Source organism: Paraburkholderia sp. J67, from assembly GCF_905220265.1.
Taxonomy (GTDB): Bacteria; Pseudomonadota; Gammaproteobacteria; order Burkholderiales; family Burkholderiaceae; genus Paraburkholderia.
Map to the genome: position 1 here is coordinate 1 of NZ_CAJMZK010000011.1, position 57,671 is coordinate 57,671.

Annotated in this window: 50 protein-coding genes and 1 pseudogene (1 of these 51 running past the window's edge); 18 read left to right on the plus strand and 33 right to left on the minus strand. The window is 64.0% G+C overall.

Features of this window, described 5'->3' with window-relative positions:
* From U5782_RS20480 to U5782_RS20500, 5 genes are all read right to left on the minus strand, one after another.
* Positions 1–222 (minus strand): electron transfer flavoprotein subunit beta/FixA family protein (locus U5782_RS20480; protein ID WP_415914372.1); only part of this gene is annotated, 222 nt, incomplete at its 3' end.
* Positions 223–273: 51 nt separating this feature from the next.
* Positions 274–1,488, minus strand: a complete 1,215-nt coding sequence (locus U5782_RS20485; protein WP_322045711.1) for a CaiB/BaiF CoA-transferase family protein — start codon at positions 1,486–1,488, stop codon at positions 274–276.
* A 79-nt stretch (positions 1,489–1,567) separates the two neighbouring features.
* Complete coding sequence (locus U5782_RS20490; protein WP_322045712.1) at positions 1,568–2,704, minus strand: acyl-CoA dehydrogenase; 1,137 nt, start codon at positions 2,702–2,704, stop codon at positions 1,568–1,570.
* A gap of 11 nt (positions 2,705–2,715) precedes the next feature.
* The gene (locus U5782_RS20495) at positions 2,716–3,912 is read right to left on the minus strand and encodes an acyl-CoA dehydrogenase family protein (RefSeq protein ID WP_322045713.1); all 1,197 of its coding nucleotides are present in this window, start codon (positions 3,910–3,912) and stop codon (positions 2,716–2,718) included.
* A 37-nt stretch (positions 3,913–3,949) separates the two neighbouring features.
* On the minus strand, positions 3,950–6,085 hold the full coding sequence (locus U5782_RS20500) for a 3-hydroxyacyl-CoA dehydrogenase NAD-binding domain-containing protein (protein ID WP_322045714.1): 2,136 nt from the start codon (positions 6,083–6,085) through the stop codon (positions 3,950–3,952).
* Between the two features lie 159 nt (positions 6,086–6,244).
* Here U5782_RS20500 and U5782_RS20505 point away from each other — a divergent pair, with 159 nt between their 5' ends.
* The gene (locus U5782_RS20505) at positions 6,245–7,147 is read left to right on the plus strand and encodes a LysR family transcriptional regulator (protein ID WP_322045715.1); all 903 of its coding nucleotides are present in this window, start codon (positions 6,245–6,247) and stop codon (positions 7,145–7,147) included.
* 592 nt (positions 7,148–7,739) lie between these two features.
* On the opposite strand, the gene U5782_RS20510 is transcribed toward U5782_RS20505, so the two are convergent.
* The 15 genes from U5782_RS20510 to U5782_RS20580 form a co-directional block, all read right to left on the minus strand.
* The gene (locus tag U5782_RS20510) at positions 7,740–8,180 is read right to left on the minus strand and encodes a Na+/H+ antiporter subunit G (protein WP_322045716.1); all 441 of its coding nucleotides are present in this window, start codon (positions 8,178–8,180) and stop codon (positions 7,740–7,742) included.
* 24 nt (positions 8,181–8,204) lie between these two features.
* Positions 8,205–8,480: a K+/H+ antiporter subunit F gene (locus U5782_RS20515; RefSeq protein WP_322045717.1), complete on the minus strand. Its 276-nt coding sequence runs from the start codon at positions 8,478–8,480 to the stop codon at positions 8,205–8,207.
* Positions 8,474–8,968: a Na+/H+ antiporter subunit E gene (locus tag U5782_RS20520; RefSeq protein WP_322045718.1), complete on the minus strand. Its 495-nt coding sequence runs from the start codon at positions 8,966–8,968 to the stop codon at positions 8,474–8,476. Before U5782_RS20520 ends, U5782_RS20515 begins: the two co-directional genes overlap by 7 nt.
* Positions 8,969–8,970: 2 nt before the next feature.
* Positions 8,971–10,590 (minus strand): monovalent cation/H+ antiporter subunit D, encoded by a 1,620-nt coding sequence (locus U5782_RS20525; protein WP_322045719.1) that lies wholly within the window; start codon positions 10,588–10,590, stop codon positions 8,971–8,973.
* Positions 10,587–10,961, minus strand: coding sequence for a Na+/H+ antiporter subunit C (locus tag U5782_RS20530; protein ID WP_322045720.1), 375 nt, complete (start codon positions 10,959–10,961; stop codon positions 10,587–10,589). Before U5782_RS20530 ends, U5782_RS20525 begins: the two co-directional genes overlap by 4 nt.
* Entirely contained in the window at positions 10,961–13,762 is a 2,802-nt protein-coding gene (locus U5782_RS20535; protein WP_322045721.1) for a monovalent cation/H+ antiporter subunit A, read from the minus strand. Before U5782_RS20535 ends, U5782_RS20530 begins: the two co-directional genes overlap by 1 nt.
* 158 nt (positions 13,763–13,920) lie before the next feature.
* Entirely contained in the window at positions 13,921–15,048 is a 1,128-nt protein-coding gene (locus U5782_RS20540; protein WP_322045722.1) for an ABC transporter permease, read from the minus strand.
* A gap of 1 nt (position 15,049) precedes the next feature.
* On the minus strand, positions 15,050–17,785 hold the full coding sequence (gene rbbA, locus U5782_RS20545) for a ribosome-associated ATPase/putative transporter RbbA (protein ID WP_322045723.1): 2,736 nt from the start codon (positions 17,783–17,785) through the stop codon (positions 15,050–15,052).
* Positions 17,785–18,852, minus strand: coding sequence for an HlyD family secretion protein (locus U5782_RS20550; RefSeq protein ID WP_322045724.1), 1,068 nt, complete (start codon positions 18,850–18,852; stop codon positions 17,785–17,787). Before U5782_RS20550 ends, rbbA begins: the two co-directional genes overlap by 1 nt.
* Positions 18,853–18,866: 14 nt before the next feature.
* A complete protein-coding gene (locus U5782_RS20555) occupies positions 18,867–20,387 on the minus strand; it encodes an efflux transporter outer membrane subunit (protein WP_322045725.1) in 1,521 nt (506 codons plus the stop codon).
* A gap of 648 nt (positions 20,388–21,035) precedes the next feature.
* Positions 21,036–21,497, minus strand: a complete 462-nt coding sequence (locus tag U5782_RS20560; RefSeq protein WP_322045726.1) for a carboxypeptidase regulatory-like domain-containing protein — start codon at positions 21,495–21,497, stop codon at positions 21,036–21,038.
* Between the two features lie 205 nt (positions 21,498–21,702).
* Positions 21,703–23,406 (minus strand): lactate permease LctP family transporter, encoded by a 1,704-nt coding sequence (locus U5782_RS20565; RefSeq protein ID WP_322045727.1) that lies wholly within the window; start codon positions 23,404–23,406, stop codon positions 21,703–21,705.
* Between the two features lie 97 nt (positions 23,407–23,503).
* The gene (locus U5782_RS20570) at positions 23,504–24,970 is read right to left on the minus strand and encodes a LutB/LldF family L-lactate oxidation iron-sulfur protein (protein WP_322045728.1); all 1,467 of its coding nucleotides are present in this window, start codon (positions 24,968–24,970) and stop codon (positions 23,504–23,506) included.
* Positions 24,967–25,728 carry a LutC/YkgG family protein gene (locus U5782_RS20575; RefSeq protein ID WP_322045729.1) on the minus strand — a complete coding sequence of 254 codons (762 nt, stop codon included), beginning with the start codon at positions 25,726–25,728 and terminating at the stop codon, positions 24,967–24,969. The genes U5782_RS20570 and U5782_RS20575 overlap by 4 nt, the downstream gene beginning before the upstream one ends.
* Entirely contained in the window at positions 25,725–26,537 is an 813-nt protein-coding gene (locus U5782_RS20580) for a (Fe-S)-binding protein (RefSeq protein WP_322045730.1), read from the minus strand. The genes U5782_RS20575 and U5782_RS20580 overlap by 4 nt, the downstream gene beginning before the upstream one ends.
* 268 nt (positions 26,538–26,805) lie before the next feature.
* Here U5782_RS20580 and U5782_RS20585 point away from each other — a divergent pair.
* From U5782_RS20585 to ppk2, 3 genes and pseudogenes are all read left to right on the plus strand, one after another.
* Positions 26,806–27,468 (plus strand): annotated as a pseudogene (locus tag U5782_RS20585) (FadR/GntR family transcriptional regulator); the annotation flags it as partial.
* Positions 27,469–27,703: 235 nt separating this feature from the next.
* Positions 27,704–28,084: a VOC family protein gene (locus U5782_RS20590; protein ID WP_322045731.1), complete on the plus strand. Its 381-nt coding sequence runs from the start codon at positions 27,704–27,706 to the stop codon at positions 28,082–28,084.
* 200 nt (positions 28,085–28,284) lie between these two features.
* The gene (ppk2, locus tag U5782_RS20595) at positions 28,285–29,262 is read left to right on the plus strand and encodes a polyphosphate kinase 2 (protein WP_322045732.1); all 978 of its coding nucleotides are present in this window, start codon (positions 28,285–28,287) and stop codon (positions 29,260–29,262) included.
* Between the two features lie 107 nt (positions 29,263–29,369).
* Here the strand turns inward: ppk2 and U5782_RS20600 are convergent, their stop codons facing one another.
* Positions 29,370–30,959, minus strand: coding sequence for an inorganic phosphate transporter (locus tag U5782_RS20600; protein ID WP_322045733.1), 1,590 nt, complete (start codon positions 30,957–30,959; stop codon positions 29,370–29,372).
* A gap of 213 nt (positions 30,960–31,172) precedes the next feature.
* On the opposite strand from U5782_RS20600, the gene U5782_RS20605 reads away from it, so the two are divergent.
* Entirely contained in the window at positions 31,173–32,849 is a 1,677-nt protein-coding gene (locus tag U5782_RS20605; protein ID WP_322045734.1) for a sensor domain-containing diguanylate cyclase, read from the plus strand.
* A gap of 200 nt (positions 32,850–33,049) precedes the next feature.
* Here the strand turns inward: U5782_RS20605 and U5782_RS20610 are convergent, their stop codons facing one another.
* Positions 33,050–33,454 carry a helix-turn-helix domain-containing protein gene (locus tag U5782_RS20610; RefSeq protein ID WP_322045735.1) on the minus strand — a complete coding sequence of 135 codons (405 nt, stop codon included), beginning with the start codon at positions 33,452–33,454 and terminating at the stop codon, positions 33,050–33,052.
* A gap of 642 nt (positions 33,455–34,096) precedes the next feature.
* Here U5782_RS20610 and U5782_RS20615 point away from each other — a divergent pair.
* Together U5782_RS20615 and U5782_RS20620 are read left to right on the plus strand one after the other, a co-directional pair.
* A complete protein-coding gene (locus U5782_RS20615) occupies positions 34,097–34,492 on the plus strand; it encodes a hypothetical protein (RefSeq protein ID WP_322045736.1) in 396 nt (131 codons plus the stop codon).
* An 89-nt stretch (positions 34,493–34,581) separates the two neighbouring features.
* Complete coding sequence (locus U5782_RS20620; protein ID WP_322045737.1) at positions 34,582–35,220, plus strand: hypothetical protein; 639 nt, start codon at positions 34,582–34,584, stop codon at positions 35,218–35,220.
* A gap of 58 nt (positions 35,221–35,278) precedes the next feature.
* Here the strand turns inward: U5782_RS20620 and U5782_RS20625 are convergent, their stop codons facing one another.
* The 7 genes from U5782_RS20625 to U5782_RS20655 form a co-directional block, all read right to left on the minus strand.
* On the minus strand, positions 35,279–35,518 hold the full coding sequence (locus tag U5782_RS20625) for a hypothetical protein (RefSeq protein ID WP_322045738.1): 240 nt from the start codon (positions 35,516–35,518) through the stop codon (positions 35,279–35,281).
* Positions 35,519–35,861: 343 nt separating this feature from the next.
* Positions 35,862–36,455, minus strand: coding sequence for a YigZ family protein (locus tag U5782_RS20630; RefSeq protein WP_322045739.1), 594 nt, complete (start codon positions 36,453–36,455; stop codon positions 35,862–35,864).
* Between the two features lie 536 nt (positions 36,456–36,991).
* Entirely contained in the window at positions 36,992–39,709 is a 2,718-nt protein-coding gene (gene acnA / locus U5782_RS20635; protein ID WP_322045740.1) for an aconitate hydratase AcnA, read from the minus strand.
* Between the two features lie 104 nt (positions 39,710–39,813).
* Complete coding sequence (locus U5782_RS20640) at positions 39,814–41,265, minus strand: bifunctional 2-methylcitrate dehydratase/aconitate hydratase (RefSeq protein ID WP_322045741.1); 1,452 nt, start codon at positions 41,263–41,265, stop codon at positions 39,814–39,816.
* Between the two features lie 18 nt (positions 41,266–41,283).
* Positions 41,284–41,817 (minus strand): hypothetical protein, encoded by a 534-nt coding sequence (locus U5782_RS20645; RefSeq protein ID WP_322045742.1) that lies wholly within the window; start codon positions 41,815–41,817, stop codon positions 41,284–41,286.
* A gap of 186 nt (positions 41,818–42,003) precedes the next feature.
* Positions 42,004–43,005: an HpcH/HpaI aldolase/citrate lyase family protein gene (locus U5782_RS20650; RefSeq protein ID WP_322045743.1), complete on the minus strand. Its 1,002-nt coding sequence runs from the start codon at positions 43,003–43,005 to the stop codon at positions 42,004–42,006.
* A 187-nt stretch (positions 43,006–43,192) separates the two neighbouring features.
* Positions 43,193–44,176, minus strand: a complete 984-nt coding sequence (locus U5782_RS20655) for a malate dehydrogenase (protein ID WP_322045744.1) — start codon at positions 44,174–44,176, stop codon at positions 43,193–43,195.
* Positions 44,177–44,717: 541 nt separating this feature from the next.
* Here U5782_RS20655 and U5782_RS20660 point away from each other — a divergent pair.
* The 10 genes from U5782_RS20660 to U5782_RS20705 all read left to right on the plus strand — a co-directional run bounded on the left by U5782_RS20660 (position 44,718) and on the right by U5782_RS20705 (position 53,312).
* Positions 44,718–45,533, plus strand: coding sequence for a GntR family transcriptional regulator (locus tag U5782_RS20660; RefSeq protein WP_415914373.1), 816 nt, complete (start codon positions 44,718–44,720; stop codon positions 45,531–45,533).
* 151 nt (positions 45,534–45,684) lie between these two features.
* Positions 45,685–46,101 carry a succinate dehydrogenase, cytochrome b556 subunit gene (gene sdhC / locus U5782_RS20665; protein ID WP_322045746.1) on the plus strand — a complete coding sequence of 139 codons (417 nt, stop codon included), beginning with the start codon at positions 45,685–45,687 and terminating at the stop codon, positions 46,099–46,101.
* Positions 46,102–46,103: 2 nt separating this feature from the next.
* Positions 46,104–46,472 (plus strand): succinate dehydrogenase, hydrophobic membrane anchor protein, encoded by a 369-nt coding sequence (gene sdhD / locus U5782_RS20670; protein ID WP_322045747.1) that lies wholly within the window; start codon positions 46,104–46,106, stop codon positions 46,470–46,472.
* A gap of 4 nt (positions 46,473–46,476) precedes the next feature.
* Complete coding sequence (sdhA, locus tag U5782_RS20675) at positions 46,477–48,252, plus strand: succinate dehydrogenase flavoprotein subunit (protein WP_322045748.1); 1,776 nt, start codon at positions 46,477–46,479, stop codon at positions 48,250–48,252.
* 30 nt (positions 48,253–48,282) lie between these two features.
* Positions 48,283–48,984, plus strand: coding sequence for a succinate dehydrogenase iron-sulfur subunit (locus U5782_RS20680; protein WP_322045749.1), 702 nt, complete (start codon positions 48,283–48,285; stop codon positions 48,982–48,984).
* A gap of 14 nt (positions 48,985–48,998) precedes the next feature.
* Positions 48,999–49,265 carry a succinate dehydrogenase assembly factor 2 gene (locus U5782_RS20685; protein ID WP_027816950.1) on the plus strand — a complete coding sequence of 89 codons (267 nt, stop codon included), beginning with the start codon at positions 48,999–49,001 and terminating at the stop codon, positions 49,263–49,265.
* A 93-nt stretch (positions 49,266–49,358) separates the two neighbouring features.
* Complete coding sequence (gene gltA, locus U5782_RS20690; RefSeq protein ID WP_322045750.1) at positions 49,359–50,660, plus strand: citrate synthase; 1,302 nt, start codon at positions 49,359–49,361, stop codon at positions 50,658–50,660.
* Between the two features lie 105 nt (positions 50,661–50,765).
* Positions 50,766–51,221 (plus strand): GNAT family N-acetyltransferase, encoded by a 456-nt coding sequence (locus tag U5782_RS20695; RefSeq protein ID WP_322045751.1) that lies wholly within the window; start codon positions 50,766–50,768, stop codon positions 51,219–51,221.
* A 39-nt stretch (positions 51,222–51,260) separates the two neighbouring features.
* Complete coding sequence (locus tag U5782_RS20700) at positions 51,261–52,607, plus strand: HAMP domain-containing sensor histidine kinase (RefSeq protein WP_322045752.1); 1,347 nt, start codon at positions 51,261–51,263, stop codon at positions 52,605–52,607.
* Positions 52,608–52,655: 48 nt separating this feature from the next.
* A complete protein-coding gene (locus tag U5782_RS20705) occupies positions 52,656–53,312 on the plus strand; it encodes a response regulator transcription factor (RefSeq protein ID WP_322045753.1) in 657 nt (218 codons plus the stop codon).
* Positions 53,313–53,432: 120 nt separating this feature from the next.
* On the opposite strand, the gene U5782_RS20710 is transcribed toward U5782_RS20705, so the two are convergent.
* The 4 genes from U5782_RS20710 to U5782_RS20725 all read right to left on the minus strand — a co-directional run bounded on the left by U5782_RS20710 (position 53,433) and on the right by U5782_RS20725 (position 56,437).
* Positions 53,433–53,843: a TerB family tellurite resistance protein gene (locus U5782_RS20710; protein WP_322045754.1), complete on the minus strand. Its 411-nt coding sequence runs from the start codon at positions 53,841–53,843 to the stop codon at positions 53,433–53,435.
* 45 nt (positions 53,844–53,888) lie between these two features.
* Entirely contained in the window at positions 53,889–54,197 is a 309-nt protein-coding gene (locus U5782_RS20715) for a zf-TFIIB domain-containing protein (protein WP_322045755.1), read from the minus strand.
* Positions 54,198–54,303: 106 nt separating this feature from the next.
* A complete protein-coding gene (locus U5782_RS20720; RefSeq protein ID WP_322045756.1) occupies positions 54,304–55,308 on the minus strand; it encodes a TerC family protein in 1,005 nt (334 codons plus the stop codon).
* A gap of 163 nt (positions 55,309–55,471) precedes the next feature.
* Entirely contained in the window at positions 55,472–56,437 is a 966-nt protein-coding gene (locus tag U5782_RS20725; protein WP_322045757.1) for a MipA/OmpV family protein, read from the minus strand.
* A gap of 387 nt (positions 56,438–56,824) precedes the next feature.
* Between U5782_RS20725 and leuC the strand changes: the two genes are divergently transcribed.
* Positions 56,825–57,671, plus strand: partial view of a 3-isopropylmalate dehydratase large subunit gene (leuC, locus tag U5782_RS20730; RefSeq protein ID WP_322045758.1) — the 5' portion only. It continues 563 nt past the right edge of the window; only the first 847 of its 1,410 coding nucleotides appear in the window; its start codon is at positions 56,825–56,827; its stop codon lies off the right edge, out of view.

The window sequence follows — 57,671 nt, forward strand, 5'->3', positions numbered from 1 at the left end:
GGTGCGCAGCGTTTCCTGGGCTTGCGTCACACCAGCGGACACCGCGATGACTTCCGTCGCCACACCCGCTTCCTTCAACCGCACCGCTTCTTCAACCGCGATCTCGTCGAACGGGTTCATCGAAAACTTCACGTTCGCGATATCGACGCCCGTGCCATCCGACTTCACACGAACCTTCACGTTGTAATCGACCACTCGCTTGACGGGTACAAGAATCTTCACAGCACTCCTCCTGGTCCAGCTGGTTTTAAATCGGTCAAATCATCGGTCAAATCAGATGACGCCTTTGTCCTTCAATTGGGCGAGCTTTTCTTCCGAATAGCCGAGCGTCCCGGCCAGCACCTCGCGTGTGCCTTCGCCGAGTTGCGGTGGCGCGCGACGCACGGGCATGCGTTCGCCGTCGAAGCGCCAAGGCGGCGCGAGCACGGGCGTCGTGCCGTCTTTCGTATGCGGATGCGGTTGCTGCGTAACGAGCCCCGCTTCAGTCGCGCGCGCCGAGAGCAGCGCTTCGCGCAGGCCCGCAACTTCGCCGCACGGAATGCCCGCGCCCGCGAGGCGTTCGAGCAGCAGCTTGCGCGAGTGGCTGCCCAGTTCGCGCGTGATTTCAGGCAAGAGCGTCGCGCGGTTCTGCGAGCGCAGGATATTGGTCTTGTAGCGTGCGTCGTCGGCGAGATCGGGGCGGCCGATTACCTCGCGCGCGAAGCGATCGAACTGGCTGTTATTGCCCACGGTAATGACGAGCGGACCATCCGCTGCATCGAACACGCCATACGGCACGATGGAAGGATGCGCGTTGCCGAAGCGCGGCGGGTCTTCCCCCAGCTCGAGCGCTTCGAGCCCGTAGTAAGCGGTGATCATCAGACCGCAATCGAACAGCGCCATTTCGATGTGACGGCCGTGCCCGGTGCGCTCGCGCTCGAATAGCGCGGCGAGCATTGCCTGCGCCGAATACATGCCGGTGAACAGATCGACGGCCGCCACGCCGAATTTCAGCGGCGCCTGGTTCGCCTCGCCGTTGATCGCCATCAGACCCGCTTCGCCCTGCACCACGAGATCGTAGCCGGGGCGCTTTGCCTCGGGGCCCGTGCGGTCGTAGCCCGAAATCGAGCAGTAAATAAGACGCGGATTCTCCGCACTCAATTGCTCATAGCCGAGCCCAAGCTTTTCCGCGCCGCCGAACTTGAAGTTCTGCACCACCACGTCGCAGGTTTTCGCCAGATCGCGTGCGATCTGCTGGCCTTCGGGCGTTTGCAGATCGAGCGTGATCGAGCGCTTGTTGCGATTCACGCTGTTGAAGTACGCGGTCTCGGTCTGGCCGATGCGCAGGCCCCAGTCGCGCGTGTCGTCGCCGCGATCGGGATGCTCGACCTTGATGACTTCCGCGCCGAGGTCGCCCAGCACCATCGCGCTCCACGGCCCCGCGAGAATGCGCGAGAGATCGAGCACGCGCACGCCCGCTAGCGGCAGGCCCTTGTTTTCCGTCTGCATCAGCAGGCACTCCTGGTAGGTTATGGATGGAAGGCTGCGCCCGCATAGGAATCGGGCGTTGGCCTTCGCATCGTCGTGCTCAGGCCGCAGCGCTTTCCAGTGCGATATAGCGCGCGAGATGATGATCCTCGTCGCCGAGTTGATGATCGATCATCACGAGGCGCTTGGCGTAGTGCGCGAGCGGCAACTCCCACGTCATGCCAATGCCGCCGTGCAACTGGATCGCTTCTTCGGCCACACGCGCGCCGCTACGCCCGATCGTGTACTTCGCCGCCGAGAGCGCGCGCTCTCGCTGCGCGCGCGGCGCATCGACCGCGGCCGCTGCGTTGATGAGCGCCGAGCGCGCCTGCTCGATTTCGAGCAGCAGATCGGCCATGCGATGTTGCAAGGCCTGGAAGCTGCCAAGCGGCACGCCGAACTGCTTGCGCGTGCGCAGATACTCGAGCGTGTAATCGCGCGCCACATCCATCGCGCCCACGGCTTCCGCCGTCAACGCGATCAGGCCGTAGCCGGTCGCGTGTTCGAGCGTGGCGAAGCCGCTGCCCGGCGCGCCGACCAGCGCATCCGCGCCCACCGTCACGTTATCGAGCATCACTTCCGCCGCGCGTCCGCCGTCGATCTTGCGATAGCCGCGCACGCACACGCCCGCGGCATCGCGCGGCACGAGGAAGAGCGAAATGCCGGCTTCATCGAATTCGCCACCCGACGTGCGCGCCGAAACGAGCAGGACGTTAGCGTGTTCCGCATGTTGCACGACGCCTTTCGCGCCCTGCAACAGCCAGCCGTCCCCGCTTTTCTCGGCGCGCGTGCGCACGAGCGAGGCCTCGTAATGCGAGCCCGGTTCATCGTGCGCGAGCGCCGCGATCTGCGAGCCGTCGACGAGCGAAGCGATGCGCGCGCGCTGCGTCTCGCTGCCCGCATGTGCAAGCGCGCGGCCCACGATCAGCGTATCGAGAAACGGCTCGACCACGAGACCGCGCCCGAGCGCTTCGAACACCACGGCCACATCGAACCCCTCGCCGCCGAAGCCGCCATCGGCCTCGCCAAACAGCGCGCCGATCACGCCGAGGTCCGCGAAGCGACGCCACATGTCCGCGCTGAAACCCTCACTGGAGCGCGCGATTTTATCGCGCGCATCGAAAGCGTACTGCTCCGAGATGAAACGGTTGAGCGTGTCCGCAAGCATGCGGCGGTCTTCGGTATGCTGGAAATTCATCGCGAGACCTCTTAAAGACCGAGAATCATCTTGGAGATGATGTTCTTCTGGATTTCGTTGGAGCCACCGAAAATCGACAGCTTGCGGTTGTTGAAGTAGAGCGCGGCGGCGCTGGCGGCTTCATCGGGGCCGATCGATGCTTCGGCGTAGCCTTCCTGGAGGGCTTCCTCGACGAACGGCACCGCATACGGTCCCATCGCGCGGCGCAACAGCGAGGAAATCTCCTGGCGAATCTCGGTGCCGCGAATCTTGAGCATCGAGCTTTCCGCGCCCGGCACGCCGCCGCCCGCCACGGCTGCGATCACACGCAGATTCGTGGTCTTCATGTTTTCCAGATCGATCTCGACCTTCGCGAGGCGCGCGGCGAACTGCGGGTCCTGCGCGAGCGGCTTGCCGTTGCGCATGACCTTCTGCGCGGCGCGCTTCAGGCGCGCGAGCGCCGCCACCGAAAAGCCCACGCCCGCGATATTGGTGCGCTCATAAGTGAGCAGATATTTCGCGTAAGTCCAGCCCTTGTTCTCTTCGCCGACGAGGTTTTCCACCGGCACCCGCACGTCGGTGAAGAACACCTCGTTGACCTCGTGCTCGCCGTCGAGCGTGATGATCGGGCGTACTTCGATGCCCGGCGTATTCATGTCGATCAGCAAAAAGCTGATGCCTTCCTGCTTGCGCACATCCGTGGCGGTGCGCACGAGGCAGAAGATCATGTTCGCGTAGTGGCCGAGCGTGGTCCACGTCTTCTGGCCGTTCACGACATAGTGATCGCCTTGACGTTGCGCCGTCGTGCGCACCGAAGCGAGATCCGAACCCGCGCCCGGCTCCGAGTAACCCTGGCACCACCAGTCCGAACCATCGAGAATGCGCGGCAGCCAGTGGCGTTTCTGCGCCTCGTTGCCGTACTTGATGAGCACGGGCCCGAGCATGTTCACGCCAAACGGCACGATGCGCGGCGCGCCTGCAATCGCGCATTCGTTCTCGAAGATGAACTTCTGCACGGCGCTCCAGCCGGGGCCACCGTATTCTTGCGGCCAGTGATTCGCGAGCCAGCCCTTTTCGTTGAGGATCGCGTGCCATTGCGCCATGTCGTCGCGCGTGAGGTGATGGCCGTTGCGCACCTTGCTGGCCACGCCTTGCGGCAGGCGCTCGCGCAGGAAGTCGAGCACTTCGCTACGGAAGGCTTCTTCTTCGGCGGTAAATCTGAGGTCCATGTCTGACGTTTCCTTTCGATACTCGTTGCGTACGCAATCAAACCGTCTGATTCAGGCTCGCAAAATTCGCGCCGCGCTCAACCAGTTCGACCAGCAGCGGCGAGGGCTTCCAGAACAGCGGATCTTCCTTGGCGAATTCGCGAATATCGGCCAGCACGTTCGCGAGGCCCACGCTATCGGCGTAGTGCATCGGGCCACCGCGATGACGCGGGAAGCCGTAGCCATAGAGGAACGTGACATCCACGTCGAGCGGACGCAGCGCGATCTTCTCGTGCACGACGTTCGCACCTTCGTTGATCATCGCGGCCATATAGCGGCGCATGATTTCTTCGTCGCTGAAGCTGCGCGGCTCGATGCCGGCGCGTTCGCGCTCGGCGCGGATGATCGATTCGACTTCGGCGTCGGGCGTGCCGACACGTGCGCCATCGGGGTAGAGGTAGTAGCCGCGCCCCGTCTTCTGGCCGAACCAGCCGCGCTCGCACAGCCGGTCGGCGATCTGCACGTAGCGCGCCTTGGGATCGCGCGTGGCCGCGCGGCGCTTGCGCGTGGCCCAGCCGATGTCCCCGCCTGCGAGATCGGAGACCTGATACGGGCCCATCGGATAGCCGAACTCACGCACGGCCTTGTCGATCTGATAGGGCGAGGCGCCGTCTTCCATCAGATGATCGGCGGCCGTGCGATACACGGCGAGAATGCGATTGCCGATGAAGCCATCGCACACGCCCGCGCGTACCGGCACCTTGCGCAGCTTCTTCGCGAGCTCGAACGCGGTGGCGACGACGTCGGCGCTCACCTGCTTCGGCACCACGACTTCCAGCAGCTTCATGATATTGGCGGGCGAGAAGAAGTGCAGACCGATCACGTCCTGCGGGCGCTGGATGCTGGCCGCGATGGCGTCGATGTCGAGATACGAGGTATTGGTCGCGAGTACGGCGCCTGGCTTGCAGACGCGGTCGAGTTCGGCAAATACGGCCTGCTTCACGCCGATGTCCTCGAACACGGCCTCGATCACCAGATCGACCTGCGCGAGTGCATCGTACGAAGTGCTGCCGTTGAAGCGCGCGAGAATCGCGTCCTTCGCCTCGGGCTTCATGCGACCCTTGGCGATCAGCCCGTCGTAGACCTTTTCCACATGCGCGCGGCCGCGTGCGAGCGAGGCGTCGTCGCGCTCGATCATCGTCACGGGCAGACCCGCATCGAGCACGGCCACGGCGATGCCCGCGCCCATCGTGCCGCCGCCGACCACGCCGACCGACTCGATCGCGCGCGGCTTCGCGGTTTTCGCTTCGGGCGTCTTCTGCACTTCGCGCTCGGCGAAGAAGGCGTGCACGAGACCCGCGCGCTGCGGGCTGTCGAGACATTCGAGGAACAGCTTGCGCTCGACGCGCAGGCCTTCGTCGAACGTATGATCGAGCGCGGCCTGCACGCAATCGACGATCTTCAGCGGCGAAAACAGACCGCGCGACTTCTTCGCGGTTTCGGCGCGCGCGGCGTCGATGGCGGCCTGCGAGGCGGCACGGTCGGAGAGCGCCTGGGCGTCGCGGGTGCGGCGCACGTGAGCGTGCGCGGCCAGCAATTCCTGCGCGTAGGCGAGACCTTCGGCGAGGACGTCGTCGCTCGAACCCACGCGATCGACGAGACCGAGCTTGAGCGCTTCCTGCGCGCCGATATGCTTGCCGCTCAGCATCAACGAGAGCGCGGCTTCGGCGCCGATCAGACGCGGCGTGCGTTGCGTGCCGCCTGCACCCGGCAGCAGGCCCAATTGCACCTCGGGCAGACCGAGCTTCGCGCCCGCGACGGCAAGGCGATAGTGAGCAGCCAGCGCGACCTCGAGACCGCCGCCGAGCGCCGCGCCGTGAATGGCCGCGACCACGGGCTTGTGAGAGGCCTCGATGCGGTTGCAGACATCCGGCAGCGCGGGCGACTGGGGCGGCTTGCCGAACTCGCGGATATCGGCCCCGGCGATGAAATTGCGACCCGCGCCGACAATCAGCACGGCCTGCACGGCTGCGTTGGATTCAGCATGCTCGATGGCGGCGGCCAGACCGCGGCGCACATCGACGCCCAGCGCGTTGACGGGCGGATTGTCCACGGTGACGAGCAGCACCTTGCCGCGCAGTTCGTGCGTGACGGGGGAAGCGGAAAGGGCGGAAGCGGCCGTGTCGATTGCCATGGTGGGTGTCTCCAGTTATAGGGGCCGATCAGAAGGCTATACGCCAATATGAGCTTCATTGTGTGAGTGCCAAGGTTCATTGACAATCCCATCGTTCGTTGACATGCTGTCAAAGGATTTTTGACAATCGACCGGATCGCGACGAAACATGGACCTATCGTGGACGTTAATGCGCTGACCTTGCTGGTGGAAATTCTCGACGCGGGCAACCTGAGCGAGGCTGCGCGGCGCCTGAAGATGAGCCGGGCGAATGTGAGCTACCACCTCAACCACCTGGAAAAGTCGATCGGCCTGCAACTCGTGCGGCGCACTACGCGGCGGGTCGAGCCGACCGAAATTGGGCTGAAACTCTACGAGCACGGCCGGACGATCCAGAATGCGCTGATGGCCGCGCATGAATCGGTCTCGACGCTTGGGCAGAGCTTGCAGGGGCGCGTGCGGCTTTCCGTGCCGAGCGGATACGGGCAGCTTGTGATGTCGGAATGGCTGATTCGCTTCAAGCGGCTTTATCCCGGCATCGTGCTCGACGTGATGTTCGAAAATCGCGTGGAGGATCTGCTGCGCGATGAAGTGGATATTGCTGTGCGTGTGATGCACGAACCGCCGCAGAATCTCGTGGCGCGCGATATGGGGGCGGTGAAATATATCGCGTGTGCGTCGGCGCAATGGGCCGCGGAACATGGGATGCCACAGACGCTCGAAGATCTCGCGAGTGCGCCGCTTATTACCGCTACGGTGGTGGGGCGGCAATTGCGGCTTGCCGGGTATCTCAATGAGGAGCGGCATGAGGTGCTGCTCGAGCCGTCCATTATTTCTGAGAATTTTTTGTTTCTGCGGCAGTCGATTCTGGCCGGGTTAGGCGTGGGGATCGTGCCGGATTATGTGGTGCATGATGATATTCGGGCTGGGCATGTGGTGACTTCGATTGACGCCTGGCGGTTGAGTATCTTCGGTACGCATATGTATATGCTCTATATGCCTAATCGGCATCATACGCGGGCGGCTTCTACGTTTATCGATTTTGTTTTGGCCGAAGCGCAGAAGGCCGGGCGCGGTGTGTGATTTGACTTTGGCATTTCCTTGTTTTCTTGTCGGTCTATTAGCGTTGCCCCTGTGCGGGGCAGCACCTACTTTTCTTTGCCGCGGCAAAGAAAAGTAGGCAAAAGAAAGCCGCTCACACCGCTAGTGTGACGAAGTCCACAAACAGCCGTTGAGGGGGAAAGGTATAGGAGCATCCGTCACATCGCACCACCAAACGAAGTGACAAAGCCGTCATACATCCGGGGGCGCTCCGCGCCCCGTGGGGCATAACCCGCAAACCGCAGGTTTGCTAGAGCTAGCGAAAACGCCTTTAGCACAGGGGTTTCCCTTGCAGACCCGCCCGCTGCGAGCGTAGCGAGCGGCGGGATGAATGAGTCCTTTGTCACTTCGTTTGGTGGTGCGAGGTGGCAGACGCCCCTATACCATTCCCCGCGTACGGCGGTTTGCCGACTTCGTCACACTAGCGGTGTGAGCGGCTTTCTTTTGCCTACTTTTCTTTGCCGCGGCAAAGAAAAGTAGGTGCCGCCCCGCACAGGGGCGACGCTAATAGACCGATAACAAAACAAGGAAATGCCAAACCCGAATGAATCACGAAAAAATCGAAAAAACTTATTCAGTTATCCTGACCGGGAGAATGTGCCGACCGCACACGATTAGCATCATCTCCAGCGGAGCTAGAAAAGTCAGAAAGCTCACGAGTATCCCCCATTTCGGCGCAAGCCCCCGTCATTGGAGGCCGCCCCCGCGTAGCCCCCGAAAGCGGCACACGCTGCTGAATCCCTGCCTTAGCGAGCATATGCGCACTAATCGGCGCGGTGAGAAATAGAAACGCGGGAATAAGCAACTCATGCAGGCTGGCAAAATTATTGTGAGTGCTGAAATAGATAACAGAAGCGAGCACGATGCCGCCTACGCCGAGAGTAGTCGACTTGGTTGGCCCATGCAGGCGCATAAAAAAATCGGGCAACCGAAACAACCCGATCGCGCCGATCAGCGTAAACAGGCTACCCACGATCAGCAGCAAGGAAACGATGACTTCGACGGCGGTTTGCATCGACGAGCCTCTTTAGCACAGGGTTCAGTTGAGTTCGATGATATCGCCGCGCTGAAGATACTTAGTGAGCGCGACGGTGCCGACAAAGCCCATCACGGCGATGAGCAAGGCGGCCTCGAAGAACACGGTAGAGCGCAAGCTGATCCCATACACGACGATCAAAGCGATAGCGTTGATATTAAGCGTGTCGAGCGCCACGATACGATCGGGCAACGAAGGACCACGCACGAGACGCGCTAGCGTGAGCAAAAACGCGACGCCAAGAATCGCGAAAGCAAGCGGAATCACGATGGCTAACATGCGAATATCTCCAGCAAGGGGGCTTCATAACGGGACTTGATCGACGCGACGAGTGCCGCTTCGTCCTGCAGATCGAGCACATGCACGATCAGGCGGGTGCGGTCGTCGCTGAGTTCGGCGCACAGCGTGCCGGGGCTCAAAGATACGATACTGATCAGCGCAGCGAGCGCGATCTCGTGCGTACTGTCGAGTGGCACTTCGATAAAGGCGGGCCGCAGGCGCTTCGTCGGGCCAAGCACCAGCAGCGCGACTTCCACATTGGCTACGACGATGTCGATCAGCACATGCGCAAAGAGGCGCAGCAGCAGCCACGGCCGGCCAAAATGCACCGGCTGCAACCAGAGCCCCTCGCCAACGCAAAAAGCAATGACGATGCCGAGCACCGCGCCCAGCAGCAGATTGCCCGCTGAAGCGTCGTTCATGAGCAGCACCCAGCAAACGAGCAGCACGATGCTGAGCCACGGATGCGGAAAGAGCCGTTTGAGCATCGTCAGCTCCCGTTATTCGGCGTGGCCGGCAGGATCGCGTGCACGTAGGCCGCACGGTCGAATAGCTGCGCGGCGGTGGCGTCCAGATAGTGTCTGACCGACCCCGCGCCCAGTGTGGCGGCCGCCACGCAGCCGAGCAGCAATGCGCAGGCCGCGAGCTTCGCCGAACTGCCGCGCGGTGCCCGTGCGGGTGCGCTGGCCGCCGCGCGCGCGGCGGGTTCCGCCCACAGCAGGCGCGTGCCGGTACGGCTCAACGCGACGATCAGCAGGAGGCTGGAGAGCAGCACGGCTGGCCACAGAATCACGGCGTCGCGCATGGGCGTGGCCGCTAGCACCATCGCCTTGCCAAGAAAGCCCGAGAGCGGCGGCAAGCCCGCTGCGCCTACGGCTGCGATCAGGTACAGCACACCGGCCACGTTCGAGGGCCACGGTGCGTACGTGGCGCGAGCCGCGGCGACTGCCGCGCCATCGGATTCGGGCGAGATTGCGGCGGCGGCCGCGTCGTCGAGTGCTTCGAGCGAGGCGGGTTCGGCGGCTTCGCGATGCGCGGTCTGCGCTTCCGGTTCGAGCGTATCGGCGAGCAGGAATAACGCGCCTGAACAGAGCGTCGTGCTGATGAGGTAGTAGAGCAATGCGCTCCAGGCGAGCGGCGTTTGTTGCGTAATGGCGGCAATCAACAGACCCACGGACACGAGCACGAGATAGCCCGTGGTCGTCTTGAGGCTCGATACGGCCAGCGCACCCAGCGCGCCGAACGCGATCGTCGCGATCGCGAGCCACCACGCCCAGTCGCGCATGAAGGGTTCGAGCACGCCGCCCGCGCCCGCGCCAAACACGAGCGCATCACAGCGCAGCATCGCGTAGATGCCCACCTTCGTCATGATCGCGAACAGCGCGGCCACAGGGCCGATCGCGCTGCGGTACGCCTGCGGCAGCCAGAACGACATCGGAAACACGGCCGCCTTCAGGCCGAACACGAGCATGAGCGTTGCGCCCGCGAAGCGCGCGAGCGGCAGCATGCTGGGGTCGAGGTGCGAAAGACGTTCGCCCATATCGGCCATGTTGAGCGTGCCCGCGATGCCGTACAGCACGCCCAGCGCGATCAGGAAGAACGACGAGCCGACCAGGTTCATCAGCAGGTAGTGCAGTCCGTTGCGCACGCGCCGCGCGCCGCCGCCGTGCAGCAGCAACGCATAGGAGGCGATCAGCAGCAGTTCGAAAAACACGAACAGGTTGAAGAGATCGCCCGCGAGAAAGGCGCCATTCAGGCCCATCAATTCGAACTGGAACAGCGCACGGAAATAGCGGCCGCGACGCGCGTCGGCGCTCGAAGTGCCGAGCAGGCAGCAGCAGGCCAGCACGGACGTCAGGAGCAGCATCAGCGCGCCAAGCCGGTCGAGTTGGAGCACGATGCCGAACGGCGCGGGCCACGCGCCCAGCGCATAGCTCGCGATGTCGCCTTGCGCCGCGTGCGCGGTCAGCATGCAGGTGACGGGCAGCAGCGCGATGATCGCCGCGGCGTTAAGCGCGCGTTGCAGGCGCTTTGCCCGCACCGGCAGCGCGACGATGGCGCCCGCCGCGAAGAGCGGGATCAGGATCGGGAGCAGAAGGGCGTGATTCATGCGCCGAGCGTCTCCTTCTCGCGCGTGGCGTCGCCGCCGTTGCCGGTATGTAAGGCGACGCCGTTGACGTGGTCGCTGCCCGTGATGGCCAGCGAGCGCAGGGCGAGCACGACGGTGAACGCGGTCATCGCGAAGCCGATCACGATGGCCGTGAGCACGAGTGCCTGCGGCACGGGATCGGCATATTGCGCGCCGGCGGCGATCACCGGCGGTTTGCCTGTCGATAGCCGCCCCATCGCCAGCAGAAACAGGTTGATGGCATACGAGAACAGCGTGATGCCGAGGATCACGGGCAGCACGCGCGCGCACAGCAACAGGTAAATGCCGCACGCGCAGAGCACGCCGATTGCAGCGGCGAAAGCGGCTTCCATCAGCTTTTCTCCACGGATTGCATGTCCTTGTCGCGCACGCCAAGGTGCGAAACGATCGTGAGCGTCGTGCCCACCACCGCGCCGAGTACGCCCAGATCGAACAGCATCGCCGTGCTCAATTCGATTTCGCCGATGAGCGGCAGATGAAAATGGCCGAACGCGCTGGTGAGGAACGGATAGCCGAACGCAAGGCTACCCAGACCCGTTGCGGCCGCAACCAGCAGGCCAAGACCCGCGAGCGCGCGGTAGTTGATGCGGATGCGCGATTCGGTCCAGAGCACGCCGCTCGCCACGTATTGCAGTAGCAGTGCGACGGAAACGATCAGCGAGGCGATGAAACCGCCGCCGGGCAGGTTGTGGCCGCGCAGGAATACGAATACGGCGACGAGCATGGTGAGCGGCAGCATCAGGCGCGCGAGAATCGCCAGCAGCAACGGATGCGATTGCGACGACCAGGGCAGACCGCCCGGGCCGGTGCCTTGCGCCTTCAGGCGCAGGCCGCGCAGCAGCGCCTTGACGGCGAGGCCCGCGACCACCAGCACGCTCACTTCGACCATGGTGTCGAAGCCGCGGAAATCGACGAGGATCACGTTCACGACGTTATGGCCGCCACTGCCGGGCAACGCGTTGGCGAGAAAGTACGGCGCGATGCCTTGCGCGGGTTCGCGCGTCATCACCTCGTAGGCCACGCTGCCGAGCAGGCCGCCTCCCGCGAGCGCAAGCAGACCATTGCGCAGGCGCGCGGGAATCGGCTCGATGATGGTTTGCAGGTTGGGCAGGAAGTAGATGGCTAGTACGAGCAGAAGCACCGTAACGACTTCGACCGAGACCTGCGTGAGCGCGAGATCGGGTGCCGAAAAGCGCGCGAACGCGAGTGTGACGAGCAGCCCGCAGGTGCTCAGCATCACCAGCGCGTAGAGCGTGTGCTGGCGCACGAGCACGACACCCACGGCGAGCAGCGCCATCAGCACGAGACCGCAGAGCGTGATCGCGTCGATGGGCAGGCGCGGCAGTGTTCCGCCCCATGCGCCGAGCGCGAAGAAGTACGCACCCGGCACGATCAGCATGGCCGCGATCATGCACGACAGGTAGGCGGGCAGCGAGCGTGTCTCGAACACACGAACGATCACGGCCGCGCCTTTTTCGAGGCGCTGCACGAGTTGGTCGAAGCCCTCGCTCGCGTTCATATCCGAGAGCACGGAGCGATGATGGCGGAACGCGTCGCGGCGCAGGAAGAACAGTGCCGCGCCCGCCACGAACGACACCACGCTCATGATGAGCGGCGTATTGATGCCGTGCCAGATGCTCAGGCTGTAGTCGGGCAGTTTGCCGCCGAGCGTAAACCAGGCCGCCGAGGCAAGCATGCGGCCGATCGTTTGCTGCGGAAAGAGCCCGATCAGCAGACAGATCACCACGAGGATCTCGACCGGCAGTTTCATGAAGCGCGGCGGTTCGTGCGGTGGGTAGTGGGGCAGGTCGCGCGGTGTGGCGCCGTCGAAGAATACGCCCCAGACGAAGCGCAACGAATAGGCCACCGACAGCGCGGCCGCCGCGATGGCGACCACCGGAATCGCCCAGTTGAACGGGCCGAACATGCCTTGTGCGAGTGTCTCGCCGAAGAACATTTCCTTCGAGAGAAAGCCGTTGAGCAGCGGCACGCCCGCCATCGCCAGCGATGCCACGCTCGCGAGCACGGCCGTATGCGGCATGAACTTGCGCAGACCGCGCAGGCGGCCGAGGTCGCGTGTGCCGGTTTCATGGTCGATGATGCCCGCGGCCATGAAGAGCGAGGCCTTGAACACGGCGTGATTGACGGTGTGAAAGAGTGCGGCCACGGTGGAGAGTTGGGTGTCGAGGCCGAACAGCAGCACGATCAGGCCGAGATGGCTGATCGTCGAATACGCAAGCAAGCCCTTGAGGTCGCGCTGGAACAGCGCCATCGACGCGCCGCCCACAAGCGTGACGAGGCCCGCGAGCGTGGCGGTATAGGTCCACCAGTGGGTGCCTTCGAACACGGGGTAGAGACGCGCGAGCAGGAAGACGCCGGCCTTCACCATCGTCGCCGAATGGAGGTAGGACGAAACCGGCGTGGGCGCCGACATCGCGTGCGGCAGCCAGAAGTGAAACGGGAACTGCGCCGACTTCGTGAATGCAGCGAACAGCGTGAGCAGCAGAATGGCCGGATAGAGCGGGTCGTGCTGGATTTGCTGCGTTTGCGCCAGCACGTCGTTGAGTTCATAGCTGCCGCATACATGGCCGATCAGCAGCACTGCGGCGAGCAGCGCCAACCCGCCCGCGCCCGTGATGGTGAGCGCCATGCGCGCGCCGCGCCGTGCGTCGGGCCGCGACGGCCAGAAGCCGATCAGCAGGAACGAGACGAGACTCGTCAGTTCCCAGAAGATCACGAGCAGCAGCAGATTATTCGCGAGCACGACGCCGAGCATCGCGCCCATGAAAAGCAGGAGCAGCAGATAGAGGCGCGGCAGCGCTTCGTTGCCGGCGAGATAGTAGCGCGCGTAGATAAAGACGAGCAGGCCGATCGCAAGCACAAGCAGCGCGAACATGAAGGAGAGCCCGTCGAGTCGCAGCGAAAGCGCGAGGCCGATTTCAGGCACCCACTCATGCCGCCATTGCATGACGCCAAAGGTTGCCATGCCCACGCGTTCGCTCAGCAGCAGGCCGAGGCCGAACAGCGCGGCCGCAAACGCGATCCAGGTCGAGAGCGGGCGCGCGCGGCGGGCCGTGAGCGCGACCAGCGCCGCGGCGATGAACGGAAGGACGACCAGCCACCCCAATGCCATGCGATGCTCTCCGGGAAATCGACCGCGTGTGTCTGGACGGTGCGGATCGCTTGCCGGACACGTTTGCCGGCCGACCGCAGATCACGATCATAGCCGCAAACGGGGACGGAGTTCATCCAGGTGACATGAACGCAAACGTGTTGGATGCGCGAGCGGAATCAGGCCATGCCGCTCAGCGTTTTGCGAAAGCGCGCGAGCGAAAGAGCGAACAGTACACTGCCGATCACAGCGAGCCAAAGGAAAGGCTGCCACACCACGGAGATCCCCGCGCCGCGAAAGAGAATCGCCTGACCCAGTTCGACGAAATGCGTAGTAGGTGCGGCGAGCATGATGTTTTGCACGAACTCGGGCATGCTCTCGCGCGGCGTGCTGCCGCCCGAAAGCATCTGCAAGGGCAATAGCACCAGCACGAGCAACATGCCGAACTGCGGCATGCTGCGCGCGAGCGTGGCCATGAAGATGCCCATCGATGTGGTGGCGAACAGGTGCAGCGCTGCGCCTGCCAGAAAGAGCGCCACCGATCCCTCGATCGGTACATGCAGCGCGCCGCGCACGATGAAGGTGAGCGAGAGCGCCGCGGCCACCAGCACGACCAGTCCCATCGACCAGACCTTGGCGACCATGATCTCGGTGGGCGTGACGGGCATCACCAGCAAATGCTCGATGGTGCCGTGCTCGCGCTCGCGGATCAGCGCTGCGCCCGTGAGAATGATCGACAGCATCGTGACGTTGTTGATGATCTCCATGAGCGAGCCGAACCACGCCTGGGTGAGGTTCGGATTGAAGCGCATGCGCACCGCGAGATCGACGGGCGATTCGGTGGGCGCGCGATAGCGGTTGACGAATTCCGTCGCTTCGTCGTTGATGATCTGCTGGACGTAGCTGCTGCCCGTGAACGCCTGACTCATGCGCGTGGCGTCCACGTTGAGCTGGATTTCCGCCGCGCGACCCGCGAGCACATCGCGTTGCAGATTGGGGGGGATATTGAGCACGAAGGTGTAATCGCCCGCATCCATGCCGCGATCGGCTTGCTCGGGCGTAACGGCCTGCGGTACGAGAAAGTGCGGCGGATAGAACGCGTGGATGATGCGCTGCGAAAGCGGTGAGACATCGTTGTCGATCACGGCGATGGGCGCCATATGCAGCGATTCGGGCCGCGAACTCGCCGACGAATAGATCATCGCCGTGAACGAGAACACGATGAGGATCAGCAGCATGGGGTCGCGCGCGAGGCTCCAGAGTTCCTTCACGCCCAGACGATAGATATTGGCGAGGTGGCGTCGCATCTCAACTCTCCTGCTTCTTGAGTAGCGCGACGGTCAGCCCCAGCACGATGGGCGTGGCGATCGCGAGCGGCCAGATCGACTGCCACAGGTCGCCGAAATTGAGCGCCTTGTTGAACACGCCCCGGCTGATCGTGAGCATGTAGCTGGCCGGGTAGATCTGGCCGATCAGGCGGCCCGTGCCTTCGAGCGAGGAGACCGGCGTGATGAGGCCCGCGAACTGCACCGATGGCACCATCGTGCCGATCATCGTGAAGAACAGCGCCGCGATCTGGCTCTTCGTGAAGGTGGAGGCGAGCAGGCCGATGGCGGTCGCGCACAGGCAATACAGCACGGCGGCGCCGAGCAGCGTCGGGAAGCTGCCTTTGATTGGCACACCGAACAAGGTGATGGCGAGCAACGTCATCAGCAGGAAATTCAGCATGGCGAGCAACACATAGGGCGCTTGCTTGCCTAGCAGGAATTCCAGTCGCGTGACGGGGGTGACATACAGATTGATGATCGAGCCGAGTTCTTTCTCGCGCACCACGGCTAGCGCAGTCAGCATCGCGGGCATCATGAGCAGCAGCACCGGAATCACGGCGGGCACCATCGCGGGCAGGCTGCGCACGTCGGGGTTGTAGCGAAAGCGCGTTTCGACGGATACGGCGGAGTGGACATCGGCGCCCAGGCGTTGTTTCGCCTGTTGGAGGAGCCAGCCTTGATGCATGCCTTGCACGTAGCCTCGCACCGTTTCCGCACGCTGCGGCATGGCGCCGTCGATCCATACGCCGATCTGCACCGCCTTGCCACGCGCCACATCGCGCGCGAAGCCGGGCGGGATTTCCAGCGCGAAAGCCAGTTCGCCGCTACGCATGCGGCGGTCCATCTCCGCATAGCTTTTGATGGGCGGACGCTCGATGAAGTAGCGCGAGCCGGAGAGATTCAGATCGTAGTTCTGCGACAGCGAGGTCTGGTCGTGATCGAGCACGGCGAAGCGCAGATCCTCCACGTCCATGCTGATGCCGAAGCCCATTACGAAGAGCAGCAGCAGCGAGCCCGCGAGCGCGAGTGTCGCGCGCACCGGATCGCGGCGCAATTCCAGCGCTTCGCGCCACATATAGCTATACGCACGCTGGAAGCTGAAGCCGCGATGCTGCGCGTGATGCGCGCTGGCGTCGGGATTTTCTGCCAGCACCGACAATTCAGAAGTGGTATCGCCTTCCGTGCCCGCGCCCGCATCGACCAGATAGGCGATGAAAGCCTCTTCGAGCGTGGCCGCGCCGCGCATTTCGGTGATGGCCGCAGGCGTAGCGCTCACCAGCACGCGGCCTGCGTGCATCAGCGAAATGCGGTCGCAGCGGCCCGCTTCGTTCATGAAGTGGGTGGAGATGAAGATCGTCACTTGGTCTTCGCGCGCGAGCGTAATGAGCAAACGCCAGAAGTTGTCGCGCGCGACGGGATCGACGCCAGAAGTCGGTTCGTCGAGGATCAGCAGTTCGGGCTTGTGCACCATCGCCACGGCGAGCGAGAGCCGCTGGCGCACGCCCAAAGGCAGGCTGTCAGGCAGCGTGTCCAGCGCTTCGGCCAGGTCGAAGCGCTCGACCATTTCGGTCACCCGTGCGGGGATCTCGGCCTCGGGAACGTGAAAGAGGCGCGCGTGCAGCACGAGGTTCTGGCGCACCGTGAGTTCGCCGTACAGCGAGAACGCTTGCGACATGTAGCCCACACGGCGGCGCGTGTCGAGATCGCGGGGATCGACTTCGTGCCCGAACAGCCATGCCTGGCCTTCGCTCGCGGGCAGCAGGCCCGTGAGCATCTTCATCGTCGTGGACTTGCCGCAACCGTTCGAGCCGAGAAAGCCAAATATCTCGCCGCGCTGAATGCGAAAGCTCACATGATCGACGGCGACAAAATCGCCGAAGCGCATCGTCAGGTCTTTGGCCTCGATGGCGACGGCGGTGTTGTCGTCGGTGTGCAGCGGCGTGATTTCCACGGGCTTATGGCCGCGTTTCTTTGCCTCGGGAAGTAGTTCGATAAAGGCTTCTTCAAGCGATTCGGAGTGAGTGCGTTCGAGCAGTTCGGCGGGCGTGCCGGTGGCGAGGATCGCGCCGTCGTCCATCGCGATCAGCCAGTCGAAGCGTTGCGCTTCGTCCATATACGCGGTCGCGACGATCACGCTCATCGACGGCCGCTCCTTGCGGATTCCGTTGATGAGGTCCCAGAACTGCGCGCGCGCAAGCGGATCGACGCCCGTGGTGGGTTCGTCGAGAATCAGCAGGTCGGGGTCGTGGATCAGCGCGCAGCACAGACCGAGCTTCTGCTTCATGCCGCCCGAAAGCTTGCCCGCGGGCCGCGCGAGAAACGGGTCGAGACCGGTGCTGCGCGTGAGTGCGTCGATACGACGGCGTCGTTCCGCTTCGTCGTGCCCGAACAGGCGGCCGAAGAATTGCAGGTTCTCCTCGACCGATAGCGTGGGATAGAGATTCTTGCCGAGCCCTTGCGGCATGTAGGCGATGCGCGGGCAAACCGCGTCACGATGGGCCTTGCTCGCCATGTCGCCGCCGAGCACCCAGACCTTGCCTTCCTGCACGGCGCGCGAACCGGCCACGAGCGCGAGCAGGCTGGATTTGCCCACGCCGTCGGGGCCGATCAGGCCCACCATCAGACCGGCGGGGACATCCTGCGTGACATCGCGCAGCGCCACGGTCTTGCCGTAGTGCAGGCTGACATGTTCGATGCGGACTGCGGGCTCGCTCATCAGGGCACCTTCACCTGCAGATTCGCGGGCCATTCTTCATTGGCGTCGAGCTTGACCCACGCCACGCCGGGCAGCCCGGTCTTCACGTATTTCAGGTGCTTTTGCAGCAGGTCGCGGTCGATCTGCGCCTTCACGCGGAACATGAGCTTCTGGCGCTCGCTCTGCGTTTCGACGGTCTTGGGCGTGAACTGCGCTGTCGCCGAAACGAACGTGACCTTGGCGGGGATCACCCATTGCGGCGCGGCGTCCAGGATGATGTGCACGTCCTGGCCGAGCGCCACGCGACCGGCTGCCTGCTCGGGCAGGAAGAAAGTCATGTAGACATCCGAAAGATCGACCATGTTGAGCACCTTGCCGCCCGCACCGAGCACTTCGCCAGGCTGCGCGACGCGGTACTGCACGCGGCCCGCGCGCGGCGCCTTGAGGTCGCTGTCCTGGATGTCGGCGTTGATGCGGTCGATGGTGGCCTGCGCCGCGGCGATGGCGGACTCTGCACCGGTTTGCTGCGCGCGCGCCGCTGTCACCGCGGCGGCGGCGGCGGTGACCTGCGCCTTCGCGGCGGCCACGGCGGCTTGCGCGCTCTTCACGCGCGCGCGGTCGTCGTCGAGTTCCTGCATCGACGAGGCGCCTTCCTTCGAGAGCGTTTCCGATCGCGCAAGCCGGCGCCTCGCGGCATCGAGTTCGCTTTCGCGCTGTGCGACGCCCGCTTCGGCGGCGCGCTGGTCGCTCTCGCGCAGGGCGATCTGCGCCTTCGCGCTGGCATCGGAATTGACGGCTTGCTGATGCTGAGCCGTCGCTTCATTTCGTTGCGCCTGCAACGTGTCGATCTGCATGTGCGCGAGCGTCTGACCCACACTCACGAAATCGCCTTCCTGCACCACGACGTCCTGTACGCGGCCGGCGAGCTTGGTGGCGACGTCGATCTCGGTGGCCTCGATGCGGCCGTTGCCGTTCACGAATCCGGCGCCCGGGCCGCGATCCGCGTAGTAGCGCCAGCCGAAATAGCCGCCCGTCGCGACGGCGATCACGATGAGCGCGGGAATCCATTTACGGGCTGATATCTGCATGACGGGACCTCAAATCAGGGAGTATTCGGTGTGGCGGCAGGCGTGCTTGCGGGGGCGGGCGCCGGCGCCTGGGCGCTCGATGCGAAGCCGCCGCCGCCCAGCGCGGCATAGAGCGAAACGCGGCTGGAGAGCAGCGCGCGGCGCGTTTCCACCAGTTGCTGTTGCACGACCAGCAGGTCGCGTTGCGCGTCGAGCACTTCGAGGAAGGGCGACGCGCCGTGGTCGTAGCGCAGTTGTGCAAGGCGCGCGCGTTCGGCCTGGGCCGCTTCGGTCGCGCGCAGCGTATCGACCTGCTCGGCGAGCCACTCGCGCGCGGCGAGCGCATCGGCCACGTCGCGGAACGCGGACTGCACGGCGCGCTCATAGGACGTCACAGCCTGGTCGCGCTGCGACTTCGCGACTTCGAGATTCGACTCGCGGCGGCCCATGTCGAAGATCGGCAACGAAATGCCGGGGCCGAAACTCCACGCGCGGCTCGGGCCGGTGAAGAGATCGGAAAGCTGCGTGCTCGCCGTGCCGAACGAACCGGTGAGCGTGATCTTCGGGAAGAATTCCGCGCGCGCTGCGCCGATATTGGCATTCGCCGCACGCAACTGATATTCGGCGGCGACGATGTCGGGGCGGTTGGTGAGCAGGTCGGAAGGCAGGCCCGGCGGCAGGTCGCTCATCACGGAGGCGTCGTCGAGGCGGATATCCTCGTGCGGCAGATCGACGGATTTGCCCACGAGCAGTTGCAGCGCGTTGACGCGCGTGGCGCGTTCCTGCTGAAGTTGCGCGCCGAGCGCCACGGCCTGGCGCCACAAGGTTTCAACCTGCTTGAGATCGAGCTTCGAAATTGCACCCACCTCATAGCGACGCTTGAAGATGCGGTACGACTTCTCGCGGCTCGCGATGGTTTGCTGCGCGAGCATGATGCGTTCGTCGAGGTCGCGCAGGCTCAGATAGCTGTTGGCCACTTGTTCGACCAGCGTGAGCGTGACGGCCTGGCGCGCGGCGTCGGTGGCCAGATAGTTTTGCAACGCCGCTTCCTTGAGGCTGCCCACGCGGCCCCAGAAGTCCAGTTCCCACGTGGCCATGCCGATACCGACCTGGTATTGGCTCGCCGTCATCGGGCGGCCCACGCCGGAGAGGTCGGCGGGCACGCGGGCGCGTGCGAGATCGGCCTCGACACCGAGCGTGGGGAATTGATCCGCACGACGGATGCCGTACATCGCCCGCGCTTCGTCGACACGCTGGATCGCCAGTTGCAGATCGCGGTTGTATTCGAGCGCTTCAGCGATCAAGCCTTGCAGCGTGGGATCGGTGAAATAGTCCTTCCAGCCGATGGCGGTGGCGCTCAGCGCGCTCGCGCCTGCCTGTTGTGCCTGTTGAGCGGCGGCATCGGGGAAGGTATTCGGAACGGGCAGAGGCGGCTGCTCGTAATTGGGCGCGAGCGAGACGCAACCGGCGAGGAACGCGGCGAGCACCGCGTAGAGGACGGCCCGCGCGGGGGCGGACGGGCCGTTCGCACCTTGATGGACGAAGCGACGGATCATCAATGGGTACTCCTCTTGTGCTGGCTGCGGATGTACGCGACAGGCGCAGGCGTGCGCCGCGCACAAGGCGCGGGGCGTGTATCGGGCATGCGGCGGGCGTCGATCGAGGGGCGAGGCGTGGTGGCGAGCGAGGTGTCGTGCATCAGCGCGTGCCGCCCCACGTTAGGGCGGGGCTGGCGTCCGGCCTTACGATATGTGTGACGCGCTCACGCGCGACAAGTGCCGCGGGGTGCGACGCAGTGCCGCCCGAACGGGTGGAGAAGCAAGGGTGCGGATGTGGTGCGAGGCGCGCCAGACGGGGCGCGTGCGGGGATCTGCGGCAGGGTGTCGCGCGCGAGCGGCCTTCAGGCGCGCTCGCCGCGATCGTGCGCCTCGCGGGGAGGCGATTCGATCGTTGCGTGGTCATCATTTCGTTGCGCGTGTGGCGGACGATGGCAGGCCGCGGGATGCGGTTCGCATCGCTCGAGCGTTACGCACGGTGCGTGCGTGACGCTTTCCAGCAACGATCGTGACACAAGCGAAAAAGCCGTGACGGCCAGGTGCGCGCACATTCTTTAAGAGGCTCGGTCTAGCCTCGTGAAATGCGCGCGGCGCTTGCAAACATCTGTTGTAGCAGCAACAAAGACAGAATGACGTTGGGTGACAGGATTACGTCGGCCAGACGAAGGTTTCGTGTTCGTGGGACGTGTTGCCCACGTTCACGGTGCGCTCGACGGTCTTGCCATCGTGGCTGGCCGTGACGACGTAGTGGCCGTGAGGCAGTGCGACGAGCATGTACGGCCCATGCGTACGCGTGGAGATTAATGTCTGGCCATGAGCGTTCGCAATCGTCACGGGCACGTCGGCGAGATATTCATTGCCGCTGGCCGACTGGCGTGCGAATTCGAGCGAGAGCGGATAGTGTGCGGTCGCGGCCTTGAATGCCGCCGACTGGTCGCTGCCGATGCCGCCCGAGACATAGGCGATGCCGTCGGCATGTTGCGCGGGCGGCAGGCCGTTCGCAGCGTTGTTCATGGTCGCGGCGAACGCGCCTTGTGCACCGAGGGCGAGCGTGAGCGTGGCAGCCAGCGAAAGTGCAGCGGTCTTGTATTGAACTGAGCGTGCATCCATTGTTCACCTCCATCGATTCGTCGATCAGTCCCGGCCTTATTGCGCCGGACGGATCAAGCGTAGATTTGATGCCTTAAATAAGGCTTAAAAATGTCGATGAAGAAAAGTTCATGCGGGCACGCGCGTATTACCTGAAATTAAAAAGGCCGTTGCCCGCGCGTGCGGACAACGGCCTTTCAAGGGCGCTACAAAACCGTCGTGAGGCTTACTGCGGAATCATACCCGTGAGCACGTAGGCCTGAATCAGCGTCACGATGCCGACGATGGCCGCGAAAAACAGGCTATGGCGCACCGTGAAGCGGAACAGCGAGGACTCCTTGCCAACGAGACCGGTTGCGGCGCAAGCCACGGCGATCGACTGCGGCGAGATCATCTTGCCGCTCACGCCGCCCGAGGTATTGGCCGCGACCAGCAACGTGTCCGACACGCCGATCTGGTGCGCCGTCGTGTGCTGAAGCGAGCAGAACAACGCATTCGATGACGTATCCGAACCCGTCAGGAACACGCCCAGCCAGCCGAGGAACGGCGAGAAGAACGGGAACGCGGCGCCAGTGCCGGCGAGCGCCAGCGCGAGCGTCGACGACATGCCCGAATAGTTCGCGACGAAGGCGAAAGCCAGCACGAGGCCAATCGACAGGATAGGGCGGCGCAGTTCGCTCACCGTTTCGACGAACGCGACGACGGCGGCGCGCGGCTTCATCTTGAGGATCAGCGCGGAGACGATCGCGGTCAGCATGATCGCGGTGCCCACGGCCGAGAGCCAATCGATCTTGAAGACCGCTTCATAGGGCTTGGCCGTCGCCACGATGGGCGCGGTACGCACGACGAGTTGATCTAGACCCGGCACATGGAAGCTCAGCACGGTGCCGGCGAGCGGCCCCTTGGCGGCGAACAGCGCCTTGAACGGCTTGACGCTCCAGACCGTGACGATGGCGGTCAGCAGGATGAACGGCGTCCACGCACGCACCGTTTGTGCGAGGCTGTACGGCGAGGCCTGGCGACTCGATGCCGATGTCGAAGCCTTGAAGCCTCCGCCAAAGCCGCCGAGCGTTGCGGCACCGCCGCTCACGCGCACGTTCGACGCGGTAGCGCGGCGCGGCGACCACACCTTCAGGAACGCGGCCAGCGCGACGAGGCTCACGAGCGCAGAGGTGATGTCCGGCAGTTCCGGCCCGATGTGGTTCGACGTGAAGTACTGCGTCACTGCGAAGCTGCCACCCGCGACCAGCGCGGCCGGCCACGTTTCCTTGAGACCGCGCTTGCCGTCCATGATGAAGACGAGCCAGAACGGCACGAACAGCGAGAGCAGCGGCAACTGGCGTCCCGCCATTGCGCCGATCAGGAACGGGTCGATGCCCGTCACCTGGCCCGCGACGATGATGGGAATACCCATCGCGCCGAAAGCCACCGGCGCGGTGTTGGCGATCAGGCACAGGCCTGCCGCATAGAGCGGTTCGAAGCCAAGGCCGACCAGCAGCGCCGAGGTAATCGCAACCGGTGCGCCAAAGCCCGCGGCGCCTTCGAGGAACGCGCCAAACGAGAAGCCGATCAGCAACAGTTGCAGGCGCTGGTCATCGGTGATCGACAGCACCGAGGCGCGAATGATCTCGAACTGCCCGGTTTTCACGACGATCTTGTAGAGGAACACCGCGGTGACGATGATCCACGCGATCGGCCAGAGGCCATAGGCGAAGCCGAAGCCCGCCGAAACGAGCGCCTGGCGCACAGGCATGCCGTATTCGAAAATCGCCACGCCGAGCGCGAGCAGGAGCGTGATCGCGGCGGCCACATGGCCCTTGAGGCGCAGGCCGGCGAGCGCAACGAAGAAGAACAGGATGGGCACGGCGGCCACGAGCGCGGATAGCCACAGACTGCCGAGCGGGGTATAGATCTGATGCCAGGGTTGCACTACGGTCTCCTCCGATGATGCGGGTCGATAAGGTGAAAGTGTCGTCAGGCAGGGTTTGGAATGTATTTCGCATGCCTGACGATTGAGCGGTGTGCCGCTATTGCGGCTGATCGCGTTCGCGCAGCAGATCGTGCAGGCTGCGCGGTGCGGGCTTGAGCGGCGTGCGATGCTGGGTCCAGCCCATTTGCTGCGACGGCGCGAGACCGCGCAGTCGCGTTGCGGCCCAGCGCAGCGCGCGATACGCGCGCAGATGCGCGAACGCGCCGCTCCAGAAACGCCAGATGAACTGTTCGCTGCGGCTATGATTCGCGCCCTGGCCGCGCAGCGGATGCGCGACGGCTTCGTCGGGGTTGCGGTTCGCCTCGGTGCGCAGACGCACCAGCAGTTGCGGAATCGGAATGCGCACGGGGCAGACTTCGCCGCATGCGCCGCACAGGCTCGATGCGGTGGGCAGATCGGCGGTGGCGTCGAGGCCTAGCAGATGCGGCGAAATGATCTTGCCGATCGGGCCGGGATAGGTGGTGCCATAGGCATGGCCGCCGATGCGTGTGTACACCGGGCAGTGATTCATGCACGCCCCGCAGCGAATGCATTGCAGCGTGGCGCGCAGTTGATCGTCGGCGTAGGCCTGGCTGCGGCCGTTGTCGAGCAGCACGAGATGCACTTCGCGCGGGCCGTCCTTTTCGCCCGCACGGCGCGGGCTGCTGATGAGATTGAAGTACGTGGTGATCGGCTGGCCCGTGGCCGAGCGCGTGAGCAGGCTCGAAAGCGGCACGATATGTTCGAGCTTCGCCACGACCTTTTCCATGCCCATGATCGCGATATGCACGTCGGGCACGGTGGTCGACAGGCGGCCGTTGCCTTCGTTTTCGACGAGCCAGAGCGTGCCCGTATCGGCGGCGGCGAAGTTCACGCCCGAGAGGCCGATCTGCGCATCCACAAAGGCGCGGCGCAGCGCACGGCGGCCGGTCTGGATCAGCGAATCGACGTCTTCGGTATAAGGCGTATCGGGGATGTGCTCCTCGAACAGATGTGCGATGTCGCCCTTCGTTTTGTGGATCGCGGGCATCACGATATGCGAGGGTTTTTCGCCGGCGAGCTGCACGATGTACTCGCCCATATCCGATTCGATGCAGTCGACCCCGCGCTCGCCGAGGTAATGATTCAGCTCGATTTCCTCGCTCGCCATCGACTTGCCCTTGATGACGCGCGTGGCCGCATGGCGTTGTGCGATAGCGTGGACGATGCGGTTGGCGTCGTCGGCGGTTTCGGCCCAGTGGACGTGGACGCCGTTCTCGCGCAGCTTCGTTTCCAGTTGTTCGAGCAGTTCGGGCAGACGCGCGAGTGCATGCTGACGCACCGCTTCGCCCAGGTCGCGCAGATCTTCGAGTTCGTCCGCTTCGGGAAACTGCGCGGCGCGCTTGCCTTGCAGGAAGTCCATCGCGCCGCGAAAGCTCTTGCGTAGTTGCGGATCGTCGAGCGCCGTACGGGCGCGCTGGCGAAATTCGGCGGTGGGGACGAAGTGCAGCGTGCTTTCGTTGCCGGGGTTTGCAGGCGTGCTCATTGCGCGGCTCCGTTGCGGGTATCGCTCTCGTTATCGCTATCCGTCACGACGATTACCCAAAGCGCGCGCGGGCCGTGTGCGCCATAGGCCGTGGTCTGCTGGATGTCCGAGGTTTTCGAAGGCCCGGAGACCATCACCAGATTGGTCGGCATGCCGTCGCGCCAGCGCTCGGTGGCAACGGCAGTGTGCAGGTCCGCATGCAAGGTGTGGGCGTGAACCAGTGCGATATGCAAGGGCGGCACGAGCGAGACGGTACGTGGCGCATTCGCATCGGGCACCACGATCAGCGTGCCCGTGGCTGCGAGGCCCGAGCGCGCGACCGTAAAGCCCGCGTCGATTTCGTCGAATAGTTCGGACTTCCAGGTTTCGATCGGTTCTGCGTAGGTGCGCGTTTCGATGGCGGCCGCGTTCGTGCGCAGCGCCGCTGCGAGTGCGGCGCCTTCGGCGCTCGACGTATCGAGCAGCAAGCGCTTCACGCCGGTCGCTGCGAGCCGTTGTGCGAGCGCGGCGGGCCATGCCTGACTGCTCGCGCAGACCACCTCGGCATGGGCGGCTTCGAGCATGCGCTGGAATTGTTCGATGCGCGCCGTTCGCGTCGCCAGCATGGCCGCATCGTGCACGCGGCGCTGTGCGTAGTGCGCATCGATGCGGGCATCGAGCGCATCCACGGATGAAGCGACGGCAGCGGGTGCACTGGCACGCAGACGGCCCAGCATACGCGCCCGTGCGCCGAGGGTATCGACCTTATCTACGCTCATGCGGCCTCCCCGCCGGTGCGGCGCCACAGGAACGAGGCGAGGTGTTCGACCGCCAGTGGCGCGCCCTTGCGTTCGGCGGCATGGCCGATGTTCAGCAGGCAGCCGCAGTCGGCGGAGACGAGGCGGTTGCAGCCTGTCGCGCATGCCGAGGCGATCTTGTCGGCCACCATCGCGCCGGAGATATCGGGGTGCTTGAGCGAGAACGTGCCACCGAAGCCGCAGCATTCGGATTCGCGCTCGTGGTCGATGCGCGTGACGCCGGGCAGCGCGTCGACGGCTTCGACGCCATGCACGCGCGTGCCCATTTCGCGGCGCGCGCCGCACGAGGTGTGCAGGACCACGCGCTCGTCGGGTTGCTGGCGTGCGGCGTCGCCATAGGCGCCGTCCAGGCCCAGATCGACATCGAGCACGCGCACGAGGAATTCGGTCAGCTCATAGACGCGCCCGGCGATCGAAGCGGCGCGCGCGGCATCGGCGCCATCGCTTGCGTCGTCGCCTTGGAATAGGGCGGGCCAGTGGTGCCGCATCGTGCCAGCGCACGATCCCGACGGCACGATCACGGGCCAGGGCTGTTCGAACAAGCCGAGTTGAGCGCGGGCGACTTCGCGCGCCTGGCGCGGGTTGCCGCTGCTATAGGCGGGTTGCCCGCAGCAACTCTGGCCACGTGGGAAGTGGACCGTGAGGCCTTCGCGTTCGAGCAGCTTGACCGCGTCGAGCCCGGCCTGAGGCACGAACAGGTCCACAAGGCAGGTTGCGAACAGGTAGACGTCGGTGGGGCGCGGGCCGGTGGGGTAGTGCCGTGGCTTCATGTCTCGCGGGTATCGTTGGGCGCTCGTGGCTGCATGTGGGTCTGTGCTGATGCAATCCGGCGCGTCGTACGGGCGTCTCGTCAGCGGTCGGCGGGGCCGGGCGCGGTGACGGCGGGTTTGTGGCGCATAATTCCCGCTTCGGGCGGCGGCTTCAAACTGGTTGGACCAGTGCGTACTGAGCGTGAAGCCGACGCCCCCGAACGACACGATGGCTCGGGGACAGGCAATGAGGGACAGGGCTGGCGCGCGCGGGCGCGTCGACACGGTGATGCGCCAGATGGAAACCGCGCTGCTCGACGGTACGTGGCGCGCGGGCGAGAAACTGCCGTCCGAGCGCGTGCTCGCGCAGGACTATGGCGTCGCGCGCAACACGGTGCGCGAGGCGATCCAGCGGCTGGCCGCGCGGGGGCTCGTCGCGAGCCGCGCCGGCGCGGGCGTGTTCGTGACCGATCAACTGCGCACGGGCTTCGCTTCGCCGTGGGGGCAACTGGTGGCCGACCACCCGGCGCTGCGCGACGACATTCTCGAATTTCGCCGCGTGCTGGAAGGCGCGACGGCGTATTTCGCGGCGCTGCGCGCGAGCGACGACGATCTCGAACGTATCCGCACGCTGATGGACGAGTTGGAGCGCACGCGCGCCTGCGACGACAAGGGCGCGGAAGCCGACGCCGATGCGAAGCTCCACGAAGTCATCGCCCAGGCCTCGCATAACGCCATGTTTCTGCATCTGCACACGAGCGTGCTGGGCGTGCTGCGCGAGCACATCACGATCAACGGCACGGGCTTGCGTCAGCAGAATGCGGATGCCTCGGGGCTGCTGCTGCTCCAGCACCGCACGCTGTGCGACGCGATCCTCGCGCGGCGTCCCGAGGAGGCGCGCACGGCCATGCAGACTCATATCGACTTCGTGCGTGCACGGGTGGGCGAGGAGAGCGGCTTGCTCGAAACTGGTCCAACCAGTGAGCGAAACGCCTGGCCGGGCGGCGCGGCTCGCGCGCTGCCGAAGGCGCAGAAAGCCCGAAAAACGGGGAAGGTCGCGGCGGCGCGGCGCCCTGCGCCGTCAAAGGCTGCTAAAGTCGGCGCGAAGGACTGACGCACTGACGCGGCGCCCGTACGCAGAGACTGGCGCGCATCGACGCAACGAACCAGAACAAGGAGGCAAGGCCATGCACCCGCCCACCGCGCGCATCGAATCCCTGAACGCCGTGACGTTCACCGTAAGCGACATCGAGCGTTCGGTACGTTTTTACGAAACGCTAGGCTTTGCGCACAAGCCCGGCCCGTCGATCCCCGGGTTCGCCTCGTTTGAATTGGGCGAGGGCGCATCGGCCTGTTACCTGAATCTGCTCGAAGGGCCGCATGGCAAGGTCGAAGGCTGGGGCCGCGCGATCTTCTACGTCTCGGACGTCGACGCCTTCCATGCGCAGGTGCGCGCGGCGGGCCTCGCGCCCGAGTTCGCGCCGCAGGACGCGCCGTGGGGCGAGCGCTATTTTCATCTGCTCGACCCGGATGGCCACGAATTGAGCTTTGCGAAGCCGCTGGGTTGATGGCGGATTCGCGTACGGATCTTGCGCGCCAGCCGTTGGAAGCTGTCGCGCGGCGCATCAATGCATTTGAAATATGTGTGACACCCGTAGCGCCGATAGTGGCGCGTGGCCGTGTCCGTCCGCATGTGTGGCGTCCGATGCACCGGATGCACGCGTAGCGCGCGCCGCGGGTTGCCATTGATCGAAAGAGGAGAGTCGCCATGAACGAGATGGAGCGCGCGGGGCAGGCCGCGCGGGACGCGGGCTACGACGCGCAACAGCAGACGCAGGCTGGTGACGGGGAAGCCGAGCGTGAGCGCCGCCGCCGCCTCAACGAAGAGTTGCTCGACGCCTATGACGAAGAGCTCGAAATGGAAGTCGACGACCGCTTGCAGGAAGGCGGCCTCGACATCAGCGAGGAAACGCGCGCGCTGCGCCGCGTTTATTTCCGCGAGTTGATCCGTCTGCAAGGCGAACTCGTGAAGATGCAGGACTGGATCGTCAGCACCGGCCATCGGCTCGTGGTGATTTTCGAAGGTCGCGATGCGGCGGGCAAGGGCGGCGTCATCAAGCGCATCACGCAGCGCCTGAACCCGCGCATGTGCCGCGTGGCCGCGCTGCCCGCGCCGAACAATCGCGAGCGCACCCAATGGTATTTCCAGCGCTACGTCCAGCATCTGCCTGCAGGTGGCGAAATGGTGCTGTTCGACCGTAGCTGGTACAACCGCGCGGGCGTCGAGCGCGTGATGAACTTCTGCACCGACGACGAGTACGAGGAGTTTTTCCGCTCGGTGCCCGAGTTTGAAAAGATGCTCGTGCGCAGCGGCGTGCAGATCGTCAAGTACTGGTTCTCGATCACGGACGACGAGCAGGAAGTGCGCTTTCAGAGCCGCATCGACGATCCGCTCAAGCAGTGGAAGCTCTCGCCGATGGACCTCGAAAGCCGCCGCCGCTGGGAAGCCTATACGCACGTCAAGGAAGTGATGCTGCAGCGCTCGCATATCCCCGAAGCGCCGTGGTGGGTCGTGCAGGGCGTGGACAAGAAGCGTGCGCGCCTGAACTGCATTCACCATCTGCTCAGCCAGGTGCCGTATCACGAGATCGAGCATCCGCAGGTCACGCTGCCCGCGCGCGTGCATCATCCCGACTACATTCGTCAGCCGGTGCAAGAGAACATGATCGTGCCCGAGATCTACTGATCGGATCGACGTTGAAGCAAAAAAGCCGCGCCTCTCACGAGGCGCGGCTTTTTTTGTGCGGCGGCCGTCAGGCCGCGTCGCATGAATCCGCGTGAAGTCCGCGTCGATCAGAACAGGTGGCGGAACACCCAGTACAGGCCGCCCGCGAGCACGATCGAAACCGGCAGCGTGAGCACCCAGGCGAGCACGAGGCTGCGCACCGTGTTCCATTGCAGGCCCGAGCCGTTGGCGGCCATCGTGCCCGCCACGCCCGAGGACAGCACGTGCGTGGTCGAGACCGGCAGGCCGTAGACGTCGGCGGCGCCGATCGTGGCCATTGCCACCAGTTCGGCGCTCGCACCCTGGCCGTAGGTCAGGTGGGTTTTGCCGATGCGCTCGCCCACCGTCACGACGATGCGCTTCCAGCCCACCATCGTCCCGAGACCCAACGCGATCGCCACGGCCACTTTCACCCACGTCGGGATGAACTTGGTGGCGTGATCGGTCTGGGCCTTGAAGTTGTCGATGGCCTTGGCGTCGGTGGTGGAGAAGGCCGGTGTCTTGGCCTTCTCGATCAGGCGGATCGCTTCGGAGGTCAGGTACATATTGTTGCGCACGTTGTCGACCACCGATTGCGGCACCGCGGAAATCGAGCCGTAGCCGCCGACCTGATCGCCCACCTGGTTGATCAGCGCGGAAAGGGCTGGAACCGTCGCGGGCGCGAGCGTGCGCGAGCCGACAAAGCGCTCGACTTCGGCGCGCGCGTCGGCGGGCGCGGCCACGCCATTCGAGTACTTGTCGAGAATGTGCGAAGCCTCGTGGGCGACGGCGATGAAGGTCTGCGTTTCGGCAGGCGTCACGGCCTTGTTGAGCGCGTAGGCGGTGGGCACCGTGCCGATCAGGATCAGCATGATGAGGCCCATGCCCTTCTGGCCGTCGTTCGAGCCGTGCGCGAACGACACGCCCGTGCAGGTGAGGATCAGCAGCGCGCGGATCCAGAACGGCGGCGGTTCGTTGCCCTTCGGCTCGCTATAGAGCGCGGGCACTTTCACGAGGGCCTTGAGCACGAGCAGCAGCAGCGCGGCGGCGAGAAAGCCCACGATCGGCGAGAACAGCAGCGACTTGCCCACACCCAGCGCCTGGCTCCAGTCCACGCCGCTCGTGCCGCTCGCGCCGTGCATCAGCTGGTTCATCAGGCCCACGCCGATGATCGAGCCGATCAGCGTGTGCGAGCTCGACGACGGCAGGCCGAAATACCATGTGCCGAGATTCCAGATGATGGCCGCGATGAGCAGCGCGAACACCATCGCGAAGCCCGCGCTGCTGCCCACTTGCAGGATCAGTTCCACAGGCAGCAATTGCAGGATGCCGAAGGCGACCGCGCCCGTCGACGTCAGCACGCCCAGGAAATTCCAGGCGCCCGACCATATCACGGCGAGGTTGGGGGAAAGCGAGTGCGTGTAGATGACGGTGGCCACCGCATTCGCGGTATCGTGGAAGCCGTTCACGAATTCGAAGCCCAGTGCGATCAACAGGGCGATGCCGAGCAGCAGCCAGGGCAGCGCGGAGCTTTCACGCACGGGGGAGAGGTCGTCGGCGAGATGCATGCCCACGTAGACGGCGCCCGCGGCGATGACGAGCAGGAAAGCGAGCAGGCTCGCATTGCGACCGCGCGCGGGCGCGGTGCCCGGCTGCGGTGACAGGGAAAGATCCGGCATGACGAGCAGGCTCCTGTATGTAGCGGGTATAACGGGGGATTGTTCAGTCGAAACCGCTTTGAAAGCGGCGGTGAAAGCAACTTTTCCGATCATGCGGAGCATGCGTGACGGATTGATGACATCGGTGGCGAGCGATGCGCAAGCGTGGCCGGCGGCGGTAAAAACGGTCGCTATGAGCGCCGCCAGGGAGACATTCGTCGGAGGATTGCGCACGTGGTTGATCGCGTTCACGAGCCTGTGCAGGAGCCGTCCGCGCAAACGCCTGCCGGACATCCGCATCGTCACGCGAGGGCGCTGGCCCAGCGCGTATTCGCGCCGCGCTGGCACCTGCGCGCGCGCCGCTGGCTGCTCGCGCGCGGCAAGGATGCGACCCGGCTGATCGGCAGTCATCCGTTCTTTGCGGGGTGGTCGGGCACGATCGTCGCCACGGTGATGGCGGCGCTCACGTATGCGGCGCTCTATAACGGGCGTGCCGAGGAACTGCGTCATGCGGCTGAGAACTCGGCGAACATCGTGCGCATCGTGACGAGCGATATCGCGCGTAATGTCGAGCTTTACGATCTCTCGCTGCGGGCTGTCGTGTCGGGCGCGCAGCAGCCCGACACCTGGACGCTGCCCGAGGCGCTGCGCCAGCGCATGCTGTTCGATCGCGCGACGGCGGCTTCTTTTTTAGGCGGGGCTTACGTGCTGGACGCGCAAGGCCATGTGAAGGCCTCGCAGAGCGGTGTCGCGCCGCCCGATGTGTCGTTCGCCGATCGCGATTACTTCGTTGCGCAGGCGCGTGATCCGAATGCCGGACTATTCATTTCGAAGCCCTATGTTTCGCGCTTGCGGCACGGCGTGTTGTCGATTGCGCTTTCGCGGCGGATTGATGCGCCGGATGGCGCATTTGTGGGCGTCGCGCTGCTTGGCGTGCGGCTCGAATATTTTCAGCAGCTCATCGAACGTATCGATGTGGGACGGCGCGGCGGCGTCTTCATCATCATGCAGGACGGCACGCTGCTCGCGAGCAAGCCGATGATGCCGCTTGGCATCGGCGCGAATTATGCTAGCTGGCACAACTACCGGATCATCTCGCAGCACGATGCGGGCACCTTCACCGCGCATTCGGAAGCGGATGGCGTGGAGCGCGTCTATACGTACGCGCACGTGGGCAGCATGCCGATCATCGTGGGCGTTGCGCCCGCCGTGGACGACATTCTCGCGAGCTGGCGGCGTCGTTCGTGGCTGGCGCTGGCGATGACCACGGTGTTCGGCGGCGCATGGGTCGCGGTGTCGTGGATCCTCGCCTTCGCGCTGCGCGACAAGGTGCGCGCGGAAGCCGCGTTGCAGCGTCTCGCGGTGACGGATGGACTCACGGGTCTTGCGAACCGCCGCGCGCTGGACGAGCGGCTGATCTCCGAATGGCAGCGCGCCGCGCGCACGCAGACGCCGCTTGCGGTGCTGTTCCTCGACATCGACCACTTCAAGATCTTCAACGACACCTATGGCCACGCTGCAGGCGACGAAGTGCTCGCGCTGGTGGCCGAGCGCATCGCCTCGGGCACGCGGCGCGCGGCGGACATGACCGCGCGCTACGGCGGCGAGGAGTTCGCGGTCGTACTGCCGGCGACGCCGCTGGCAGGTGCGCAGAAGATCGCCGAGAAGATCCGTCGGCGGGTGGAGGCGGCCAATCTCGCGAACAGTGGATCGCGCTACGGCCGCGTGACGGTAAGCGTGGGCTGCGCGAGCTGCGAGCCGCCGGTTGGCGGTAGCGGCGCGCAATTGCTGGCCGCCGCCGACGCGCTGCTCTATGAAGCGAAGTCGGCGGGGCGCAATCAGGTGCGCGCGAAGCAATGGAACGGCACGCCCGACTCAGCGCCCGCGCCGGGCACGCCGTCCGCGAACTGAAACCCTGCGTGCGCCGCAGAGGCGGCGCAACAGTGACGGGGCAGCAGGCGAGCGTGAGCGACGCTTGCGCCCGGCCACGAGCATTGCACGCGTGTCATTGGGCGGCACCCGACGGGCGCCGTCGTTGGCGGGAGGATTAGCGCGCTAAAAGCACCCTGGGCAACGTGCGGACACGCCGGAGCATGCCCGCGCCTTCGCCTTCAGCGCGCCGATTTCGACAGGCGGTGGCCCAGGCCGAGGTTCGATACGATCTGCCAGGTATAGACGCGCGAATAGTGCACGCCGAATTGACGGCCGATCAGCTCGCGCACGCGGCTGTTGGTCCAGGCGTCACTGGGGAAGCCGTGCTCGCGCGCGGAGCCGTGCAGCGCACCCGCTATCCAGCCGAGCGCGGCCTGGTCCAGCACTGATGGACGGCCGCCCACGCTCATCTGCTGTAGCGCAGCGAGCCCGCCGTCCTCGACGATCGTTTTGTAACGGCGCACCGTCTGGGCGGAGAGGTGCAAGGAATCGGCCACGGAGTTCACCGTCGCGCCATCCACCAACATCTGGCCGGCAGCCATTCGGCGCGCGACACTCGGCAAGTTTTCGGTTCGGGTAAGCATGTGATCACTCGTCAACGAAAGATTCCGGACATGCGGCTTACGGAAGCGCCGCTCCAGTCAACCCTCTCAGTGCATGCGGGTCTTGTCGCTTGCTACGGTCCTGCAAAAGTGACGTCGGAATGCGGGGCCATTGCGGACGGCGAAACGGAACGCCCACTCGGGGCGCTTGCGGGATGGCCCGGCGTGCTTCGTAGGCACGTGGCCCAAGTCGTCCCGCAGCGGATATTAATAATTGTTTTTGTATTGTTTGTGTATAGCTGGCGGAAAAATAGTCTGCTTGACTTAGCGTTTTTCCTGGTCTATCGGAAAAAATGATCATGTCCGGATCGCTTAACAATGCGCTTCAACGCCGCGCATTCGCGCCATGATGCGCCGAATCGGCAGCGCTAAAGATGTTTGCAATCCTTTTCATCGGCCATTTTGGGACACCTAACGCGTGTCGATCGGAAAATTTGGGCAGAATGCCTTTTCCGAATCGGCATGAATGGGATTTACGCCATTCAATTCGATTCAGTTTGAAAAGGGTTTGCCGGATTTGCTTAATAACGCATTTCGATATGCGTATTTAATGCGAATTGGCTATTTCTAAGCTGCCGGTACGCGCGATCTGAAACGTCGCGAACCGCTTGACGGCCATTGGGGATGAACAAGGAACTCGACGAAAAGGTTGAACGTTTGCTACGGCGTGCGGCGAGTCGGCGCGGTCTCGTGCCGTATGGCGCGTTCCATGCCCTCTTCACGCAGGACGTGCCGCTGCGCGAGCGTTACGAAAAGCTCGAAGCCGCAGCGGCGGCGCTATGCGAACCGCAACTGGCCGACTATGCGTCGCTGCTCGCGACCGATTCGGGCTTGCCTGGCCCCGACTTTTATACGCGCTTCAGGCGCTTGCATGCGGAGCGTTATTACGCCACGCTCGGCGCGGATCGCCATCGCATGCTCAAGCTCGTCGAGAAACGCCAGCTTGCGAGCGAAGAGCGCCAGCGTGTGTACGATCACTACCGCAGCGCTGTCGCTGCGCCTGCCATGCAGGAGGCTTGAGCGGCTGTCTGCGGTATTGCGTGAATCATTAGCTGTACTGACACAATCAATTCGTATCGATTGATACGGACTACCGAGGGGAAAATGTCATGCGATTTATCGACCGATCGAAACCCTTGCTGAGCGTGCTTGCCGTGATGGCGGCAATGGCCGGGTCTGCGCCGCTCTACGCGCAGGACGCAGCGGCGCCCGACGCAGCGGCGCCCGACGCATCGGCACCCGCCGCCGCCAGCGCGCCCACGGGCTTGCTGCAGGTGGGCGAAGTACAAACCGTGGCGCATGTGGTGAGCGTGGACGCGGCAACGAACTCGGTCACGCTGCGCGGCCAGCAGGGCAAACAGGTGACGGTGGCGGTGGATCCGGCGGTGGGCAACGTCAGCAAGCTCGCGCCTGGCGATCAGGTCAACATCGTCTACAAGGAGGCATTGCTGCTGCGTGCGGACAAGGTGGACACGAAGGGCATCCGCGAGCGCGTGGTAACTACGGCATCCACGCCTGCGTCGGACGGCGTGACAGCCACGGCGCGTTCGGTGCAGGTGGTGGCGACGGTGCAGAAAGTCGACCGCAAGCATCGCAAGGTGACGCTGCGCGGCCCAACGCGCACGGTCGTGGTGAACGTGCCGCAGGACGTGCCGATCGGCTCGCTCAAGGTGGGCGACAGCATCCGCGCCGACTATGTGGGCGCGACGGCCGTGGAAGTGCTGCGTAACGGCGAACGCGTGCAGTAAAAACAAGGCGCGCCCGGGAACGGGCGCGCCAGCATCATTCAGGTATCGAAGCGCGGGGTCAATCGACGCGATTGCGGTCGCGCACCAGGATCGACACGTACACGACGGTCGAGACGATGATGACCGCGACGCCTGTCACGACCTTCCTGTGATTGAACTCCACCAGCCCGGTCACGGCGATGGCGATGCCCGTTGCCGAACCCAGCGTGCCGATAGCGGCCACGAGGATGCGCAGTTTGCTCCAGACGCGATGACGTCTTTCGGGCCCGGCGCCTGCTCTCAGACGATCGAAAACCATGGCGATTTTTCCCCGTGGATGGCAACCGGCCGGAACGTGAGGGCATGTGGCCTGCTGCCAGACTTGGAAATAATTATAGCGAGCGGGGAAATTGGCGCTTTCAGCGCGTCCGCGTGACGTTTCGCGCGGCGCGAAAAGATTTCACGCGCTTTTGCGTGCGTTTAAGTTTGCCTTAATTTTGCAAAGCCATGATGGGTGCGTCGGGTCGATTCGATAGTCGATTCGCGGTTGTTCTTCACGTCCCCTGTTAGCCGCCGATCTTTATCGGCGGCTTTTTTTTGTGCGCTTCATTGGCAGCGACGTTTGCAAGCGTAGGCAGCCACGCCTTCACGTCGTCACGATTTCACTCGTACTCGGGAAAACCCGCCCGCCCTTGCGTCAAATCACGCAGCGTGTCGCGCGCGGCATCCACGGCGGTGACGGGCATCTGGATGGTGAGCCGCACCGTCATCGTGTAGCGGCTGTCCACGAGCGTGTGCTGGGCCTGTTCGAGCCAGTGACGCACGCGCGTTTCGTCGGGGTAGCCGACTTCCACCATGAGCCGGGCCTGGGCGATACGCTCGACGCGCGGCGCGTCTTGCAGGGCGCTCGCGATCGCGTCGGTATAGGCGCGCACGAGGCCGCCCGCCCCGAGCTTCACGCCGCCGTAGTAGCGCACCACGGCGGCCAGCACGCCGTCGAGGTCGTGATGGCGCAGCACTTCCAGGATCGGCCGACCTGCCGTGCCGGACGGTTCGCCATCGTCGGACATGCCCGACTGGCCGCCCGCGAGCAGCGCCCAGCAGACGTGGGTAGCGCTGGGGTGTTCGTCGCGCAGACGTTGCAGCTCGATCATGGCGGCGTCGCGGTCGGCGACCGGAATCGCGAGACCGATGAAGCGGCTCTTGCGGATCTCGAGCTCCGCGCTGACGGTTGAGGCGAGGGTGTAAGTGGGCAAGGCAGGCGAGGCGAGGCGAGGTGGTGGAAACCGTCATGTTAGCGGATGCGGGGCGCCTGCCAGGCGCGGCGCCCAGACGCTGCCCCACGACGGTCAAAAGTGCGACCACAGGACGCGTCCCGATATCTTGACAATATCCGTAATGGATTCTTGCGGCTTGTGCTAATGACGCATCGGGAGCCAGGCCCGATAATGTCGTTCGTGACGGGTCTAGCTCTGGCTGGGGCGATGCCGAACTCCTCATTCGGTGATCCGTCATTTACCGAATTTCTCTCGCTGGCGCCGCATGGCTTGTGTTCCTTGCGTTCCGCGCCGCGATACCCCCCAAAAAGCTCCCCCAAAAAAATCCCGGTCGGGACATCGTCCATCGACCGGGGTTCATAAGGCTCGCCTGTTCTCAAGAGGCGATTCCACGTTACGCCCATCAAAAATCCGCGGCAACGCGAAAAAAAAGCCCGACTCGCGCCGGGCTCCAAGTGTGACCGCACCCGTTGCCGGGCGCGGCACCTGCAAAAAACTCGTGCTTCGCTAGAGGCTCAAGCGGCCAGCAGCGAACGCAGCACGAACGGCAGGATGCCGCCGTGCTTGTAGTAGTCGACTTCGATCGGCGTGTCGATGCGCAGCAGCACCTGCACGCGTTGATCCTTGCCGTCCTTGTGGTGGATCACGAGCGTCAGGTCTTGCTGCGGCTTGAAGTCGTCCGTCAGGCCTTCGATGTCGAACGTTTCTTCGCCGGTCAGACCGAGCGACTGCACGCTGTCCGAACCCTTGAACTGCAGCGGCAGCACGCCCATGCCAACCAGGTTCGAGCGGTGGATACGCTCGAAGCTGCGTGCGACCACGGCCTTCACGCCCAGCAGTTGCGTGCCCTTGGCTGCCCAGTCGCGCGACGAGCCCGTGCCGTACTCTTCGCCCGCGAACACCATCGTGGGCGTGCCGGCGTCGATGTACTTCATGGCGGCGTCGTAAATCGACAGCTGTTCGCCGCTCGGCTGATGGATCGTCAGGCCGCCTTCGACGCGCGTGCCGTCGGCCTTCGCCGGGATCATCAGGTTCTTGATGCGCACGTTCGCGAACGTACCGCGCATCATGACGTCGTGGTTGCCGCGGCGCGAGCCGTAGCTGTTGAAGTCGGCCTTCTGCACGCCGTTTTCCTTCAGCCAGCGGCCTGCGGGCGAATCTTCCTTGATCGAGCCAGCCGGGCTGATGTGGTCGGTCGTGACCGAGTCACCGAAGATGCCCAGTGCGCGCGCGCCCTTGACCTCGGCGACTTCCGACGACGGCGTCATCGAGAATTCCTTGCCGAAGAACGGCGGCTCGGCGATATAGGTCGACTTCGGCCAGTCGTAGACCTGGCCTTCTTCGCCCTCGATCTTGCTCCACAGGTCGCCCTTCTTCGTGAGCTGGCTGTAGTTCTTCTGGTAAACGTCTGCATCGAGTGCAAACTTGAGCAGCGCGTTGACTTCGTCGCTGGTCGGCCAGATATCGCCGAGGTAGATGTCCTTGCCGCCCTTGCCCTTGCCGACCGGCTCGGTCATCAGGTCGCGCGTGATGTTGCCCGCGATCGCGTAAGCAACGACCAGCGGCGGCGAGGCCAGGAAGTTCGCACGGATGTTCGGGTGAATACGCGCTTCGAAGTTACGGTTGCCCGACAGCACAGCCGCCGCGACGACGTCGTTCTTCACGATCGACTCGTTCAGTTCCGCCGTCAGGTCGCCCGCGTTGCCGATACAGGTCGTGCAGCCGTAAGCCGCGAGTTCGAAGCCGAGCTTCGACAGATAGGGCAGCAGGCCGGTCTTCGTCAGGTATTCCGTGACGATGCGCGAGCCCGGGGCGAGCGAGGTCTTGATGTGCGGCGCGACCGTCAGGCCCGCTTCCACGGCCTTCTTCGCCAGCAGGCCGGCGGCCAGCAGCACCGACGGGTTCGACGTATTCGTGCACGACGTGATTGCCGCGATCAGCACGTCGCCGTTGTGCAGGTTGACGCTCTCGGTCACCTTGTACTCGGCGCCCATGTCGGCGGCCTTCTTGTTGAAGCCGTTTTCCGCGACCGGCTTCGAGAACAGGTCCGTGAAGGTCGACTTCACGTTGCCGATTTCGATGCGGTCTTGCGGGCGCTTCGGGCCGGCCAGCGACGGTGCGACCGTGGCGAGGTCGAGCACGAGCGTCTTCGTGTAGTCGATGGAGCCAGCCTTCGGCACGCCGAACAGCTCCTGTGCCTTGAAGTAGTTCTCGAAGGCCGAGATTTCGGCTTCCGTGCGGCCCGTGCCCTTGAAGTAGTCGATCGTCTTTTCGTCGACCGGGAAGAAGCCCATGGTTGCGCCGTATTCCGGCGCCATGTTGCCGATGGTCGCGCGATCCGGCAGCGACAGCGAGGCCGTGCCTTCGCCGAAGAATTCGACGAACTTGCCGACGACCTTCTCCTTGCGCAGCATTTCGGTGATGGTCAGCACGAGGTCGGTGGCCGTGCAGCCTTCGCGCAGCTTGCCCTTGAGCTCCACGCCCACCACATCGGGCGTGAGGAAGTAGACCGGCTGGCCGAGCATGCCGGCTTCCGCTTCGATGCCGCCCACGCCCCAGCCCACCACGCCGATGCCGTTGATCATCGTGGTGTGCGAGTCGGTGCCGACGAGGGTGTCGGGGTAGTAGACGGTATCCGCGCCTTCGGCCTTCTTGTGCACGCCGCGTGCGAGGTATTCCAGGTTCACCTGGTGGACGATGCCGATGCCCGGCGGCACGACCTTGAACGTGTCGAAGGCCTGCATGCCCCACTTCATGAACTGGTAGCGCTCGTTGTTGCGCTGGAATTCCAGTTTCATGTTCAGGTCGAGCGCGTCCTTCTGGCGGAAGTAGTCGATCTGGACCGAGTGGTCGACGACGAGATCCACCGGCACGAGCGGCTCGATGACCTTGGGGTCCTTGCCGACCTGTTGCGCGACGCCGCGCATGGCCGCGATGTCGGCGAGCAGCGGCACGCCGGTGAAGTCCTGAAGCACGACGCGGGCAACGACGAACGGAATTTCGTCGACGCGCGACGCATTGGGCTTCCAGTTCGCGAGTTGCTCGATGTGCTCTTCCGCGATCTTCTTGCCGTCGTAGTTACGCAGCACAGATTCGAGCACGAGACGGATCGACACGGGCAGGCGATCGATCTTCACGCCGAGCTGCTTGCCAAGTTGCGGCAGCGAGTAGAACTTGCCTTTGCCGGAACCGCTGTCGAATTCCTTTAGCGTTTTGTGGAGGTTGTGGGCCATGGTGTTTTCCTTCGTTTAATCGCGGAAATAACGCTTTTTTACTACACGTATGCTGCGGGTGCTGATTCTTATCCTTATCCGAACTATCCAATCTATCCGGTTGCTCAGATCACATACAAGTCTACGTATTCGTTCACCGGCATGGCGTTAAGGCGTGCCGCATCGAGCGACACATCGAGAATCGCCTGCTGTTGCCTTGAGGGGAAGCGGCGCGCGAGGTTGCTGCGGAACTTCTCGATCAGGAGCGGGATGCCTTCGTCGCGGCGTCGCTGATGACCGATGGGATACTCCACCACGACTTCGGGCAGCGTTGTGCCGTCGCTGAGTTCGACGGTGAGCGCATTGGCGATCGAACGCTTCGCGGGGTCGTGGTAGTCCTTCGTGAACTGCGGGTCTTCGACGCAGACCGTCTTCGCGCGCAGCGCGTCGATACGCGCATCGCCCGCCACATCGTCCTCATAGTCGGCGGCGGTGAGGCGGCCGAACAGGAGCGGCACGGCGACCATGTACTGGATGCAGTGGTCGCGGTCGGCGGGATTGGCGAGCGGCCCGGTCTTGTCGATGATGCGGATCGCCGCTTCGTGCGTGCGTATCGTGATCCGCTTGATGTCTTGCGCCGTCTTGCCGTGCTGCGCGAGCTGGCGGTGCAGCGTCATCGCCGCCTCAGCGGCCGTCTGCGCGTGGAATTCGGCGGGGAACGAGATCTTGAACAGCACGTTTTCCATCACGTACGTGCCGTAGGGGCGTTGAAACCTGAACGGCTGGCCCTTGAACGAGACGTCGTAGAAGCCCCAGGTCGTGGCTGTTAGCGCCGACGGGTAGCCCATTTCGCCGGTCTTCGCCATCAAGGCGAGGCGCACCGCCCGTGAGGTGGCGTCGCCGGCGGCCCACGACTTGCGCGAGCCGGTGTTGGGCGCATGCCGATAGGTGCGCAGCGCCTGGCCGTCGACCATCGCCAGCGAGAGTGCGTTGATGAGTTCGTCGCGCGTGAGGCCGAGCATCTGCCCGGCCACGGCGGTGGAGGCGAGCTTCACGAGCAGTACGTGATCGAGCCCGACCTTGTTGAACGAGTTCTCCAGCGCAATGCAGCCCTGGATCTCGTGCGCTTTCACCATGCCTTCCAGCACGTGCTGCATGGTGAGCGGTGGCTTGCCTTGCGCCACGGCCGTGCGCGAGAGCCAGTCGGCGGTCGCGAGTATCGCGCCCAGATTGTCCGACGGGTGTCCCCACTCGGCAGCGAGCCAGGTGTCGTTGAAGTCGAGCCAGCGGATCATTGCGCCGATGTTGAAGGCGGCCTGAACCGGGTCGAGCTGGAATTGGGTGCCGGGCACCTTCGCGCCGTGAGGGACGATCGTGCCCGGCACGATCGGTCCCAGCAGCTTGGTGCAGGCGGGGTAGGAGAGCGCTTCGAGTCCGCAACCGAGTGTGTCGATCAGGCAATGCCGGGCCGTCGTCAGTGCGAGCGCACTGTCGATCCGGTAGTCGAGCACGTAGTCGACGATATCGACCAGTACTTGATCCGGTTGCGGCCTGACGTTCGAGATCGGTGCGGACATCGAGGCTCCCCGCGGACCTTACTGACCCGAGGCGCCGCTAGCCGGTGCGGCGCGGGTGGCCGGGTTCAGGGCGTTCGCCTGGGTCGGCGCCATGGCGCCTTGTTGCATTGCAACAGTCTTGCACTCGTCGGCCAGACGCGAGCTGTCCTTGTCCGAGAACAGCATGGCCTTGGACGGGATCACGACCAGGTCGAGGCCGGTTGCGGCGTCGTGGAAGCGATCTGCACCGGTCGTCGTCGATTGACGCGGCAGGTTGTAGTTCTTGTTCGCCCAGTGAACGGTGACGATCTGGTCACGCGCCATGTCGCCCTTCAGGTCGAATTGCATGCCTTCTGCGCAGCTCCAGTGTTCCGAGCCTTCCGGCACCGGATCGACCTTCGCTTCCTTGGCCGGGTTGGCCTTACGCTTGATGATGCGGTGCTTCGGTGCCGGCTTCGCGGGCTTCTTTGCCGTCGTCGACGCTGCGGTGCCCTGTGCGGCGGCGTCGGTCGCGGCCAGCAGCATCGTCGAGGACAGTGCGCCGATAACGGTAGCGATCAGCAGTTTCTTCATGGAGTCAGACCTTTATCTCTTAAATCGGTTGATCAGTGCGCGGCCGCAGGTTGCGACCGCCGGTTGCACTGCGCACGCCCCGAGAGCGCGCAGCGGACGCTATTTTCACCTATTTATCGGTACAAACTTCATTTTTCCGGTGCGCAAAAAAATGCGCTTGACCGGGGGGGAACAGCTGATTCTCATTCATGCCGAGGTTGCCTCGCCGAACAGCGGCGCGGCCTCAGCCGGCACGGCCCGGCCGGTCGAGCGCGCGCGGCGCAGCACCGACCAGTAATAGCGGTAACTCGCGCGGTCGTGCAGCGTGTCGCCGTGGCGCGTCGGACCCCACTGCGCGCTTTGCGCAGCCAGCAGGATCTCGGCGGCGGTGACGATTTCCTCGTCGCGCGGCGCGAAGGCGGCCACGATGGCGGGAATCTGCGCCGGGTGGATGCTCCACATGCGCGTGTAGCCGAACTCGTTGCGCGCGCGGCGGGCGTCGTTCGCGACGATCTCCATGTCGCGCACTTCCGTGCTGACGTTGTGTGAAGGAACCTTGCCGAAAGCGTGGCAGGCCGCGGCGATTTCGAGCTTGGCGCGGCGCACGAGCGGATGGTCGAACTGGCCGGGCGAGCGCATCGCGCTGTCGGGGATCGCGCCGTCATGGGCGGAGACGAAGTCCATCAGCCCGAAGCTCAGCGACTCCACGCCGCGCAGCGCGGCGAGATCGAAGGCGCGCGCGAGCGCGCCATGCGTTTCGACCAGCAACTGGACGGGAATTGGCTTTTCGATGCCCATTTCGACGCGCGTGGCTTCGATGAACGCGGTCATCTCGGCGGCGTCGCCCACGGCGCGGATCTTCGGCAGCATGATGAACGCCGGCGCGCGTTTGGCGGCGCGCAGGATCAGGCGCACGTCGTCGCGCCAGTGGGCATGATGGAAATCGTGGATACGCACGCCGACGCGCCCGAAGCGGTCATGCTCGCTGCCCAGAAACGAGGCGACGAGTTCCGCGTGTTCGGCTTCGCGGCCGACCTGGGCGCCGTCTTCGCAGTCGAGGGTGATGTCGAATACCGGGCCCAGCTCCTGCTGGAGCGCGAGGGACTTCAGCATCAACTTCTCGCTGCCGGCGTAGTGATCGCACGCGGGCAGGAGGGTGGGCGGCGCTTCGCCGTCAAAGAGTACTTCGGCGGGGGAGAGGGCGCGCATCTTCGGCGTCAGGAATCGAGTTTTGGGGGGAACAACCTGATTCGGACGCGCCCTGCGGTCGCGGTGGACGGTGCAAGGCGCGTGCGGATCAGTGCGCGAGATGCGCGCGGCCTGGGCCGCCGCGTCTCGCGCAATCAAACCGGAATGCGCTGCGTTGCCGCCGCGTTCCGGTTTGCCTGCAACAAGCTTACTTGAGCAGGTGAGCGACGCCGTCGCGCTCTTCGAGCAGTTCGTTGAGCGTGCCGTCCATCTTTTCGCGCGAGAACGCGTCGATTTCGAGGCCTTCGACGCGCTTGTATTCGCCGTTTTCGCAGGTCACCGGCACGCCGTAGATGATGTCTTCGGGGATGCCGTACGAGCCGTCCGACGGGATGCCCATCGTGACCCACTTGCCGTTCGTGCCGAGAACCCAGTCACGCACGTGGTCGATCGCCGCGTTGGCAGCCGATGCCGCCGACGACAGGCCGCGCGCTTCGATGATCGCCGCGCCGCGCTTGCCGACCGTCGGAATGAACGTGTTGCGGTTCCATTCGTCGTCGTTGATCAGCTTCGTCAGGTCCTGACCTTCAGCCGTTGCAACGCGGAAGTCCGGGTACATCGTCGGCGAGTGGTTGCCCCACACAGCGAGCTTCTCGATCGAAGCGACCGGCTTGCCCGACTTGGCGGCCAGTTGCGAGAGCGCACGGTTGTGGTCCAGACGCAGCATGGCGGTGAAGTTCTTCTTCGGCAGATCCGGTGCCGACTTCATCGCGATGTAAGCGTTCGTGTTGGCCGGGTTGCCGACGACCAGCACCTTCACGTCGCGGCTGGCGACGTCGTTCAGTGCCTTGCCCTGAACCGTGAAGATTTCGGCGTTGGCCGACAGCAGATCCTTACGCTCCATGCCCTTCGAGCGCGGACGTGCGCCAACCAGCAGGGCGACGTCGGCGTCCTTGAACGCAACCTTCGGGTCGTCGGTGATGACCACGCCCGCGAGCAGCGGGAATGCGCAGTCGTCCAGTTCCATGACGACGCCCTTGACCGCGGCTTGCGCCTGCGGCAGGTCGAGCAGTTGCAGAATGACGGGCTGGTCCTTGCCGAGCAGGTCGCCGTTCGCGATGCGGAACAGCAGGGAGTAAGCGATCTGACCTGCGGCGCCGGTGACGGCAACGCGCTTTGCGGGCTTAGCCATTGAAAATCTCCAGGAAGATGCGTTATTCGCCAGGGTAAAGCGCCATTCTATATGCGCGTTACGCGAAGCGTTCGTGAATCAGACGGTCCTTTATCCAGGCGTGCGGGCGAGGCCTTGCTGGGCCTCACGCGCGCGCCGGCGGGCGGGCCGCCAGGCCGGTAACCTGTATGAAAACGAAGCATGGGGATGGACGGGGACACCCTGGACAGGGACGCCTGACGCGGGCCGCATTGCGTGTGCCGACTCCTGCAACAGCTCGGCTGGGACGGTCCACGGGCGCGTTGCGCGCGTAGGCGCGGGCGGCGGGGCGGATCGAAACCGCGACTGCATGACTGCTAGAAGGAACCGCATGTGCAAGGCGGCCTGCGGCGCATTCGCCACGAGGTGGATGCTGCCGGCGGCTCCTATGAGTCACCCGCGAACCCTTGCTCGCTCGGCAGTTTAGGAGCCGAAACGAGCAAAGTCAACAGTATCTTATGTCTTATATAAGACATATCTGTTGCAGCCAAAAGGGTAGATTTCCGGGGGGCTTTATGTTGAAATGCGCGCCATGAATGCGAACCCGGTCAGCAACGCGAATTCTCCCGCTCCCGAGAGCGGAACGCCCGCGTCTGCGTCCGCGGCGCCGGCACCCTCGCCGTCCCCCACCTTCAGTCCGCTCTATCAGCAGATCAAGGGGCTCATTACACAGAGCCTTGAGACCGGCGAATGGAAGCCCGGCGAAATCATTCCTAGCGAAGTCGAACTGGCCGCCCGTTACAAGGTTAGCCAGGGAACCGTGCGCAAGGCAATCGATGAACTCGCCGCGGACAACCTGCTGGTGCGCCGTCAGGGCAAGGGTACGTTTGTTGCAACGCACAACGAAGACCGCGCCCAGTTTCGCTTCCTTAGATTGCTGGCTGATGACGGTGCGGAACATCCGCACGTCAGCAGACTACTCGAATGCCGGCGCCTGCGCGCCTCGGCCGAGATCGCGCGTCAGCTCGACCTCAAGCCCGCCGATCCCGTCGTGCTCATCAAGCGCCTGTTGCAGTTCGATGGCGAGAGCACCGTGCTCGACGAGATCTGGCTGCCCGGCGGCGTGTTTCGCGGCCTCACGGCCGAGCGCCTCGCCGAGTACAAAGGCCCGCTCTATGCCATGTTCGAAGCCGACTTCGGCACGCGCATGATTCGCGCGACCGAGAAGATCCGCGCCGTGGCCGCCGAGCCCGCCGTGGCCGATCTGCTCAATGTTCCGGCTGGTTTCCCATTGCTTTCCGTTGATCGGGTGTCCTATACCTATGGAGACCGACCGGTCGAGGTACGCCGTGGATGGTATGTCACAACTGGGTACTACTATCAGAATGACTTGAGTTGAAAGAGTGCCCGCAACGAGACATGCGGGCGCTCCCCCACGCGCTGGTCGATTCGCGCGCGAATCAGCGGTTTGCAAGGCTGATTTCGCTGCAGCGCGAAAAGAAATGGCGGTAAAATTGCGTATTAGTGTTAACACATAGTAGGGGTCTAGCATGGCAGAAGCCGCAAAAAAACCGAGGCCGGAATACCGGAACATCGGCATAGGGCAGATTTTGTTCGCATACCGCCTGCCGTTGGCCGGTCGCGTATCGATCGGCCACCGCATCAGTGGTGTGCTGTTATTCCTGTTCTTGCCTTTCCTGTTGTTCCTGTTGGATCAGAGCCTCACTTCGGAACTTAGCTTCGAAGTCTTCAAGGGCTTCCTTTCCAACATCATCGTCAAGCTCATCGTGCTGGTCCTCGGATGGGCGTTCCTCTTCCATTTCTGCGCTGGCGTGCGCCACCTGTTCATGGATTTCAACCATGACCTCGCGGCCAAAGAAAAAGGCAAATCGACCTCGCTCGTCGTCGTTGTCCTGTCCACGATCCTCACGATCGCCTTCGCGGCAAAACTCTTCGGAGCGTTTTAAGAATGTCGGCTAAAAACGGTATCGGTCCGAAGCGCCTCGTTGTCGGCGCGCACTACGGCCTGCGTGACTGGATTGCCCAGCGCGCGACCGCCGTGCTCATGGCGATCTACACGGTCGTCCTGCTCGTGCTGTTCTTCGGCGCACACGATTTTTCTTATGACGGCTGGGCGTCGATTTTCTCCGCCCAATGGATGAAGCTCGCGACGTTCGTCATGCTGCTCGCGCTGTTTTATCACGCCTGGATTGGCGTGCGCGACATCTGGATGGACTACATCAAGCCCGTCGGCCTGCGCATCACGCTGGACGTGCTGACGATCGCCTGGCTGCTGGGCAGCCTGGGCTACGCCGCGCAGATTCTCTGGAGAGTGTAAAAGAATGGCTGCAATCAAGAATTCTCTGCCGCGTCGCAAGTTCGACGTGGTCATCGTCGGCGCGGGCGGCTCGGGGATGCGCGCGTCGCTGCAACTGGCGCGTGCTGGCCTGTCGGTCTGCGTGCTCTCGAAAGTGTTCCCGACGCGTTCGCACACGGTCGCTGCCCAGGGCGGCATCGGCGCATCGCTCGGCAACATGAGCGAAGACAACTGGCATTACCACTTCTACGACACGATCAAGGGTTCCGACTGGCTCGGCGACCAGGACGCGATCGAGTTCATGTGCCGTGAAGCACCGAACGCCGTCTACGAACTGGAACACATGGGCATGCCGTTCGACCGCAATGCGGACGGCACGATCTACCAGCGTCCGTTCGGCGGCCACACGGCCAACTACGGCGAAAAGCCGGTCCAGCGCGCCTGTGCTGCTGCTGACCGTACCGGCCACGCCCTGCTGCACACGCTGTATCAGCAAAACGTCGCGGCGAAGACCACGTTCTTCGTCGAGTGGATGGCGCTGGACCTGATCCGCGACGCCGAAGGCGACGTGCTCGGCGTGACCGCGCTCGAAATGGAAACGGGCGACGTCTACATCCTCGAAGGCAAGACCACGCTGTTCGCCACGGGCGGCGCAGGCCGGATCTTCCAGGCATCGACCAACGCGTTCATCAACACCGGCGACGGTCTGGGCATGGCCGCACGTTCGGGCATCGCGCTGCAGGACATGGAGTTCTGGCAGTTCCACCCGACCGGTGTGGCAGGTGCTGGCGTGCTGATCACGGAAGGCGTGCGCGGCGAAGGCGGCATTCTGCGTAACTCGAACGGCGAGCGCTTCATGGAGCGTTACGCGCCGACCCTGAAGGACCTCGCACCGCGTGACTTCGTTTCGCGTTCGATGGACCAGGAAATCAAGGAAGGCCGCGGCGTTGGCGCACACAAGGATCACGTGCTGCTCGACCTGTCGCACATCGGCGCAGAGACGATCATGAAGCGTCTGCCGTCGATCCGCGAAATCGCGCTGAAGTTCGCGAACGTCGACTGCATCAAGGAACCGATCCCGGTCGTTCCGACGATTCACTACCAGATGGGCGGCATCCCGACCAACATCAATGGTCAGGTCGTTGGCACGCCGAAGGGTCACGAAGACGTCGTCAACGGCTTCTACGCCGTGGGCGAATGCTCGTGCGTCTCGGTGCACGGTGCAAACCGTCTGGGCACGAACTCGCTGCTCGACCTCGTGGTGTTCGGCCGTGCTGCCGGCAACCACATCGTCAAGCACGTGAAGGAGCTCAAGGAGCACAAGCCGCTGCCGGCTGATGCTGCTGACTTCTCGCTGGCACGTCTGGCGAAGCTCGACAACTCGACCTCGGGCGAGTACGCGCAAAGCGTCGCGAACGAAATCCGCGGCTCGATGCAGAAGCACGCTGGCGTGTTCCGTACCTCGGCCCTGCTGGCCGAAGGTGTCAAGGACATCGCGCAAGTCGTGGAACAGGCGAAGCATATCCACCTGAAGGACAAGTCGAAGGTGTTCAACACCGCGCGCGTCGAAGCGCTCGAAGTGGCGAACCTCGTGGAAGTTGCGCAAGCAACGATGGTCTCGGCTGAGGCCCGTAAGGAAAGCCGTGGTGCACACGCGCACAGCGACTTTGAACACCGCGACGACGAAAACTGGCTGCGCCATACCCTGTGGTTCAGCGAAGGCAACCGTCTTGATTACAAGCCGGTTCACATGAAGCCGCTGACCGTCGAGTCCGTGCCGCCGAAGGCGCGTACGTTCTAAGGCACACGCCAGTCAAAAGGAAATCTGGAAATGGCCAAACGTATTTTTGAAGTCTATCGCTACGACCCGGACAAGGACGCGGCGCCGCGCATGCAGACGTACGAGCTGGACCTCACGCACGAGCGCATGCTGCTCGACGCGCTGGTGAAGCTCAAGGAAGTGGACGAAACGCTGTCGTTCCGCCGTTCGTGCCGTGAAGGCGTGTGCGGTTCGGACGCAATGAACATCAACGGCAAGAACGGTCTGGCGTGCCTCACGAACCTGAACGACCTGCCGCAGAAGATCGTGCTGCGTCCGCTGCCGGGCCTGCCCGTCGTGCGCGACCTGATCGTCGACATGACGCACTTCTTCAACCAGTACCACTCGATCAAGCCGTACCTGATCAACGATACGCCGCCGCCCGAGAAAGAGCGTCTGCAGTCGCCTGAAGAGCGCGACGAACTCGACGGCGTGTACGAGTGTATTCTGTGCGCAAGCTGCTCGACCTCGTGCCCGAGCTTCTGGTGGAATCCGGACAAGTTCGTCGGCCCGGCAGGTCTGCTGCAAGCCTACCGTTTCATCGCGGACAGCCGCGACGAAGCCACCGGCGAGCGTCTCGATAACCTCGAAGACCCGTATCGTCTGTTCCGTTGCCACACGATCATGAACTGCGTCGACGTTTGCCCGAAGGGCCTGAACCCGACGAAGGCGATCGGCAAGATCAAGGAACTGATGGTCCGCCGCGCGGTTTGATCTGGCGAGATTGAATGGACTCGCACCAGTCTGATCCCCATCGCCGCGCGCGCCTTCGCTGGCGCGCGCGGCGCGGTATGCTCGAAAACGACATTATTTTCGAGCGATTTTTCGACCGCTATGAGCATGACCTCAGCGACGCCGACGTAGGCGCACTCACGCGCCTGCTCGAGCTGAGCGATAACGACCTGATGGACTTGCTGCTCGCACGCAAGGAACCAGAAGGCGACCTTTCCGACCCGGACGTGAAGCGGGTGCTGGAGCTGCTTCGCAACGTCTGAGCCGCGGCGACGCCCTGTAAGGGGCGTTAGAAGGCGCCGCGCCAGACCTGCAAACTATCGAATCCTGTGTTTATCTTCGATTGAGGATGTGCTATGACCCCGTCTGATGTAAAAGCCACGCTATCGTTCAGCGACAATTCGCCGAGCGTCGAACTGCCGATCTACAAGGGCACCCAAGGCCCGGATGTGATCGACATCCGCAAACTGTACGGTCAGACCGGCAAGTTCACGTATGACCCGGGCTTCATGTCGACGGCGGCGTGCAACTCGGCGATCACGTACATCGACGGGGACAAGGGCGAACTGCTGTACCGCGGTTACCCGATCGACAACCTCGCGGAAAACGCTGACTTCCTCGAAAGCTGCTATCTGCTGCTGAAGGGCGAGCTGCCGAACCAGGCGCAGAAGGACGAATTCGTCAAGACCGTCACGCAGCACACGATGGTCCACGAGCAGATGCAATTCTTCTTCCGCGGCTTCCGTCGCGACGCGCACCCGATGGCGATTCTGGTCGCAGCAGTTGGCGCACTGTCGGCCTTCTATCACGACTCGCTCGACATCAACAACGCGAAGCACCGTGAAGTCTCGGCGATCCGCATGATTGCCAAGCTGCCGACGCTGGTCGCGATGGCGTACAAGTACTCGATCGGCCAGCCGTTCGTGTACCCGCAGAACGACCTGTCGTACAGCGCGAACTTCATGCGCATGATGTTCTCGAACCCGTGCGAAGAGTACAAGGTCAACGACGTGCTGGTGCGCGCGCTCGACCGTATCCTGATCCTGCACGCAGACCACGAACAGAACGCGTCGACCTCGACGGTCCGTCTGGCGGGTTCGTCGGGCGCGAACCCGTTCGCGTGTATCGCGGCCGGTATCGCTTGCCTGTGGGGCCCGGCGCACGGTGGTGCGAACGAAGCCGCACTGAACATGCTTGAGGAAATCGGCTCGGTGGACAACATCCCTGAGTTCATCAAGCAGGTGAAGGACAAGAACTCGGGCGTGAAGCTGATGGGCTTCGGTCACCGCGTGTACAAGAACTACGATCCGCGTGCGAAGCTGATGCGCGAAACGTGCCACGAAGTGCTCGAAGAACTGGGCCTGCACGACGATCCGCTGTTCAAGCTCGCGATGGCGCTCGAAAAGATCGCTCTCGAAGACGAATACTTCGTGTCGCGCAAGCTGTACCCGAACGTCGACTTCTACTCGGGCATCGTTCAGCGCGCGCTGGGCATCCCGACCTCGATGTTCACGTGTATCTTCGCGATGGCACGTACGGTGGGCTGGATCGCCCAGTGGAACGAAATGATCGCCGACCCCGAACAAAAGATCGGCCGTCCGCGTCAGCTGTTCATCGGCAACACGCCGCGCGAAGCGAAGCCGATCTCGCAACGCTAAGCCAGACATGTGGCGCTCGATGCGCCGCGTGCGGTATCCCGAACGCCCCGACGGTTTGCCCGTCGGGGCGTTTTTTTGCTTGGGCCTTGCATGGAAGGTTTCGCGATGCGTCTGACTTTCTCTCCCACGACTCAAGCCGATGCCGATGTGCTCGTCGAGATGCGTATCGCCGCGATGCGCGAGAGCCTGGAGCGCATCGGCCGTTTCGATCCGCAACGCGCCCGCGAACGCTTTCTGGCTGCGTTTGAGCCGGCGCTGTGTCGATTCATTGAAGCCGACGGAACGCGCGCTGGTTTCGTCCTGATCCGGCCGCAGGAAGGGCACTGGTTGCTCGATCATCTGTATGTGCTGCCTGCGTATCAAGGCAAGGGCATCGGCGCAAAGGTTCTGCGCGAGATTTTTGCGGACGCCGATAAGGCGGGTTTGCCGGTACGCGTCGGCGCGCTGCGCGCAAGCGATTCCAATCGCTTTTATCAGCGGCATGGTTTCGTGCAGACGGCCGAAGCCGATTGGGACATCTACTACGAACGCCAACCCGTTTCGCCCGACACGCGCCGCTAGCATCCCCAAGCCAATTTCCTCGATCCCGAATCCTTTATCATGGAACGGCCCATCACCCCGAGCCGCTTCATGTTCTTCGCCGCGAACTCCCTGCACCGTCGCCTGAGCATTGCCATCGGCACGCTCGCGCTATTCGTGGGCATACTCGGTTCGCTCGGTACCTTTCTCGTGGTGCGCAGCCTCGCGAGCGAGTTCAGTGCGAGCCTGCGCGACGCCGCCGCGCACGTGCAGGCGGGGGTACCGCACCGGGCCTCAGAACCCAGCGGTTTGCGGCGACCTTCCGACGACTTCGTCGTGCAAATCTGGTCCGCCGACGACGCTTCTGCACCGAGCCGCACCAGCGACCCCGACATCGCCTTGCCGCGCGCGCAAACGGGCTTCTCGTCGATCGACTACGACGGCGAGGCGTGGGACGTCTTTGCGCTCGCCGCCGGCGACGAATATATCCAGGTCGCCGAGTCGCGCAGCATGCGCAACCGCAACGCGTTGCGCGTCGCGCTCTGGAGCCTGCTGCCCGTGCTCGCGCTTTTACCGCTGCTTGTGCTGACGATCGCCGTGACGGTGCGTTTCTCGCTGCGACCGCTGGAGCGCGTCGGCCGTCGCGCGGCGACGGTCGATCTGCACGCGCTCAAGCCGCTCGACGCCGACAAGGCGCCGGTGGAGTTGCGGCCCTTCATCGAGTCGATCAACCGCATGATCGAGCGGCTTTCGGTGCTCGTGAACGCCGAGCGCAAGTTCATCGCCGATGCCGCGCATGAACTGCGTTCGCCCATTTCGGCGATGCAGTTGCAGATCGACAATTTGCGCGACGTGCCGCCCGGTCAGTACCCCGAACGCTTCGACGAACTGCGGCGCGGCGTGGCGCGCACGGGCTCGCTGGTGTCGCAATTGCTCGGACTCGCGCGCGCGGAAATCGGCGGTGCGCAGCGTGCCGTCCAGGACATTGCGCTCACGCATCTCGTACCCGAGGTGCTGGCCGACCTGTTGCCCCTCGCCGATGCTCGCGGCGTGGATCTGGGCGTCGAACGGCTCGACGAGGCGAGCGTGCGCGCGACCGAAGGCGATTTGCGCGTGCTGATCAAGAACCTCGTCGATAACGCAATCCGCTACGTACATGCAGGCGGGCGCGTCGATGTGTCGGTGCGGCGCGAAGCGAAGACGGTGACGATCGAAGTGATCGACGATGGCCCCGGCATCGCCGAAAGCGATCTGCCGCACGTGTTCGACCGATTTTTTCGCGCCGCGAACAACGATGCGGAAGGCAGCGGCCTGGGTCTGGCGATCGCGCAGACGCTGGCGCAGAGCTACGGCGGACGGGTGACGCTCGCCAATCGGAGCGACGGCCAGGATGGCATCGTCGCGCGGATCGAATTGCCTCTCGCCTGACACGTCACACGAGAACATGAAGCAACGAATGCCAAGGAAAACTAAGCAATGCGGATTCTGCTGATCGAAGACGATCTGCTGATCGGGCCTGCGCTACTGCGTGCGCTGAAGGACGCGTCCTATAGCGTCGACTGGGTACGTACGGGCGAGAGCGGCCGCACGGCGATACGCGATGGTTCCTACACGGCAATCCTGCTCGACCTGGGGCTCGGCGACATGAGCGGGCTGGACGTGCTGCGTGGTCTGCGCGAAGCGAGCGACGCCACGCCAGTCATCATCATCACGGCGCGCGACGACGTGGATACGCGTGTCGAAGGTCTCGACCTCGGCGCCGACGACTATCTCGTCAAGCCGTTCGAGAGCAAGGAACTGCTCGCGCGCATCCGTGCGGTGGTGCGGCGCAAAGCAGGCTTCGCCTCCGCGACGATGGGCAGTGCGCGCGTGACGCTCGACATGAATACGCGCCGTCTGGCGTTCGATGGCCAGAGCGACGATCTTTCCGCACGAGAGTACGCGTTGATGCTCGCGTTGCTGGAGCGGCCCGGCGCAATCCTTTCGCGTCAGCAACTGGAAGAGCGGCTCTATGGCTGGGGCGAGGAAGTGGAGAGCAACGCCGTCGATGCCGTGATTTACAGCGTGCGCCGCAAATTCGGCCATGCCGTCATCCGCAATGTGCGCGGGTTGGGATGGGCCGCGTGCGTGTGAACGCGCATAAAAAACGCGGCGAACCAGAGGGCTCGCCGCGTGGCGCGCAACGTCGGGGGAACGCCGCATCTTGCGCGCTGGAAAATCGTTCAAAGACCGGGGCCAGGCACTAGCGCACGATCACGACGCCAGCAGCCGCTGCCACGGATTCGCATGCCAGGACTTCGACAGCACCGCAAGCAATTCGGCCTCGCTCTCCGAGAGATGGCGGTCGGCGTGCACGGCGATCAGGCACAGGCTCAGCACTTCGGCACGCAAGGCGGGATCTTCGAGTTCGCGCAGCACCTGCTGCATGACGTCGGAGTCGAGCTTACAGGCATCGCCCCAGTTCAGATTCGCGTTCATGAGCAGGTCCTCGCACAGATCGCGCAGGATCGTGCCGAACTCGCCTGGCGCGAGGCCGAGCCGGTCGGCGATGCGGGCGCGATGCACGGCGGCGAGTTCGCTGCTGTTCAGGTGGCCGTCGGCGAGCAGGGCGATGGCGACGATCCGGCCCGCCGCCTGCGGGCTGTTGCTGGTGTAGGTGCGCATGGTCAGGAGTCCTTGATCAATCGTTGAAAAAAGAGAGGCGTGCGTTCAGTCGAAGATGTCTTCGAGCCACGACTTGCGCCGGCGTTCGTGGCTGCCTTGGCGGTGCCCGTAATCGCGTGAGCGATAGTGGGCGCCGTGCCGCTCGTCGCGATGGTCGTTGTAATCGTCATCCAGCCGCCGCGCCGTATGGTCCTGACGGCCCTGATGGGCTTGTCCTTGCGCCGCGCGTTCGATCAGCCTGTCGAGTTCGCCACGGTCGAGCCAGACACCGCGGCATTGCGGGCAGTAGTCCAGTTCGACGCCATGACGCTCGGCGATCGCGAGGGTGACGTCAGGGCAGTGCGGGCATTTCATGTTGCGCTCCTTTCGGGGGCGGCGGCCGATGCGGCTGCCGTGGAAACCATCCTCGCAGAGAAAAATGAGCGAAGAATGAGGAGCGCCGCGCGGGCGTTCCAGCCGGTTACGGCGTCTCCAGATTGCCGCCCTCGTCGTTGGCATCTTTGTGCGGACGCGTCTTCAAGAGCGACACCACCACGCCGCCCGCGAGCAGCGCCACGGTCACGCCAAGGCTCAGCGGCGCGGGAATCTTGCCGACGATACCCACCAGGAAGATCTTTGCGCCGATGAACACCAGCACGAGCGCGAGCGCATGCTTGAGGTAGTAGAAGCGGTGCGCCATCGCCGCGAGCGCGAAAAACAGGGCGCGCAGACCGAGCACGGCGAAGATGTTGCTCGTGTAGACGATGAACGGATCGGTGGTGATCGAGAAGATGGCCGGGATCGAGTCGACGGCGAAGATCAGGTCGGCGAATTCGATCATCAGCAGGGCGACGAGCAGCGGCGTGGCGTAGCGCGTGAGCTTGCCGCTGACCGGATGTGCGCGCCGCACCACGAATGCGCCGGCTTCGAGCCGCTCGGTCACGGGCAGCACCCGGCGTATCGTGCGCAGGATCTTGCTGTCTTCCACGCGCGATGCCTCCTTGGAGCCGATCAACATCTTCACGCCGGTCGCCGCGAGGAACAGGCCGAACACGAACAGCATCCACTCGAACTGCGCGACGAGCGCCGCGCCCAGACCCACCATCAGCGCGCGCAGCACCAGCACGCCGACGATGCCCCAGAACAGCACACGATGCTGATAAGCGCGCGGCACCGCGAGCGCGCCGAAGATCGACGCGATCACGAAGACGTTGTCGAGCGAGAGGGATTTTTCGATCAGATAGCCCGTGACGTACTCGGTCGCCGGCTGAGCGCCAAGCTGCCACCAGATGAAGCCGCCGAACAGCAGGCCGATCGTGATGTAGCCGAGCGAGAGCCAGAGACTTTCGCGGATGCCGATCTCGCGGTCGTCGCGGTGCAGCACGCCAAGATCGAGTGCCAGCAGCACGATCACCACCGCGATGAAGGCGATCCAAAGCCAGATGGGCTGTCCGAGGAAGGTGGCGGTGACGAATGGCGCGAGCATGGTACGGTCCTTGGCGTAAAGAGTCAGGAGCCGGACCGTGCGCATGCCGCGTTGCCGCCGCATCTGGCCGGTTCGGCCCTACGGGCCTTTGGCCCATAGGGTCAGCTTAGCGGCGAAGAATGAGCGGAAAATGAGCAGAAAAATGCTGGGCGAAAGCGAGTGATCAGAACTGGTAGTTGATCGACAGATCGCAAACGCCTTCCGTCTTGGTCTGGATGATCGGACTGTTCGCGGCGCTGCCTAGCAGACGTTTGATGGCGCCATCGGCACTCACGAACCAGTGCTTGTTGACGAAGTACACCATCGTGATGCCGAAGCCCGCCGACTTCAGGCCCGCGCTCGCGTTGTATTGCCGGTAGCCCGAAGCCAGGGCCTGCTGGCCGGTCACCCCAAACCAGCTCTGCATGTAGTTCGAATCGGCGAACGTGACCGAGGGGCCGGCGAACCAGTAGAAGCTCTGGTTGCTGCCAGGCAGCGGCATATAGGCGCCTAGGTCGGCGGTCCAGCCATTCGAGCCGCCGAAGCTGCGCGTGAAGGCCGCGCGCATCACGAGCGGGAAGTCCTTTGACACCACGTATTCGCCCGCGATTTTCATGAGCGGAGCGGGATTGATATTGCCCATGCCATTGAGTCGCGAGGGATCGTCGTGGCCGCGCCGGCCCAGATCGTAGGCGGCCGCGATGCTCATGCGCCAGTTCGGACCTTGCAGGACATTCACGCCGAAGCCTTCGCCGGTCGAGCCGAACAGGATGTCCTTGTAGCGCAGGTCGATGCTCGGCCCGGCCATCATGTGATAGCGATCGGAGCCGTCGTAGCGCGGCTCGAAGGTGGAGCCCACGCCGAGACGCGCTTCGAAATTGGGTCGGTCGGGCTCAAAGAGCTTTTCCAGCGGAATGCCAGCCGAGTACTGCCATTCGCCGAGCGGCGAGGGTGTCTGCGCATAGGCGCGCGGCGCGAACGCCGCCAGGGCGCAGGCAGTGGCCGCCACGGCGAGCGAGGCGTGACGCGCAGCGCGCACGCGGGAGCCGGCCTGCAGGTGCCGCCCCTGGTATGGGTTTGTTCTCGTTGTTGTGTTGTACGCAGCGGCCCAGGTGAGCGCACTGCGGGGCGAACGGGTTGCGAATGGCATGAGGCCTCCAGGATTGCCTGATCGTGCCGCGAGGTATCCGTATCCAGTGTGATTGAACCCTGTTCGGGACGCTTGTGCGGCGGCGCACGTCACGCAATCGACGTGCCCGATGTGGCACCTTCTATTTGAACGCACCCTCGGTTTCGCTTCGAACCTGAAGAAAAAATTATCGGAAAAACAAAGGCTTTGCGTCGCAAGCGTGAAATCGCGCGAGCAAAACGGCTTGCGCCGCTCGCCGGGTAACCGTGATACAGGTATCGCTACTACCACCCAACTCCCTGTTTTTTATCGGTTTTTTTAGCTGGACTGCGTACAGGACGCGGACCTTGCGTGGCATAATCGACTCACAACGTAAGCCTCCCCGCAGTCAAATCATCCCCGCACATCATGGCAAAGACGCTCTACGACAAATTGTGGGACACCCATGTGGTCCACACGGAAGACGACGGCACGACGATCCTTTATATCGACCGTCATCTGCTGCACGAAGTCACCAGTCCGCAGGCTTTCGAAGGCCTGAAACTGCACGAGCGCCCGGTGTGGCGCATCAGCGCGAACCTGGCCGTCTCCGACCATAACGTGCCCACGACCGATCGCAGCCACGGTATCGCTGATCCGGTTTCGAAGCTCCAGGTGGACACGCTCGATTCGAACTGCGACGCCTTCGGCATCACGCAGTTCAAGATGAGCGACCAGCGCCAGGGCATCGTGCACATCGTCGGTCCGGAACAGGGCGCGACGCTGCCGGGCATGACGATCGTCTGCGGCGACTCGCACACGTCCACGCACGGCGCGTTCGGCGCGCTTGCGCACGGCATCGGCACCTCGGAAGTCGAGCACGTGCTGGCCACGCAAACGCTTCTGCAAAAGAAGAGCAAGAACATGCTCATCAAGGTGGAAGGTACGTTGCCGCGCGGCTGTACCGCGAAGGACATCGTGCTGGCCATCATCGGCAAGATCGGCACGGCGGGCGGCACGGGTTACGCCATGGAGTTCGGCGGCTCGATGATCCGCGGCCTCACGATGGAAGGCCGCATGACGGTCTGCAACATGGCGATCGAAGGCGGCGCGCGCGCTGGCATGGTCGCCGTGGACGACACCACGATCGAATACCTGAAGGACCGTCCGTTCTCGCCGCAAGGCGCGGAGTGGGACCAGGCCGTCGAGTACTGGAAGAACTTCCGCACCGACGAAGGCGCGCACTTCGACCGCGTGGTCGAGCTGAGCGCGGCCG

What these genes read in the sequence shown, in the direction of transcription:
- U5782_RS20500 (WP_322045714.1), bottom strand. Translation starts at nt 6,085, where the DNA reads ATGGCAATCGACACGGCCGCTTCCGCCCTTTCCGCTTCCCCCGTCACG.
- gltA (WP_322045750.1), top strand. Translation starts at nt 49,359, where the DNA reads ATGACCCCGTCTGATGTAAAAGCCACGCTATCGTTCAGCGACAATTCG.
- U5782_RS20610 (WP_322045735.1), bottom strand. Translation starts at nt 33,454, where the DNA reads ATGCTTACCCGAACCGAAAACTTGCCGAGTGTCGCGCGCCGAATGGCT.
- U5782_RS20680 (WP_322045749.1), top strand. Translation starts at nt 48,283, where the DNA reads ATGGCCAAACGTATTTTTGAAGTCTATCGCTACGACCCGGACAAGGAC.
- sdhC (WP_322045746.1), top strand. Translation starts at nt 45,685, where the DNA reads ATGGCAGAAGCCGCAAAAAAACCGAGGCCGGAATACCGGAACATCGGC.
- U5782_RS20490 (WP_322045712.1), bottom strand. Translation starts at nt 2,704, where the DNA reads ATGAATTTCCAGCATACCGAAGACCGCCGCATGCTTGCGGACACGCTC.
- U5782_RS20575 (WP_322045729.1), bottom strand. Translation starts at nt 25,728, where the DNA reads ATGAGCGTAGATAAGGTCGATACCCTCGGCGCACGGGCGCGTATGCTG.
- U5782_RS20525 (WP_322045719.1), bottom strand. Translation starts at nt 10,590, where the DNA reads ATGAATCACGCCCTTCTGCTCCCGATCCTGATCCCGCTCTTCGCGGCG.
- U5782_RS20640 (WP_322045741.1), bottom strand. Translation starts at nt 41,265, where the DNA reads ATGTCCGCACCGATCTCGAACGTCAGGCCGCAACCGGATCAAGTACTG.
- U5782_RS20700 (WP_322045752.1), top strand. Translation starts at nt 51,261, where the DNA reads ATGGAACGGCCCATCACCCCGAGCCGCTTCATGTTCTTCGCCGCGAAC.
- U5782_RS20650 (WP_322045743.1), bottom strand. Translation starts at nt 43,005, where the DNA reads ATGCGCGCCCTCTCCCCCGCCGAAGTACTCTTTGACGGCGAAGCGCCG.
- U5782_RS20725 (WP_322045757.1), bottom strand. Translation starts at nt 56,437, where the DNA reads ATGCCATTCGCAACCCGTTCGCCCCGCAGTGCGCTCACCTGGGCCGCT.
- U5782_RS20710 (WP_322045754.1), bottom strand. Translation starts at nt 53,843, where the DNA reads ATGCGCACCTACACCAGCAACAGCCCGCAGGCGGCGGGCCGGATCGTC.
- U5782_RS20705 (WP_322045753.1), top strand. Translation starts at nt 52,656, where the DNA reads ATGCGGATTCTGCTGATCGAAGACGATCTGCTGATCGGGCCTGCGCTA.
- U5782_RS20485 (WP_322045711.1), bottom strand. Translation starts at nt 1,488, where the DNA reads ATGCAGACGGAAAACAAGGGCCTGCCGCTAGCGGGCGTGCGCGTGCTC.
- U5782_RS20590 (WP_322045731.1), top strand. Translation starts at nt 27,704, where the DNA reads ATGCACCCGCCCACCGCGCGCATCGAATCCCTGAACGCCGTGACGTTC.
- U5782_RS20510 (WP_322045716.1), bottom strand. Translation starts at nt 8,180, where the DNA reads ATGCAAACCGCCGTCGAAGTCATCGTTTCCTTGCTGCTGATCGTGGGT.
- U5782_RS20615 (WP_322045736.1), top strand. Translation starts at nt 34,097, where the DNA reads ATGAACAAGGAACTCGACGAAAAGGTTGAACGTTTGCTACGGCGTGCG.
- acnA (WP_322045740.1), bottom strand. Translation starts at nt 39,709, where the DNA reads ATGGCCCACAACCTCCACAAAACGCTAAAGGAATTCGACAGCGGTTCC.
- U5782_RS20530 (WP_322045720.1), bottom strand. Translation starts at nt 10,961, where the DNA reads ATGGAAGCCGCTTTCGCCGCTGCAATCGGCGTGCTCTGCGCGTGCGGC.
- U5782_RS20695 (WP_322045751.1), top strand. Translation starts at nt 50,766, where the DNA reads ATGCGTCTGACTTTCTCTCCCACGACTCAAGCCGATGCCGATGTGCTC.
- U5782_RS20555 (WP_322045725.1), bottom strand. Translation starts at nt 20,387, where the DNA reads ATGATCCGTCGCTTCGTCCATCAAGGTGCGAACGGCCCGTCCGCCCCC.
- U5782_RS20685 (WP_027816950.1), top strand. Translation starts at nt 48,999, where the DNA reads ATGGACTCGCACCAGTCTGATCCCCATCGCCGCGCGCGCCTTCGCTGG.
- rbbA (WP_322045723.1), bottom strand. Translation starts at nt 17,785, where the DNA reads ATGAGCGAGCCCGCAGTCCGCATCGAACATGTCAGCCTGCACTACGGC.
- U5782_RS20720 (WP_322045756.1), bottom strand. Translation starts at nt 55,308, where the DNA reads ATGCTCGCGCCATTCGTCACCGCCACCTTCCTCGGACAGCCCATCTGG.
- U5782_RS20625 (WP_322045738.1), bottom strand. Translation starts at nt 35,518, where the DNA reads ATGGTTTTCGATCGTCTGAGAGCAGGCGCCGGGCCCGAAAGACGTCAT.
- U5782_RS20535 (WP_322045721.1), bottom strand. Translation starts at nt 13,762, where the DNA reads ATGGCATTGGGGTGGCTGGTCGTCCTTCCGTTCATCGCCGCGGCGCTG.
- ppk2 (WP_322045732.1), top strand. Translation starts at nt 28,285, where the DNA reads ATGAACGAGATGGAGCGCGCGGGGCAGGCCGCGCGGGACGCGGGCTAC.
- U5782_RS20600 (WP_322045733.1), bottom strand. Translation starts at nt 30,959, where the DNA reads ATGCCGGATCTTTCCCTGTCACCGCAGCCGGGCACCGCGCCCGCGCGC.
- U5782_RS20520 (WP_322045718.1), bottom strand. Translation starts at nt 8,968, where the DNA reads ATGCTCAAACGGCTCTTTCCGCATCCGTGGCTCAGCATCGTGCTGCTC.
- U5782_RS20645 (WP_322045742.1), bottom strand. Translation starts at nt 41,817, where the DNA reads ATGAAGAAACTGCTGATCGCTACCGTTATCGGCGCACTGTCCTCGACG.
- U5782_RS20580 (WP_322045730.1), bottom strand. Translation starts at nt 26,537, where the DNA reads ATGAAGCCACGGCACTACCCCACCGGCCCGCGCCCCACCGACGTCTAC.
- sdhA (WP_322045748.1), top strand. Translation starts at nt 46,477, where the DNA reads ATGGCTGCAATCAAGAATTCTCTGCCGCGTCGCAAGTTCGACGTGGTC.
- U5782_RS20560 (WP_322045726.1), bottom strand. Translation starts at nt 21,497, where the DNA reads ATGGATGCACGCTCAGTTCAATACAAGACCGCTGCACTTTCGCTGGCT.
- U5782_RS20515 (WP_322045717.1), bottom strand. Translation starts at nt 8,480, where the DNA reads ATGTTAGCCATCGTGATTCCGCTTGCTTTCGCGATTCTTGGCGTCGCG.
- U5782_RS20655 (WP_322045744.1), bottom strand. Translation starts at nt 44,176, where the DNA reads ATGGCTAAGCCCGCAAAGCGCGTTGCCGTCACCGGCGCCGCAGGTCAG.
- sdhD (WP_322045747.1), top strand. Translation starts at nt 46,104, where the DNA reads ATGTCGGCTAAAAACGGTATCGGTCCGAAGCGCCTCGTTGTCGGCGCG.
- U5782_RS20715 (WP_322045755.1), bottom strand. Translation starts at nt 54,197, where the DNA reads ATGAAATGCCCGCACTGCCCTGACGTCACCCTCGCGATCGCCGAGCGT.
- U5782_RS20570 (WP_322045728.1), bottom strand. Translation starts at nt 24,970, where the DNA reads ATGAGCACGCCTGCAAACCCCGGCAACGAAAGCACGCTGCACTTCGTC.
- U5782_RS20540 (WP_322045722.1), bottom strand. Translation starts at nt 15,048, where the DNA reads ATGCGACGCCACCTCGCCAATATCTATCGTCTGGGCGTGAAGGAACTC.
- U5782_RS20550 (WP_322045724.1), bottom strand. Translation starts at nt 18,852, where the DNA reads ATGCAGATATCAGCCCGTAAATGGATTCCCGCGCTCATCGTGATCGCC.
- U5782_RS20660 (WP_415914373.1), top strand. Translation starts at nt 44,718, where the DNA reads ATGCGCGCCATGAATGCGAACCCGGTCAGCAACGCGAATTCTCCCGCT.
- U5782_RS20620 (WP_322045737.1), top strand. Translation starts at nt 34,582, where the DNA reads ATGCGATTTATCGACCGATCGAAACCCTTGCTGAGCGTGCTTGCCGTG.
- U5782_RS20495 (WP_322045713.1), bottom strand. Translation starts at nt 3,912, where the DNA reads ATGGACCTCAGATTTACCGCCGAAGAAGAAGCCTTCCGTAGCGAAGTG.